The sequence below is a fragment of the Actinoplanes sp. NPDC049118 genome, assembly GCF_040648555.1.
Taxonomy (GTDB): Bacteria; Actinomycetota; Actinomycetes; order Mycobacteriales; family Micromonosporaceae; genus Actinoplanes.
On sequence record NZ_JBEZDY010000029.1, the window covers coordinates 56,831 to 111,142 of the forward strand.

Below are 54,312 nucleotides of genomic sequence, written 5' to 3' on the forward strand. Positions count from 1 at the left end.
GGCGGGCATCGACTTCCGGGTCGCGGTCGACTCGGCCGGCCCGTTCCTGCTGGCCCGGGGCGAGGCCGACGCGGTCATTCTCGGCGCGGACCGGATCTGCGCGAACGGCGACGTGATCAACAAGATCGGCAGCTACGCGCACGCACTCGGCGCGCGCCGCGCGGGTCTCCCGTTCGTCGTGGTCGCGCCGGAGTCGACGGTGGACACCGGGACCCCGGACGGCGCCGCGGTGGAGATCGAGGACCGCGGCGCGGCCGAGGTCACCGGCTACTCGGACGCGGTGAACCCGGCCTTCGACGTGACGCCGCACGACCTGGTCACCGCGATCGTGACCGACCGGCGGGTGGTCCGCCTCGACCGCGGCGAGCGGCTCTAGAGGACCTGGTCGCCCGTGGGCTTCCAGGGCTTCATCCAGGGCGATTCCGGCCAGCCCTCGGCCGCGGCCATGATCGGGTACGCCGTGCCGCCGTCCAGCGCCTCGCGGATGATGTCGGCGTGCCCCGCGTGCCGGGCCGTCTCCTGGATGAGGTGCAGCAGCACCCAGCGGACCGACCAGTTGTCCAGGTCCTTCGGGTTCCACGGCACCGAGTGGTCGATCGGCACGTCCTGCCCGAGGTCCGCGATCTCGGCGATGGTCTTCTCGGTCTTGGCGGCGACCCGGTCGTAGTCCGCGAGGACGTCCTCGATCGTCTCGTCGTCCCGGAGGGCGAAGTTGTCGGCGTAGGCGTGGTAGTCCAGCTCGCGCGGCTCGCGGCGTACGGTGTCGATCCAGCCCTCCTCGATCGACGAGCAGTGCTTGATCAGGCCGCCGACCGTCAGTTCGCTCGCGGTGGGTGCGGCCCGCAGCTGTTCGGGCGTGAGCCCGTACGCGGTGAGCCTGATGACGTGACGCATCTGGGCGAGGTACGCGAGCAGGCCCTCCCGCTCGTTGGCGATGGCACCGACCTGACCAGGCATGGGCCTGTCTCCTGTCCTGTTGTCCGGGGTTACCGCCTCAGCCTAGGAACGATTGCGGTCAGTTTCCGGCCGCAATCCGGCCACGGTTCCGTCGTTTATCGCCGAGACCCAGCCGCCGGCCCGGCCCAGTGCCAGCAGCGCCTCGACCTCGGCGGGCACCTCGACCGGCTCGCCGGGCCCCGGTGGCCAGGCCCGCCGCAGCTCGCTGGGTCGTCGCAGGCCGGCGGTCAGGGCCGCGATCGGGTCGCCGAGTTCCAGCTCCCGGGCGAAGGACTCCAGGTCGTCGATGACCCCGGCCAGCACCCGCCGTACCGCGGGGGCGTTGCCGCCGCACATGGCCGCGATCAGTTCGGGCCGGGTGGCGGCCACCCGGGTGCCGTCCCGGAACGACCCGGCCGCCAGCGTGCCGGCCAGCGGATTGCCCTCCAGCACGCCGCTGAGCGCGGCGGCCAGCAGGTGCGGCACGTGGCTGATCGCGGCCACCGCCCGGTCGTGCTCCGCGGCGGTCACCGGCACGACGCGCGCACCGATCCGGGTGAACAGCCGCGCGAGGGCCAGCCAGTCGGCCGGATCGGCGTCGTCCGGCTCGAGGCAGAGCACCCATGCGCAGCCGTCGAAGAGCCGCGGATCGGTGGCCGGGAAGCCCGAGGACTCCTTGCCCGCCATCGGATGGCCGCCGACGAACCGGCGGTCACCGAGCAGGTCCCGCACCGGTCCCTTGACCGAGGTGACGTCGGTGATCAGCCCCGGGTAGCCGTCGAGGCCGGCCAGGACGTCGGGTATCGCCGGCAGCGGCACCGCGAGCACGGCGACCTCGGTGCCCGCGACGGCCTCGGCGACGCTCTCGGCCACGTGCCAGGCGTCCCCGGTCGTTCGGTCGCCCGGTGCCGGTCTCGCCAGGGCCCGGGCGGCCTCGCGGGTCTCGGCGCCGGCGTCGTAGCCGGTGACCCGGTGCCCGTGCGCGGCCAGGGCCCGCAGCAGGGAACCGCCGATGAGACCGAGTCCGATGACTGCGACATTCACGCCGGAGACTCTCGCATACCCCTTCGGTATCAGCCGTAAGGACGTGTTGCTTTTCGTCCGTTTCGCCACTAGATAGCCGTGATCGATACGTTTACGTTGATCACGTGACGTACAGGGGCAAACTTTGCAGGTGGCGCGTTATCTCCGTGATCGTGGGCGTGGCCGTCGCGGCGCTGGTGACGCCGGCGCAGGCGGCGCCCTCCGAGACGCCGGACATGGTGCCGGGCTTCAACGGGACGGTCCTTGCGGTGGCGTACTCGGGCAGCACCGTCTATGTCGGCGGCGACTTCACCGCCGCGCTCGTCAAGGGCAAGGCCGTCAAGCGGTCCGGGCTGGCGGCGATCAACGCGGTTACCGGCGACCTGCTGCCCTGGGCGCCCACCGCGGACGGCCGGGTCAAGGCCCTCGCGGTCAGCGGCTCCTCCGTGTACATCGGCGGCGACTTCGGCACCGTCGGCGGGCAGCGGCGGGACAGCCTCGCCCGGCTCGACGCCCGCACCGGAGCGCTGTCCGGCACCTTCGACCACGCGATCGACGGCAGGCCGTACGCGCTGGCGGCCGGCAACGGCCGGCTCTACCTCGGCGGGGTGATCACCGGAGTCGACGGGCGGGCCCGGGCGGGGCTGGCGGCTTTCGACCTGAGCAGCGGCGCCCTGGACGACAGGTGGAAGCCGACTGTCGACAACCAGGTCGAGTCGCTGGCGGTCGGCGGCGGGCGGATCTACGTCGGCGGCAAGTTCCACAAGGTCAACAGCGTCGCCGGGTACGACCGGCTGGTCGCCCTCGACCCGTCCACCGCCAAGATCGTCACCGGCTTCCGGCCCGGTCCGTCGGTCATCACCTACGGCATCGCGGTGACCCCGGGCGGCGTGTACACCGCCAGCGGCGGCCGGGGCGGCATGGCCACCTCCTACAGCCTCTCCGGCGCCACGCGCTGGACGGCGGCGTTCGACGGGGATGCGCAGGCCGTCGCCGTCCTGGGGGAGACCGTCTACGTCGGCGGGCACTTCGATCAGGCCTGCCGGACGACCCGCAGGGGCGCGCAGGGCGTGTGCCTGGACGGTTCCGACGACCGGGTGAAGCTCGTCGGGCTGGCGGTGGGCGACGGCCACCTGCGCGACTGGACCGCCAACGGCAACGGCATCGAGGGCGTGCTCGCGATGGCCGTCAACCCCGGCCTCGCCGCCGTCGCGGCGGGCGGCGCCTTCACCACGATCGACGGGCGGACCCAGAAGCGGTTCGCGCAGTTCAGCTGAGGCCGCTCAGCAACGGGCATTTCTCCGCACCGCGGGGCCGCATTCCTTGGGCGAGGGATGCGGCCCCGTCCCGTCGGTCAGGCCTTGCAGTCGTGGGTCTTCTTCCAGGCCGCGACCGCGGAGACCGGGCTCTTGCCGCCCTTCTTGCGCCAGGACGTCAGGTAGGTCGCCGGCCAGACGACGCCGCGGCGGACCTTCCAGTCGCCGGTCCGGGCGCACGGCGGCGAGATCCCGTAGTGCAGGTGGCAGACGCCGTTGGCGTTGCCGGTGCGGCCGACATCGCCGAGCCGTGCGCCCGCCTCGACCCGGACGCCCGCCTTGATGCCGGACTCGATCCGGCTCAGGTGCGAACCGTAGTAGCGAACGCCGTCGTCGCCGAGGATCGAGACCGAGAGACCGCCGTTGAGCGGGCCGTCCGGCTGCCCCTTCACGTAGGCGTCCTTGCGGCTCACCTCGAGCACGACGCCGCTGGTCGTGGCCACCGCGGGCTCACCGCAGTCGGCGAAGATGTCCGTCGCCGGATATTTCGAGTGGGTCGGATGGAAGGCCACGTTCGACGCCTTCACGGGGAAGACGTACTTCACCCGCACCGGCGCCGAGGAGGGCGCTTTGCTCGGCGTCGGTGCCGGCGTCGCCGAGGCGGTCACCGCGGGGGCGTTCTCGGGTGAGGCCGCGCCCGCCGCCGGGTCCGCGGCCGCCTGCGACGGCACCACGAACTCGGGCGTCACGGACGCCGACGGCGAGTCGCCGGGCGAGCCGCAGGCGGCGAGGGAGCATGCCGCGACGGTCAGGGCCGAGAGGAAGCGCAGGGAAAGCACCGGGCCATCCTGGCAGAAGTCATCCATGAGCGCCGACCTGCCGATGCTGGATAGGCTGGCCGTCACGGGCCGGCGAACCGGATGGAGGGCGACGATGGCCGAACAGCACGGATCCTGGCCCGGTGCGGCCCAGCCGCCGGTCGGATGGCTGCCCGGACGCCCGCCCCCGCCCCGCGGGCTCCCGCCCGGCCCGCCGCCGCGCCCGGTCTATCGCGAGCCGCACCCGGTGGGCGCCGGGCCGCTGCTCGCCGGCGCCGGCGCGACCCTGGTGTGGTTCACACTGTTCGGCTCCCTCGGCCGGGATCTGCTCAGCTATGCCTGGTGGACGATCGCCGCCGCGATCTCGGCCTGGGCCGTGGCCGTCGTGCTGGCCGTGCTCGGCGACCGCGGCGCGGCCACCGGAGTGGCCCTCACGGGCGCGGTCGGTCTATCGATCGCCGCCGGTGTCGTGGCGGTGCGCTGGATCACTACAAGCGACTGGCCGCTGTGGTGAATGTCCAGCTCTGCGCTGGTGTGTCATCGACGAAACGTGTGTCTATGGTGGCGCAGCGCACTCGGCCTTGACGAACGTCGTGCGGCTGGGCACGCTCGGCCTCATGGCCCACGTACCGCAGCGGCTCGACCCGGATCGTCGCCGTCGCCGCCTCGAGCTTCTGGTCGCACTGGCCGATGCGAAGTCGGCCCGCGAGCACAGCCAGCCCCAGCGCCTGCGCGGTGCCCGGCTCCGCGAGTTGATCGCGAACCGCCGCCGCCACGCGAACTGAGTTTTTCAGCTTTGGCCTCCTTCGGGGCGTGGCGCTGCACTTGCGCCGCGCCAACGGCTACCGTCAGGCGCTGAGGACCACAGTTCCGTGGGGGGATTCGTGTCGATTTTCGCTGCCGCCGTCGTCCGGGGCAAGAACGGGTGGACGGCGTCGGAGCTGGAGCTCACCGGCATCGCCGACCTCGACGAGGTCGTGGACCGGCTTCGCGACGCCGAGCCGGACGCAGAGCTGTCGCTGCTCTTCGTCGAGGCCGACGATCAGTACCTGGTGATACTGCGCCTGGACGAGGGCGAGGACCTGCGCGTGTTCGGCTCCGACTCGGCGTACGCCGACGAGTCGCGGCTCGGCGCGCTGCTGCTCGCCGACATCGAGACGCCGGCGCTCGAACTGGACGACCTCGCGGCGCCCAGGCCCGGCTCGGACGACGACGAGGAGGACCGGCCGGCCGCGGACCCCGACGCCGACCCGGTGGGCGACGTCGAGATCCTGACCGATCTCGGGGTGAGCTCGCACCGGCTGCTGACGCTGTGCGGGTTGGAAGGCATGCTGCCGGCGGATGTGACCGCGGAGATCTGCCAGAAACTGGGCTGCGGCGACGAGATGGAAGAGCTCCGCGAGGCCTGATGCTGCGTCCCAAGCACGAGCAGTGGATGCGGCGGGCGTTGTCCGTCGCATCCGCGTCGTCGGAGGACGTGCCGGTCGGCGCCGTCGTCTATGACCCCGACGGCGAGGAACTGGCCGCGGCCGGCAACGAGCGCGAGCTGAACGGCGACCCGACCGCACACGCGGAGATCATCGCGCTGCGCCGGGCCGCCGTGCTCACCGGAAGCTGGCGGCTCGAGGGCTGCACCCTGGTGGTGACGCTGGAGCCGTGCACGATGTGCGCCGGAGCGCTGGTGCTGGCCCGGGTGTCCCGGCTCGTCTTCGGGGCCTGGGAGCCGAAGACGGGCGCGGTGGGCTCCCTCTGGGACGTGGTCCGGGACCGGCGCCTGAACCACCGCCCAGAGGTCTACGCGGGCATCCTGGAGGACGAGTGCGCGGCGATGCTGCGCACGTTCTTCCGGCATAGCTGATCGCGGTGACTAGCTGATCGCGGTGTCCAGGCCGATCTGCACCATGTCGGAGAAGCCCTGCTCGCGCTGCGCGGAGTCCATCTTCTCGCCGCGCTTGATGTGGTCGCTGACCGTCAGAATGGTCAGCGCCTTGGCGCGGTAGCGGGCCGCGATCGTGTAGATGGCGGCGGACTCCATCTCGACGGCGAGCACGCCGTAGTCGCAGAGCGTGTCGTAGAGGTCGGGCCGGTCGGTGTAGAACGCGTCCGCGGCGAGGATCGGACCGACCCGCAGCGCGATCCCCCGCCGCTCGGCGACATCGGCCGCGGTACGCAGCAGCGAGAAGTCCGCGACGGGCGCGTAGTCGATGAGCCCGTCGAACCGCACCCGGTTCATGTTCGAGTCGGTGGCGGACCCGATGGCGGCGATGACATCACCGAGCTGGAGGTCCTCGGCGAGCGCCCCGCAGGAACCGATCCGGATCAGCGACTTGGCGCCGTACTCGTTGATCAGTTCGTGGGTGTAGATCGAGGCCGATGGCATACCCATGCCGGAACCCTGCACGGAGACGGGCACGCCCTGCCAGGTGCCGGTGAAACCCAGCATGCCCCGCACCTGCGTGTAACAGACGGGATCCTTCAGGAACGTCTCGGCGATCCACTTCGCCCGCATCGGATCCCCCGGCAGAAGAACCCGCTCGGCAATGTCGCCCGGCTGCGCGCCGATGTGCACACTCATGAACAAGATCCTGCCAGGCGACCCGGCCGAAGGCGCGGTGACCTCAAGGTTCGCCGCGGGAAGGCGACCCGGCGACGGGGCCCGTCAGGCGTCGGGTAACCTACTTCGCGGTGGTGTGTCCGAGCGGCCTAAGGAGCACGCCTCGAAAGCGTGTGAGGGTGCAAGCCCTCCAAGGGTTCAAATCCCTTCACCACCGCCAGCAGCAGGCGAAACGCCCGGCAGTCCGCCGGGCGTTCCGTCGTTTCAAGATCAATCGTCTCAGTTGCCGTCTCAGTTCGGCCCAGTTCAGGCCCGTACAAGCGCTCCTGACGTGCCGTCATCGTCGTCGCCCTGGGCGTCGTCAACGGCCCACAGAAGCCCGTCGACGCGCTTCGCGATGTCGTCTCGTACCTGGGCGGTGAGGTGCTGGTACCGCATTGCCATCGAGCCGTTGGACCAGCCCATGATGCCGATCACGGCCCGTTCCGGTACGCCGAGCAACAGCAGCACAGTCGCGGCAGTGTGCCGGGCGTCGTGCAACCGACCATCACGCAGCCCGGCTCGCACGAGTAGTCGCTTCCAGTCGGTGTAGTCGGTACGCGGGTTGACCGGCTCGCCGGTCGGCGTAGTGAACAGCCAGCCGCCCTCCTTCCACAATTGCGCGGCGGTCAGGCGCTCTGCAGCCTGCTCTACCTGATGCTTCCGCAGTAGCGCCACGAGGGCATCCGGCAATCCGATTGTGCGCCGACCCGCGCGCGATTTCGTCTCGGCTGCCTCTTTGCGCAGGGGCACCCGATCCGGGCAGTGACCGCCGAACTTCTTGCCGCACGTGTCATGGCAACCGTGCCGCCATCGTGGCCGTTGCCGTCCCCGCCGCACTGTCAACGTGCCTTTATCAAGGTCGAGGTCCGACCATTTCAGTCCGAGCGCTTCGCTTTGTCGCAATCCGAGCGAGAGCGCTACTGCCCATCGTGCGCTATTGCGCCGAGTCAACGCTTCGTCCAGTAGGTGCTTTACCTCGTCGACGGAATAGGGCTCCACTTCGTCCTCCCCCAATCGCGGCGCTTTCGCTAATGATGCGGGGTTCCTAACGAGATGCCCCCGCCGCATCGCTTCATTGAGTGCCGTGCGAATAGTCCGATGCGCCTGATGAGCGGTCGCCGGTGCGCTGCCGTTGGCCTGCATTCGGCCGTACAGCTTCTCCAGGTGCTCAGGCTCCAACCGGTCGAGCCGGTGCCCGCCCACGCCCGGGATCAGGTGCTTGTTGACCGCGACGCGGTAGCCCGCGATGGTGTTGTCTCGGACGGCGGGCGCGGCGATGTTCTCCACCCAGTGCGTCAGCCACTTCTCTACGGTCCACCGCTGTCCCGGCTTCCGTACCGTTCCGCTGTCTCGTTCTTTCTCCAGCGCTCGCACGCGGCGGATGACCTCGGCTTCGCTCTTGGATTGAACGTGTCGGCGGTCCGGCTTGCCGTTGTCCTTCACTCCGACGGTTACCCGGCCGTGCCAGTCGCCATCGGAGCCTTTGTAAGTGGTCGATGCGCCATTCGGTCTACGTCCCATTTCGTGGTAGTCCTCTCTCAGGCGGCCTGGCGGATGTCGGTAGGTCCGGCAAGCAAGTTGTCGATGTATTCGGTCAGGCAGCGAACGGGCACCCGGCGAAGTCGGCCGATGGTCACGGATTGCACCTCGCCGGACATCACGAGGGCGTACATGTTGGTGCGCCCGATCCGCAGGCGGCGGGCCGCTTCCTCGATGGTCAAAACAACGTCGGTTTCCATGTCGCTCTCCCCGTGATTGATGCTGGTGACGGCGTGGTGGGCATCCATAGCGCTTCTGCGGGCCTTTCGTGCGTGATTGGCCTCGGGGGATGGGTGCGGGTGGCGGCGGCGCACAGGTGCTTAGAACGGCCCGCCGTGAGCGCCGCAGGGCCAAGATCGGAGCATGGTCGGGATGAAGGGATGCACCGACGTGTCTGCGTGGCTCTCAGCGGGCCGTTCTGGCGGTCGCCCGGTGGCGATGTCCCGGGCGGGCGGGGTAGCCGTCCCAGCCGTCCCAGTCGTCCCAATGCAGGTCAGGGCTGGGACGGCTTTTCGCGTGGGACGGCTCAAGCCGTCCCAGTGGCGGCTTGCGGCGTAAGGTCGCTGTTGCTGGTCGGCGTTGCACCTTCGGGGTGTATGCGCCGGCCAGTTCCGCTTTCGGGCGCGGGGGGCATCTCGTCGTCAAGGGTGGGTTGGGACGGCTTGAGCCGTACCACCGTGGCAAGCCGTCCCGGGGTTGAGCTGGGCGGGGACGGCTGGGACGGCTGGGACGGCTCCCCTTCCGGGCAGTAGCGGTGCCAGGCGTCGGCGAAGTCGCCGCGTTGGTAGCCCTTGGCTTGTCCGGTCGTGAAGCGGATGTTGCCGGAGGTGATGTCGTACTCGCGGAGCAGCGTGCCGAGCCGCATGGCGGTCAGGCCGGTGCCGCCGTACTCGGCCCATGGTGCTTCCGGGTCGGCTTTGAGCCGGTCGAGGAGCACGGCGGTGGGGATGGCGTCGTGTGTGCCGAACGCGGCGCGGCAGTCGGTCAGCAGTCGGATGCGGTCGGAGGTGACGGTGTGCCCGTCACGTTCGGCGGTGAGGGCTTCGGCGGCGTGCCGTCCCCGGTCGGGCCACTCACCTCCGGCGAGGTCGGCGACCGCGATGAGTGGCTCCCACGTGTCGGCGGCCCGGTCTTCGAGCGGCATGGTCGGCTCGGCGTGTTCGAGCGCGGGCAGGTGACCACGGATCCACTGGCTGAGGTCGTTGGCGAGCTGGCGCAGTCCCGGGCCGTCGCGGCGCTGCCGGTACGGTGCGACCTTCTCGCCGGGAGCGCGGCGGCGCATCCGGATGACCACCGCGCGGTCTTCGATGGTGTCGGGCATCTGCCCGATACCCGCGAGGGCGGCCATGGCGAACGTGGCGATCTTCTCGACGCGTTTGGTGTTGCTGTCGTAGCGGATGGTGGGCCGGTTGCGCTGGTGACCGGCGTTGAGCAGGCCGCGTAGATCCTCGTTGGCCTCGGCCTGCTTGCCACCGAAGATGGTGTCGGCCTCATCGAGCAGGATGGTCGGCGGGTCCTCGGTGCCGATCGAGCGATAGACGGCGGCCGGGGACGCGTTGACGGTGATGAGCGGGTTGTGGCAGGTGCCTTCCACGATGTCGAGCAGCCGGGACTTGCCGCACTTCTTCTCGGGTGCCCGGATGACCAGGCGCGGCGCGTGCGCCCATGCCGGTTGGGCGTGGCTGGCGGCGATCCACAGGATCACCCCGTCCACGGATTCGGGTGAGGGAAGCACGACGTAGCGGGTGAGCGTGTCGTGGAGCCGGTCGAGGATTGCGGTGCCCTCGATGGCCCGGTGTGGCTTTGTCATGCGGCGATCCCTTCGGTGGCAACGGATTCCGCGTGGAATCCGCCGGTGATGGCGGCCCGGGTGTCGCGGTCGCTTTGGCCTGCTTGGCGTCCGGCGGCGTACAGCGCGGCGTGGGCGTCGGGGGCGGTGAGGGCTCCGGCGGCGACCATCCGGGCGACACCTCGGGCCGCGCCGTACAGGACGTTGCGGCGGCGGCCTTCCGGGGCGCGGGCGACCGCATCGAGGTGCGCAGCGAGCAGGGCGGCCGGGGATGAGATGCCCCGCCCCGGCGTGAGCGGGGTGACGGTGGCGGCCGGGGCGTCGGGCGGTGCGATCGGCCGGCACACCGCGACCAGCGGCGGGGGCATCTCATTGACAGGCCGGTCCCCCACCCTCCGGTACGGCTGTCCGGTGCCGGGGTGGATGGACGGCGGGGCGACGACGTAGCCGCCATCGGCCTTGATGTCGATGCCGGGGTGGCCATGCAGCTTGGCGGCTAGGGTGCCGCCGGGGTGGCGGTAGTACAGGTGCCAGCCGCCGGAACCGGTGCGTACGCACCGCGTTGGCGGCATCAGCTCGGGGAGCACCCGGCCGCCGTTGCGGGGGTCGATGTCCACCACGGCCAGGTCGCACAACTGCCCGGTGCGGATGGCGAGCAGCCCACGCGCGACAGCGGCGTGCATGGCGGTGATGCGGTCGGGGTCGCGGGTGGCGGCGTAGAAGCCGTGACAGGTCAGGTGACCGCACGTGGCCGGATCGTGGTTGGTGTCGACCTTGGGGCAGGCCGGGCAGTTCGCGACGGGTCGTTTGGAACGGCCGAGCAGGAACACGGGGTAGCCCTCGGCGGCCAGTGCGAGCGCGGCGACCAGCATCGGGCCAGAGTCGGTCATGGGTGACTCCTGGGTGAGCGAGGCGGACGGCGGTTCGGGTCGCCCGACCAGCGCGGCCGGGGTGTGCGCGGGGCAGCGCGGCCCGGTCAGATAGCGGCGCACCCGGTCGGTGGCGAGGCAGACGCGTGCTTCGCCGCCGATCCAGTGCCCGCACGCTGCGGTGGCGGGGTTCATCAGGCAGCCCGGCGTAGCCGGTCCGTGTTGGTGTTGGTCATCGCCGCGCGGGTGGCGTTCAGGGCGGCGCGGGTGGCCGGGTCCATGAGGGTGTGGTCGGTGGCGTCCAGGCCGTGGGTGAGGGCGCGGTTGCGGCGCGCCTCCAGGAGCGCGGGTAGGTCGGGGTGGCCGATGCGGCGGCGGCCTCCGGGCAGGCGGGTGACCGTCAGCCCGTGGGCTTCGGCGGTGGCGTCGGTGCGGGCGTGGATGCGGTCGGCGATGCGGTCGAGCAGGCTCACGACGGTTCCCTTCGGCGTGGCGGTCATCGGGTGCCTGCGGTCGGCTGGTTGGCGCGGCGGCGGGCGGTGGCGTCGGCGTGGATGCGGGCGAGGTAGTTGAAGGCGGCCCGGCCGTGGCGCAGCCGGAGGCCGGAGCCTTTGCAGCGGCGGCAGGTGGTCAGGCGGCGGGTGATTAGGCGGGGGTGGCTGCCGGTCTTCTTGCACCGCCAGCAGCGGCCGAACGGCAGCGCCCAGCACAACAGTGCGTAACCGGTGATCAGGGCGGTAGTGGCGAGCAGGGGTGTCACGAAGTGCCTCCAGAGGCGTTTTCGGGCCTGTTTTCGGCATGGGTCTACCTACTACCTGCGGAAAGTCGTCGCAGGCAGTAGTTCCGGTGGGGAGGTAGGGGCAGGGGTAGAGCTGGCTCTACCTAGTGCTCTGCCCCTACCTCAGCCGCTACCTAACTCTGCGTAGATGAATCGGTGTCCGGCTCGACCTCGCCGTCCGGGCCGTCGTCGGCGTTGGCGGCGGCGTCGCGGTCGGCGATCAGCTGGCGCAGCTCGGCGGTCTTGTAGCCGTTGCGGTTGCGGCCAGCGACCTTGACGCCGAGCGAGGCGAGGCCCAGCGCGCGGGCCAGCTCGGACAGGGCGTCTTGGGTCATCGCGGGGTACGCCTCGGGCCACCGCTGGGTCAGCGCCTGAGCGGCGGTGTCCCAGTGCTGGCCGTTGGCGGCGGCCACTTCCAGCAGGTCGGCGAGCAGGTCCCGGGCGGCCGGGAGGCTGTCCTTGCCGATCACGGTGCCGCGCCGCAGGGTGGTGGCGCGGCCGATGATCGCGGCGGCCTGCTCCTTGGTCGGGAAGTGGTTGCGCACGCTGACCGGCTCGGACAGACCGGTCAGCACTCCCCATCCGGCGTCGATGTCGGGGCGGTAGATGGTGCCGGTGATGCCCCGCTTGTAGGCGCCGGTGCCGAGGATCATGTCGTTGGCGACCTGATCCGGGACGGCGAGGCACCATCGGATGCCGATGTTGCGGGTAATGCCCGTGGGCAGGCTGTCCTTGTCCGGGATCTGCGTGATGATGATCAGCGTGATCGCGAGGGCTCGGCCGCGCTTGGCGAGGCGTTCGGCGGCCAGTCCGGCTTCCTTGCCCACAGTGGAGTCGCCGAACAGCTCGTGCGCCTCGTCAATGACGATGACGATCGGATGCAAGCCCGATCCGGGCTTGGCGGCCAGCTCCGGCGTAACCTTGCGCTCAGGTGCCTCGCCGCGCACGTAGGCGTCCTTGATGCGCTTGCCGCGCCGTTCGGCCTCGGCCAGGCCCCAGTTGAGGATGGCGAGGCCAGCGGCCATGTCCTCATCGGACAGTCCGCAGACGTAGGTGGAGCACAGCGGTTCCATGTCGAGGAAGTCACCGGTGCCCTTGTACTCAGCAATCTTCATTTCCACGGTGGGATCGAGCAGGAACATCGTGACCAGCGACCGCCCGGCGAAGGACTTGCCGGAGCCTGGCCGTCCGCCGATCAGGTAGTTCATGCCGAAGCCCTTGGCCTTGATCGGCCGTTGCCGCTGGTCGTAGCCGAACTCGGTCAGCTCGAAGTAGTTCGTGCGGGCGGACTCGTCGGTCAGCGACCAGCGCGGCTTGCCCATCTGCGAGGCGGGCTTGTAGCCCACCCACAGATCGACCTGTCCAGCGTGGTCCGGTCCGGCGGTCGGCCACACCTGATCGACCGGCAGCCGCAGCGCACTGGAGAGGGCGTCGCGCTTCTCCAGCACCTTGACCGCTTCCATGCCCTCGGGCAGGTCGATACGGGCCAGCCAGCCCGGCCCGTCACGGTGGATACCGGGGTGCTTGAACGCGATGGACGCGGGGTCCTTCATCCGGCTCATGCCGAGGTTGGAGAACGCGGAGCGGACCATCTCGGCGGTCAGCTTGGTGAACTTCGGGCCGTTGGACACCCGGTCAACGATCGGGGTGTCGATCGGCCGGCCGATCCGGGCCATCAGCACGGTCAGGCCGGCCAGGGCCGCCCACCATCCCCAGCCGGGTACGGCGTCGGTGGCGGCGAGCACCATGAGCGTGACCGCCAGGACCACGGTTGCGGGGATGACCAGCCACCACCGACCCCGGGCCTCCTTGGACCGGGTGCGGTTGAGCGCCTGCCAGGTGTAGGCGTCATTGGAGGTGGCGGCGTGCTGGCGCAGGTTCCAGTTGCCCTCCTCCGCGCTGGCCCAGTGGATGATCCGGCCCACCGTGCGCCACGCGCCTTGCGGCGCATACCAGGCGGTCTTGGCGGCGTACTTCGGGGCGCGGGTCAGGTAGAACAGGAACGTGTATCCGGCGAGGTCAGCGGCCACGCGGACCCGGGCACGGAACTCGAACTTCGACCGCATCCAGGCCGGGATGATCGGCACCCGGGGGCGGGTGGTGATGGTCGCCCACGTGGTGGTCAGCGGTACGTCGTCGGCGTCGACGGGCACGCCCTCGATGACCTCGCCGACGTGCAGCACCTCGGCGTCGTCGCCGGGTTTCAGGTCGGCGCCCGGCCCTGCGGGCTCGATCGCGGTGTCCGGCTCGGCGAGTCCACCGGGCACCAGGCGCAGGTAGCGGCCCGGTTCTTCGTTGTCGGGCGTACCGGTCGGGTTAGGGGTGGGGGTGGTGGTCATCGGATGCGCTTCCCTTCGGACTGCTCGGCGATGTAGGTCAGCCGCTGGTGGATCGCGGCGGGCACCCGGCGCGGGGGCCCGCTCGGGGTTTCCTGCTCCGTTTCGATGAACGTGATCGTTGAGCGGATGCCGCCGACGAGCTGCGCGAGCAGGGCGCGCAGGAAGTCGATGCGGTGCAGCAGCTCGGCGTTCTGTCGGCGCAGCGCCGGGCACTGCGGGCACTGCCCGCCGTCGCGGCTCACCGTGCGGCCCCGATCAGGTGCGGGTATCGCTGGGTGTCGAACAGGGTCACGAACTCGTGGATCTCGTCGGGGGCGAGCACGTGGGCCAACACGCCGGTGACGGTCCAGGCGTCGATCGTGTCGCCGTACACATCCACGTCGGTGATGCAGGGCTCGGCTCGTCGCAGGTAGTTCGCGACGGGGCAGCACGTCGCGTCGGCGCGGCGGCCGGTCACTCCGGCTTCGGCGAGGTGGTGGGCGATCGCGTCCGGGGTGTCACCCAGCTCGGCGATCAGATCGGCGATTCGGTCGGCCAGTTCGTCGGCATGCAGGTCGTCGGTGTGCAGGGATGGCAACATCAGGGGTCTCTCCCGTGAGGTCTGAAAAGGGTCTTGCGGGGTGGGGGCCGGAGCGCGGCCAAGGGGCCTGCGAAACCGTGAGGTCGCGCTCCGGGCGTAGTCAGCTCTGGTCTGCCTTGCGCTTCTGCGCAGACGCGGCCAGCCTGCGGCGGACGGCTTCGTCGCTGAACAGCGGCGGTGCGACCTTCTCCGCGCGGCGGCCGAGGGCGGCCCACCGCCGGTCGGTGATCGTGTCCGGTACGCGCTTGGCCATCAGCGGCCTGCCCGCAGGGTGCGGATCGAGTCGCCGAGACCGAACCGCCGCTTGGAGGTCCCCTCGAAGTCCAGGGAGCCCTTACGCGGGTTGAACGTCTGGTCGGTCACCACCGGGCGGCCCTTGCTGTCGAAGTCGTGTCCGTAGGTCTTTCTGCGTGCCATGTCCGGTCAGCCCTTCTTGCGCACGGAGTAGGAGGTGGACGATCCGGTGACGCGGCGCGTGCGCATCTCCTGTTCGCGCTCGCGCAGCTTGTTCGGGTCGTCGCAGGTGGCGACCTGGCGGCTCTTGCCGTCGCTGAAGGTGCGCCGCAGTTCGTACTTGCTGCCCATAGCTGGTGATCTCCTGTCTTGGCTCGCCGGTCTGGCGGCCACCGCACGGAACCCGTTGCTGTGCAACGGATTCCGCACAGTGGTGGTCAGCCGTGGCGGCTCTTGAGCCGGTCGGTGGCCTGGCGGTGCAGGTTGACGCGGGCGGCTTCACGCTCGGCCAGACGCCGGGCGAGCCCCTCGGGCGGCGGGGTCTTCCCGGCCCGGCAACCCTTTAGGTCAGCCACGGCCCTTGCCCCAGCCCTTGCCGTGCTGCGGTCGCAGCGAGTCGCAGCCACGCGAGCAGCGCGGCGGGCGGGTGCCCTGCGGCACCATGTCGGTGTGCCCACACTGCGAGTACGTGACAGGCACCAACTTGCGAGCGGCCATAATGGGGCCCTCCTCCTGTGAGGTCTTGCGACTGAACGGGCGGTTGACCGGCGGCACAGCGCTTGCTTGGCGGTAGGAGCTGTGCCGCCGGGCGTAATCAGTGGTTCTGGTGCATCAGGTGCGCAAGGGCGGCACCCATGCCGAGCACGGCGACCGGGATGCAGGCCACGGCGGCGGTGATCGGCCACGGCGCTGAGGTCCATCCGGCGGCGGCCATCAGGTGGTAGGCGACCTGGCCGAGCGCGCCGAGTGCTAGCGAGCCGATCGCGGACCATTTCGCGAACGCTCGGGCGTCGCCGACCACGCGGCCGGACAGCCACACCCACAGCGCGTATGCGGCGTACGTCTCGACACCGATCGGCAGGGTGATCGCGGTGTCGATCTGGAAATCGGTGATGCCGGGCAACAGCGTGACCCTGCCGAAGCCGGTCAGGCGGCCCATCTCGACCCACCCGGCCCAGATCGCGACGAACGCGGGCAGGCACAGGATCAACACGGGCCACGTCACCGGACGCCGGACCGGCGCGGCATTTTCGGCGGCCGGGGCGGTGTCGTCGGCGCTCTCGGGTTCCGAGGTCACGGCGGGGTCGGGCGGGACCAGCTTGGCAAGGTCAGCGAACTCCGAGCCGCGGGTGTCGGTGAAGACCAGCGGCGCAGGCTCGGCGTCATCGTCCGGCTCGACCGGAGCCGCCACAGGAGGAAACGCGGCGGCGTACTTCTGTGCCTCGTCTTTCAGAAAGACGATCGGCCGCAGTGCGGGCCGCTCCGGTTCGGCCGGCACGTCGATGACGGCCAGGGCGGCGAGCAGGGCCTTTGCCTTGGTAGCACCGACCTTGAACCGCTTCATGAGCTGGTTGCGGCTCGGCGTCGTGCCGAGCTCGGCGGCGTAGTCGCGGGCCAGCGGGGTCAGCTCCTCCACCGAGGTCGGGAAGGCGCTACGTGCGGTCCGGGTCATCGTGGCGGCGGTCATCAGTTGCCTCCCTCGGCGAGAGCGGATGCGAACGAACCGATGCCCGACGCAATGGTGTGGATGGCATGGGCGGCCTCGGTCGGGTTCGTGATCGCGTAGAACGCGGCGAACGCCAGGGCGGCGAGACCGGCGAACTTGCGCAGGTTCATCGGGGTCCTTCCGGGTGACAGGTCAGGCACTCGCCGAGCGAGCGCGGGATGCAGTACGGCCGCACATGGCGGCAGGCGGGGCAGGTGCGGCGAGCGCGCATCGCCTTGGCGAGCGCGGCCCGCACCGCCGGGGTGGCGGTGCGCTTCGGCCGGGCCAGGTCGAGCCGGTAGAGGTAGGCGGCGCGGACACCACCGACGCCGCGCCACAAGATCTGAGCGGCGATCGGCTGACCGCCAGGGCAGAGACCGCGTTCACGCAGTTGACGGCGGGTGGCATAGCCGGGCGGAGCACCCTGCCACCAGTAGGTGGGGATGCCGTACCGGGCGCCGTCCGGGTCGTGAAACGGGGCGCGGATGCGGGCCATCAGGCGGCCCGGTCAAGCTCCGTGCCGCAGGCGCGGCGAGCGGCGATGTAGGCGAAGGTCTCGCGGATCACGCGGGCCTCAGCGCGCCGAAGGCGGCGCCGGTCGAGGTCGCTGGGTCCGCCGCGCTCGTCACTGTCGAGGATGGAGATCTCGGCGGCGAGCCAGGCAAGTTCGGCGCTGATCAGCGGTTCCTCGGTCTCGATCGCGGCCAGGTCGGCGGCGGTCGGGTCCGGCAGGTCGGTGAGGTTGTGGGAGCGCATCAAGGTGTCCGTTCAGTCGTCGGTCAAGCGGCGCGAGCGGCGCGGCGCTGCGAATTCGGCGCGCGGGTGGAGCAGTCACGGCAGACCGTGGTGTCCGGCGCGAGCGGCGCCAGGGCGGTACAGGCGGTGCACCGGCGCCAGACGGCGCTCTGGCGGACCGACAGGCGAACCACAGAAGCGAGAGAAGCCACGGCAATCAGGTCTCCTATGCAGGGCAGATCAGGGCGGCCGGCACAACGAGTACGGCCGCCCTGACCTGCGGGAATGGGTGATCGATGTGGCACGAGAACGGCTCGTGCCCTTGCGCCCTTGCACACGGCTCCGGCTTCCGCTCGCCTTCCCGCACGTGCTGGGGGTCATCGCGGCCCTGTGGTTTCTCCTGTGAGGGCTCCGCTGTTGAGTTGTGTTTCGGTCGAGTAATACAACGTGGCGCTGTATCGCACGCTACAACGCAACGTTGTATTCGCGCAAGCGGCGGTACCGCGTAGGCTTGTAGTAATGGCTGAGACAGTGGAGCTGCCCACCGACTGGTGGAGCACAGAGGATGTTCTTACGTACTTACGATCGGTGGGTGCGCCGATCAGTCGTGCGACCTGGGCCTCATACGTTTCCCGAGGTCAGGCCCCCGCACCCGATCGCAACTTTGGTAGGTCCCCGGTCTGGCGACCGAAGGCCGTACAAGATTGGCAATCCGAGCGACCTCGGCGCGGAACCTCCGCATCCTGATGAGTTCCACCTCGGTTCCCCCCGCCCTTCGTGTCGCCCTGGCCGTCGTTGTCTGCTACCGAGACTGCCGAAGATGACGCCCGCCGTGCAGACCCCACGATCGGACACGGAGGACACGCACCATGTCCGTTGACCTCAAGCGGTCGCTCAAGCCGAATCTCGTGCTGGTCAACAAGCGCAAGGAGGCGGGGTGGGATTCGCGTAAGCGTGCCGCCCGCGAGCTGCACCGGATGGGCCGTGAGGAAGGCATCAAGGAGACGCCAACCGTCGAAGCGATCGAGAAAGCGATGTACCGGCACGAAACCGGTCGTGTCGCGGTAACGGATTTGATCTATCGACGGCTTTACTGCCTCGCCTACGGCGCAACGCCGCATGACCTTTTCGGCGAGTTGAATCATCGGGAATCTGATCGGCCACGTTTTTCGTTGAGGTCACACAAGTTCGTGCCTGCCTTCGTTGGAACGTCCGGCGTGCAGCGACTACGTGAGCGTCGTGGGCTGCAACCAGCGCAAGGCCAATGGTCGGATTGCGACACCGGACCGGTCGACCATCCCGAGGGGCAATGCGATCTATATGTCTGGCCCTGCGGAGTTGCAGTCTTCCACCTAGTCGAAGATGTGGAACTGGGCAGCATTGCTGCATTGGCAGCCTGGCGCAGGGTCTCGTACAGCGACAACAGTGCATGGGCGGCAGAGGAGCTAACGAGTGACGCTGGTTCCTTCGATACGGACTCCGTTTACGTCCTCAGCGCCCACTGGGTAACACAGCCGGCATGGTCTGGTGATGCGCTAGATGCTGCTCTGCGCATCCTCGTTACCCCCGGAGTGTTGCTTCATCGTGAACGACCAATAGATGACAACCACCTAGCCCACGCAGAGATGATCGAACAGTCCCTGCTCGCCGAGAACTACAATCATGCGGGGATCGAGCCATTCGGTCTGCGAGGGATTTCCGCAGCCTATGCCGCGTGGGCTGGGGTCGTTTACCACCCGCTGGCTCCTGAGCGTTCCCTCACTGAGGCTGAGCTAGTCGCCTGTGAGTTGGCCGTCCAATCAGCCTGGTCATACGCTGATGCGATCAATCGAGAGGTTGAGCGAGGCGAAGACCCTAACGTCACTCCGGAATACGGATGGCGTTACCTCAGGGCGATACGGTCACGTTTGGCAACATCGAGAGCGCACGAAATTAGCCAGCATCAGATGATGCGCAAGGCGATCCTGAGCACAAGTGACCTTCTACCCAAGCTAGAGCAAGCGATCGAGTCGCTACGCGAGGCGGACAGGGGATAGTGCGAGATGCCGACGTCGAAACCCGTGCTGGTTGTAGTCGATGCGCAGAACGGTTTCGTGAGAGGGGAGTCCGCCCACGCTATCCCAGCTATGGTGGATCTCGTTTCGCGCTGGCAGGCTGCTGGGCTCGATACAGTATTCACTCGCTACTTCAATTACCCTGACAGCCCGTTCGAGCGATTCTTTGAATGGCGCAAGCTTCAGTCTTCACCCGAGGTAGACATCGTCAATGATTTGCAGCCGTATGCAGCCAAGGCAACGGCGGTCATCGACAAGAAGATATACAGCGCGTTCACCGAGGAATTTGAGGATCTGGTCCGCAGTCACCAGTGGACTGACATATACGCCTGCGGTATCGCTACGGAGAGCTGCGTTCTGAAGACGGCGGTAGACGCATTCGAGCGTGACCTAACACCGTGGCTCATTGAGGACGCGTCCGCCAGTCACGCGGGTACGGCTGCCCACGAAGCTGGTCTCCTCGTCGCGCGCCGATTCATCGGTCCTCGTCAAGTCATCAAGGTCGCCGACGTGGTGCCCCTCCGTAGCTAACTTGCGCCGCTGGATCCATCCTTCGAGCAGACCTGCGGTTTCAGGTTTGGTCCCGTTGCCCAGGCCACGCCGACGAGGGCACCGGCGGTACGCCCGACGCTGTCGCCTTCCGTCTCAGTTCTCGTCTCGTTCATCGGCGTTCGGCGAGGTCCAAGCCGGGCGGGGCGAGCCTGTCATGGCAGCTGGGGGGCGTCGTCGGACTGGGCCGTACGGCCGGGGGCAGACCTCGAAAGCGTGTGAGGGTGCAAGCCCTCCAAGGGTTCAAATCCCTTCACCACCGCCAGCAGCAAAAAGCCCGGCGACTCTCGATGAGTCGCCGGGCCTTTTTGTGCTCGGTCTCGGTCTCGGGCTTGGCGCGTCGTGGCCGCGCTCGTCGCCGACCCGACGTACCGCGGCGTCCGGCTTCTCGGCTGAGCCCGGCACGGCCCGCGATGTGCTGGTTGTGCTTGGCCATACCGGCTGAGCGATTTCCAGGATGAGCGGCACGGTCGCGCCAGCGCGCCGCGCGTCGTGCAGGCGTTCGTCACGCGGACCGGCCGTCTCGAGGTGGTCGTCAGGAACCTGCCGCGCCCCAAGGGCTCGTCAGCTCGGCGCGGATGCCCCGCCGAGCCGGCGCGGCGTTTTCGGCGAACTGCCCCTGATTAGGTGAATCGTTTTGGATGACGATCGGAGGTCCGTGGGTCGTGATGGTGTCTGCTGTGTGCTGAGAAGAACTTTCGCGATGGTCGGGACACTGGCGATGCTGGCGGCGGTGACTGCCGGACCGGCCGCGGCGCGGCCGGCGGGCGGCTCGGTGACCCAGGTGGCCGTCGGTGATTCCCATGCGTGTGCGCGCGCCGGAGACGGCCGCGCCTACTGCTGGGGCGCCGGCGGCAGCGGTCAGCTGGGAAACGGTGACACCCCGAGCCATTCGAGTCCGGTGGCGGTGGCCGCCCCGGCCGCCGGGGTGACCTTCACCCGGCTCGCCACCGGTGGTTTCCATACCTGCGGCCTCGGCAGCGATGCCAAGGCCTACTGCTGGGGCGCCGGCTACAGCGGTCGGCTGGGGAACGGTGAAACCACGGATCGGTCGACGCCGGTGGCGGTGGCCGCCCCGGCCGCCGGGGTGGCCTTCACCCAGCTCACCGCTGGTAGCGCCCATACGTGCGGGCTGGGCAGCGACGCCAAGGCCTACTGCTGGGGTTCCGGCAGTAACGGCGCGCTGGGGAACGGCGGCCTGGGGGACCGGTCGACTCCGGTGGCGGTGACTGCCCCGGCCGCCGGGGTGACCTTCACCCAGATCAGCGCCGGTTTCAGCAATACGTGCGGGCTGGGCAGCGACGCCAAGGCCTACTGCTGGGGCTCCGGCCTAAGCGGTGAGTTGGGGAACGGTGAAACCAGGGACCAGTCGAGTCCGGTGGCGGTGACCGCCCCGGGCGCCGGGGTGACCTTCAGCCGACTCACCGCCGGTTTCAGCAATACGTGCGGGCTGGCCGGCGACGCCAAGGCCTACTGCTGGGGCGCCGGCGGCCTCGGCCAGTTGGGGAACGGTGAAACCGGGGACCGGTCGAGTCCGGTGGCGGTGGCCGCCCCGGCCGCCGGGGTGACCTTCACCCAGATCAGCCCCGGCATCCGTCACACGTGCGGGCTGGGCAGCGACGCCAAGGCCTACTGCTGGGGTCACAACAGCGATGGTCAGTTGGGGAACGGCGACACCACGGGCCGGTCGACGCCGGTGGCGGTGACCGCGCCGGCCGCCGGAGTGAGCTTCACCCAGATCACCGCCGGCCGCGGCTACACGTGCGGGCTCGGCAGCGACGCCAAGGCCTACTGCTGGGGCATCAACGACGACCACCAGCTGGGTCACGGCGATATCAAGGGTCATGTGAGTCCGGTGGCGGTGCTGTTCCCGAAACCGTAGGCCGGACCGGGGCCGCGAACGGAGGGTCCAGCAGCAGCGTTTCGTCATTTCAAGATCGATCGGCTATGTTCTGGCGTCGTCGACGGCCCACGGCAGAACTTCTACAGAGCCGCGCCGCGCGACCGATGTACCCGTTCGCAGAACCACGCCGCTGATGAAGGAGTTCGGATGACGTTCGAGGCTGAGGCATCGTGAACGGCCCCGAACCGTACTTTCGAGCGAGCCGTCTGCAGAACCGCCGGCTGCTCGGCCTTGCCGCGTTCCTCGCGGGCCTGCTGCTGAGCTTCACCGCCTGGGTCAACACCTCCGGGACCATGGGCGACCAGGTCTGCAAGGGTGTTCCGTCGGCATGGTCGAAGCCGGGCGCTGGGGTGATTCTCCATTTCTGCCTGGGTAACGACCGCGTGACCAACATCAGCGACCGCACCCCGTAGGGCCGTCGCCTTCGGTCCCGGTTCTCGCCTCGCGGTCGTTCTCGGACAGGCTGTACCCGAAGCGGCCACGGACCTGCCGAGGTCGTGGCTGAGTTTGACCGCGCCGGAGTGCCGGCCCGGCCGAAGGTTGCCGCCGGATGCGATCGGCTCAGCCGGCGAGTAGCTGCTTGCGCAGCCACAGCGGGTCGGGGTTGACGTGCGGCACGCCGGCGAGGATGACCGTCGGCACCGTCTCGTTGCCGTCGGCCACCGCGCGCACCGCCGCCGCGGCCTCCGGGTCGCGCCAGATGTCCACCCAGTGTGCCCGGCGGCCGGCGGGGCCGAGGGTGGCTCGCAGGCGCACGCAGAAGGGGCAGCCCGGGCGCCAGTAGATGACGGCCAGGCCGTCATCGGTGCTTCGGCCCTGGGCCTCGGCCGCCGTCACCGAACGCGGAAAGATCAGCGGGGAGGCGAACGCCGCCAGGGCCGCGAAGACCACGACGGGGATCACGGAGCCGGTGGCGATCCCGACCGCGGCGCCGGCGAGCAGGACCACGCCTGCGAGAGTCCATCGACGGAGCATGAGCCGACGCTACGCCAAGTCTGTGCGGGCCTTCGCCTGTGCGGTATGGCGCGTCGCGGATCGCACCGCGCCAGGGACGGAGATTCCGGGCGAGGTCGTTCCGGGGTGATGGCCGAGCCCGGGCTGGTCGTGGGGTCTCGGGCCGTCGCGGCCGCGCTCGCCGTACTCGGCACGCTGACCGCCTCGGGCATGTTGGGCTGACCGCCTCGGGCATGTTGAGCTGACCGTGAGGGTTGGTCGTGATCGGTCGTGACCAGCGGGTCGCAGATCGGGAGGCCGACGCGCAGCGGACCCGACCCGGCGCCCGCCGGCGTGGCCGTTCTCGTTCGGGGCTGGAAATCCGGGCCGAACGCCGCCCAGCGCCGCATTCCGCACCCGAAAAGAGGGGGTCACCCGCCCGTGATGGGTGAATTTCTCAGGCTCGCCGCGCCCCCGCGCCGCCCGGCCCGGCGGCGTCACTCTGGGTGAGTCTGCGAGCGCCCAGTTGCGCGCTTCCGGTGGGCTTCTCGGGCGGGCGCCCGGCGGGCGCGCCCCGGCACCACGCGCGGCCCCGGTGACGACGTGACGGTGCCATCCGTCGGGAGGCGCGCCCCGGCGGCGGCGACAGGGTCCGCCGATTCCGATGGCCCGCGGTTTCCCCTGGCTGAGGCCCAGCGAACCCCGCCGGACACGGCTGCCGTCCGGCTCGTCCGTGACGCTCGCCGACAGGTAGGGCCGCGGGCCGGGTGGCGGTCGCCGGCGGCGGCGTGCGGACCCCCTCGCGCCGGCTTCCATGGCCCGGCCGGTTCGCGCAGTCTGTTACACGAAGCGTGTTTTGTCGTCGATCACGCACCGTGTCAAGTTTTCCGGGTCTGGCCGGACGCCGAACCCGGGATCGGTACTATTTCGCGCCCCCTTCTTCATGATCAAATTCGCTGATCAGGTGACAGATGGGTGTTGCTACCGTTTCGTCCCTGGCGGACCGGCGTTGTTACCTGGGAAGATTACTCAAAGTGACAGTTAACACGCCGCCCTAATATGTCGCGTCTTTGCAAGGCGCAGCGCCGGAATCCACCGGATCGGACAACCCGTCCTAACCTGGCGGCGAAAAAGATTCACAAGACGGCCTCGCGCAGAGGTGTCGATGTCTGCCCTAAGGTTGGTCAGGTGAGAGTTGAGCATCACTGGTGGAATGGTGACATCCGGCTCGCGCGCCGGGATGTCTACGTCCGCACCGACGGAGAAGTCTGGGAGGTCGAAGCTCAGATGGGCGGGCCTCAGGGCAAATCCAAGGTGCAGCAGTGTCCGGGAAAGGCGTCCGCGCTGATCCTGGCCGACGCGTGGCGTGGTCCACGCTGGCAGTGGCGCAAGCTCTAGGCGCCAGGAGCCGGGCTGCGCCGCACGCTTGAACTTCTCGGCCAGCCACATATTTCGATCGGGCCGGACCCCGCGGGGTCCGGCCCGATGTGCTAAATCTCGGTCGTGCGTCCCCCTCCCGGTCAGGTCCTGCACTTCTCCGAGGACCCGCGCATCACCACGTTCGTGCCGCATGTCGCGGCCACGGCGCGCCAGCCCGAGGCGTACGTGTGGGCGGTCGACGCCGAGCAGGCGCCCGCGTACTGGTTTCCGCGCGACTGCCCCCGGGTGCTCGCCTGGCCCGGCCCCGGGACCACGGCAGCCGACCGCCGCCTGCTCTCCGGCGTGCGCGTCCATGCCATCGAGTACGGCTGGCTGCTGGCAGTGCGGTCGGTGCGGCTGTACGCGTACCGATTCGACGCGGCGCCCTTCGAGCCGTTCGGCGCGCCGCAACCACACGCGATGGTCGCGACCAAGACGGTGACACCGCTCGGGCCGGCGGAGCCGGTCGGCGATCTGCTCTCGTTGCACGAGGCCGCGGGCATCCAGTTGCGGCTGGTCACGAACCTGTTGGCGTTCATGGACGAGGTCGTCGCCAGCTCGCTGGAGTTCAGCGGGATCCGCCTGCGGAACGCCGCACCGCGAAAGTGAATCGGCGGACGAACTGTCCGCTAGCGCCCTCCGGGTTTGATCTAGCCTGTGAATTCACTCAACTAGGACGAAAGTGATGTCCAATGCAGGCCACTGTGACTGACACCCGTTCCGATGTCGCCGTGCTGCGCCTGAGCGGCGAGCTCGATGCCCACACCGCCACCCAACTGCACGAACTGCTCGCGGAACTGCTGGAACGCCCGGTGCCGCGGATCGTCGTCGACCTCACCGACCTGAAGTTCTGCGACTCCGTAGGGCTCAGCGCCTTCATCACCGCCAAACAGGTCATCACCGCGCGGGGCGGGTGGCTGAGCTTCGCCGGTGCCAACCAGTTCCTGTCCGTGCTACTGGAGACCGTGGGGCTGAGCAGGTACTTCGCGATCTTCCCCGAGGTGGACGACGCGATCGCCGCGGCGCAGATGTAGCCCGGCGCTCACTCCGCGCCGCGCCGCCGCTGCTCGTGCAGCTGGCGGAAGACGTACCGGCGGATGTCGTCCGCCTCGCCCATCTTCAGATCCATGAACCGGAGCCCGAGCTCGGTCGGCCGCTCACCGTCGCCGCGGCGCATGCGGACCACCGTCGCCTCCGCGGACAGCGGCCGCCCAGGGGTGAACTCCGCGACGACCGAATCCCCTCGGCCGAAGTTGATTTCCGAACCCGTGTAACAGCGCATCCCGCCCTCGCTGAGGTCGACGGCGGTGATCTCGAGATCGACGCCGGCGTACCGCACGACGACGGGCAGGCTCACGTTGGCCCGCACGAAGGAGCGTCGCTGGGTCCGTTCCGCCTGAGCGGTCAGGCGGATCAGCCACGTGGGTGCCGGAGCTCCGTTGGTCTCCAGCACCTCGATGGGCGCCTGCCGCAACTGGCTGCCCTCACCCCAGACGAGCAGACCGCGCTCGCCGGTCTCGGGCCGCACGATCCGCCCGGTACGATCCATCGGCTCGCGCAGCAACACGGTTTCGGCGGTGACGGCACTGATCACCGCGGCGAGCGGCTCGGCGCGCGAGTCGAGCGTGACGTCGACGAGATCGTTGATGTCGGGTAGGTCCGCGAGGGTAGTGCTCACCTGGTCCTCCCCCCACCGTTGCGTCTGCAAACGGGCGTGCGGGCACCTCCCCTACTGGGAACGATAGCCATGGGGCCAGACGTCCGGATCCAGAACCGGCAATTGCCCCTCCAACGCCCGGCTCCGGGTCTCGTCGCGCCGCCGCGGCATCTTCACATTCCGGCAGCGACCCCGGCGCTTCGTGGTCTTAGTCTCGCTCGTGCCCGCTGAGCTGCGGCGGGATTGTGGCGCCCGGGTCCGTTGTCTAGGGTGCGACGTCGCGGCATTTTGATCTAGCGGGGAGATCATGGGCGAGTTCTACGCCGATGTGGGCGGATTCAACGGTCTGTACAACCTCTTGGTGCGTGCCTCCGGGGATGCCCGCGACACGCTGGACTACACGAAGAGGCACTGCGACATGCCCGCGGCCAGTGAGGGCTACCTGATGATGCTGATCGGGCCGCACCAGGTCGCGTACGACAACCTCACCGAGGCCTTGACCCGGCTCAGCGATCTTGCGCAGGGTGCCGGCACGCAGGTCAACGCCGCGCAGGGTGACTACGCCCGCAGCGACCAGGCCGCGGCCGTCCGCCTCGATGCCGGGTATCCGGGCGCCAGGAACGCTGCTGATCTCCGCGGGACCCTGGCGCAGGGCCGGCCCGACCTACGTGCCGAGCGAGTCGGATTCTCGGACGTCGCGGAGCCCGCGGGGCATCTGCGCAACCCGGAATACGCGGTCGGGATCGAGATGTGGTCCATCAACCCACTGGCCGACCTGATCAGTCCGGCGGCGTGGCTTAGGCAGATCAGCATCTGGCTGTTCAGCCATGACCCGTTCGAGGGCTGGTCGAAGCAATTCAGCGGTGACTGGCAGGCGTACGTGCACTGCGCTGTCGCGATGGGCAACATCGGTGGTGCCGCACAGGACACCGGCCGCAACCTGATCTCCGGAGCGCAGGACGTCTCCGCGATCTGGCGGGGCAACGCCGCCGAGGCCGAGCAGGAGTTCCAACTGGCCCTCGGGAACGCGGCCATGGCTCTCAACGGCGCCTGCGGTCAGTACAAGCAGCTGTACAACCAGGCAGCCGAGGCGACGAAGAAGCTGTTTGACGTGGTCAGTGGCCTGATCAGCGACCTGATCGACCTGCTCATCATCATCAACGTGTCAGCGGCCGCCGGTACCGCCCTCATCGAGACCGGTGTCGGTGCCGTCGCCGGGTACGGTGTCGCCGCGTATTACACCTGGCAGGCCTACGACCTCTACAAAGAGATCTCCACGTGCTATGGCAACGCCGAAGACCTGATCAAGGCGATCGGAGGCTCCATCAGCTCCGTCAGGGCAGCTCTCGACGTTCGCGACCTGCCCTCGATGCAGCCCTACCGGCATCCGGCCGTCGACTGATCCTCGGAAGGACCCACGACCATGAACGGCGACATCGCCGAAGACCCGCTCGCCCGCGCCGTCCTGCGCCACATGGCCGCAGCCCGCGGTAAGGACGACCCGATGGGTTCCTTGGCGCGCACAGTCCTCAACGGCGAAGCCACCTTGCAGGCCGCCGCGCGCGACAGCTGGCACGGCAAGGGGCTCGCAACCGCCTTCCAAGGTGCCCAGGACGAACTCAATCGCATGTCGTCGGAGCGGCGGGCCACGTACGAACGGGACGCGGCCCGGCTGCGCTCCGAACCTCCGGCCGAACACGACGCGGACAGGGACGAGCGGTGAACGCCTTCACGCGCTGGCGGTTGGCTACGCCGTTCATCATCTTGTCGGGACTGCTGCTCTTCGCCACCGGTCTCGGGGCGTGGGCTTTCTGGTCGCGGTGGTCGGGCGCCGAGCGCGCCATCACGGTCTTCCTGGGAATCATGTTCGCGAGCTGCGTGGGTATCAGCGTCTCGATCGGCGCTGACCGCAAGATTCAAGATGTCCCCTGGATGCGGATGGGCACGGTGGCACTCTTCATCGCCCTCGGCTGCGGGGTCACACTGGTCCGCCGCAACCTCTGACGGTACGAGGATGTCGCCCCGGCTACTCGCATGGATGCCGCCCCGGCTGCTCCGTCGCCACCCGGCACGGTCCGTGACGAGGAGCCATGCGCGCGGCCGATCATGGGCGAACACCGCAGTACGCGAGCGAATGAGACCACAACTGAGACCGATCAAGAGCCGAGCCAGGCCTTACCCGGCAGACATCGGCGTAACCGATCTCTGTCCTTACCACGCCGCCGAGCTCCGCACAGCCGGTTGGCTGTGCGGAGCTTTGGCGTAACCCGGGGCGTCACTGCGATTTCTCGCAGCTGGACACGACGACCCTGCGACCTGCGACCGCGCGACCCCCGTGGCCGGCGGGACCAGGCGCTCAAGCCAGCGGGTCATGAAAGGTGGCGTTGGCCCAGGGCGGGCTGCTCATAGCCGGGCGAACTCTTCGCCCAGTAGCTCCCGCAGGCGGCCCAGCGCGCGCATGCTGCGCATCTTCACCACGGAAGTCGAGACGCCGAGAATCTCGGCGACCGTGTCGACGCTGTGGTCCTCCCAGTGCCGCAGCACCACGATGGCCTGGTCCCGGACCGGCAGTGTCGCCAGCGCCCGCATCAGGGTGACGTGCAGGTCCGCCGTGGCCTCCTCCGGTCGGCCGGGCCGGTCGGGCAGATCCGCGAGTACCACCTCGGAGTCGCTGCGCCGCTTCCGCTGGTCGAAGACCGCGTTCATCAGGACCCGGCGGCTGTACGCCTCCAGGTTCACCGTGCGCCAGATCCGGTTCCAGGAGGCGTACATCTTCGCCAGGGTCAGCTGCGTCAGGTCCTGGGCCAGGTGCCAGTCCCGGCACATCAGGTACGCGGTGCGCCGCAACCGTGGCGTGGCGGCCGCGACGAACGCGGCGAACTCCTCGTCGCGGGTCGCCCGATCACGCCGCCATGCGAAGCTCCAGCCCTGCTCGGACGACACGATGTCCGTCACTCGCCTGCTCCCGGACACGCGAGACCGACGAGATCATCGACGCCGTCGCGGCCCTGGAACCGTGCGGCGAACGCCGGGTACGCGGACGGCTCGGCCAGCGTCATCCGGAACGACTCGGGGAGGGAGTAGACGGACACCGACGCGACGAAATCCGGGTCGTCTGCCCATAGTTGCTTGAACCGGGTGAATGCCTCCTCCCGGCTGTCGTATCGCAGGTCGCGTACCTGCGGATCAGCCTGCAAGGCGGCCTGAAGGCCGGAGCGCTGAGACGCCGTGATGTCGTCGGCGAGGAAGATGGAGATGTCGGAGGCGCGGTCCTGCGCCGGCAGGGTGCACGCCGGATCCGCCGGCACCATCATCGCGGCGGCGGCGGCCGACGTCGTCCGCGGTGGCTCGGTGGGCCCCAAGGCCACGTTCACCGCGACTACCGCGGCGACAACGGCTACGGCCGCCGAGCCGCCCACCAGCAGGCCGCGCCGTCGCCGGATCCGCCGGCCCTGAGCCATGGCCATCCGAGCGGGGTCGCCCGGCGGTACGGGCTCGTCATCAAGGGCCCGTTCGAACAGGCTTCGCAGGTTCTGATCCACAGCTCGCTCTCCTGGTGTCTAGTGGCTACCTCTCTTCATGACTGGTTGGGCCACCGGATCGGTCACACTATCTCGCGCAGCCCACCGACCCACCCGCTCGGTGTTTGCGCTGGTCAAGATGTTGGCTGCGGTGGGTTTGGGGGAGTGCTGGAGAGGGGCAATGCAAGATCGTTTCCCAGCGTTCTCTTAGCAGGATGGCACCGGCGTCGTGGACTGAGCCGAGCTGAGTCCGGGGACCTCGATGACCTCTGTCGCAGAGAGCGATTCGTCGCGGTCTACGGTTCCGCGGCGTCTCCGTCGTCAACGGTCTTCCAAGCGGGTGGGCGGTCTCATCTGGAAGCCCGCCGAGCTGCCCACGGCACAGCCGCCGGCCGACCCGGCGGGGCAGGAGACGGGCGGTTCGGAGGCTGCCTGAGGAGCAGATGAGACCACAACTGAGACCGCTAACGCAGAAGGGCCGATCCCCGGGGGGTCGGCCCTAGCGTTTTGCCTGGTCGAGCTGGCGGAGGATACGAGATTCGAACTCGTGAGGGGTTTCCCCCAACACGCTTTCCAAGCGTGCGCCCTAGGCCTCTAGGCGAATCCTCCGTCCGACAGGATACAGACCCGTCGGTGCCTCCCTCGGCGGGAGGGCCGGGCGGCGCGTTGGTGGCGCCGGGTACTCTAGTCCCCAGCCCCTCGTGCGGCGTCATCTTGTGAACCTCCCCAGGGCCGGAAGGCAGCAAGGATAAGCGAGCTCTGACGGGTGCACGGGGGGTCCTTGCTTTCCCGATACCCCACCAACGCGGGACGCGGGTTTGTTCTTGTCACACCCTCGACGGAGAATGGCGCGGTCGTCCAGGAGGTGGCAGGAGTGGCACTAGCCCTCTACCGCAAGTACAGGCCGCGGACCTTCGCCGAGGTCATCGGGCAGGAGCACGTCACCGAGCCGTTGTCGCAGGCGCTGCGCAGCGGCCGGCTGCACCATGCCTATCTGTTCTCCGGTCCGCGCGGCTGCGGCAAGACGTCCAGCGCGCGCATCCTTGCCCGTTCGCTCAACTGTGAGCAGGGTCCCACGCCCGAGCCGTGCGGGGTCTGCGCTTCCTGCAGATCGCTCGCCAACGACGGCGCCGGGTCGATCGATGTCATCGAGATCGACGCGGCCAGTCACGGCGGCGTCGACGACGCTCGTGACCTGCGGGAAAAGGCGTTCTTCGCGCCGGCGAGCAGCCGCTACAAGATCTACGTCATCGACGAGGCGCACATGGTCTCGTCGGCCGGCTTCAACGCGCTGCTCAAGCTCGTCGAGGAGCCGCCGGACTACGTCAAGTTCATCTTCGCGACGACCGAGCCGGAGAAGGTGCTCGGCACGATCCGCTCGCGCACCCACCACTATCCGTTCCGCCTGATCCCGCCCGCCGTGCTGCGGCCCTATCTCCAGCAGCTCACCGAGGCGGAGGGCGTGCACGTCGACCCGGCGGTGCTTCCGCTGGTCGTCCGGGCCGGCGGCGGCAGCGCCCGGGACACCCTGTCCGTGCTCGACCAGCTCATCGCCGGTGCGGGGCCCGAGGGCGTCGGCTACACCCGGGCGGTGGAGTTGCTCGGCGTCACCGATGTCGCGCTCATCGACGAGATGTGTGACGCGCTTGCCGCGGGGGACGGCGCGGCGGCCTACCAGACCATCGACCGGGTGGCCGAGGCCGGCCACGACGCCCGGCGTTTCGCCTCCGACCTGCTCGAGCGCTTCCGTGATCTGATCATCCTGCAGCAGATTCCGGACGCCGTGACCAAGGGCCTGATCGACGGGCCGGCCGACCAGCTCGATCAGATGGGCGCGCAGGCGACCCGGCTCGGGCCGGCGACGCTGTCCCGCTGCGCCGACATCGTGCACAACGGCCTGGTCGAGATGCGCGGCACGACCGCGCCGCGACTGCTCCTCGAGCTGATCACGGCCCGCATGCTGCTGCCGGGCGCGGACGATTCCAGTGGCGCGCTGCTACAGCGGCTGGAGCGCATGGAGCGGCGGCTCACGCTCAGCGCCGACGAGGTACGCACCGAGCACGACTCACCGCAGGCCTCGCCGGCCGGGGCGGCACCCGCCGCAAGCGGCGGCGGCGGGATCTCGGCGGCCCGTGCCGCGGCCGCGGCGGCGGGTCGACGCGCACCGGCGCCCGGTTCGACCGCGCAATCCGGACCCGCGCAGGGTGGCACCGCGCCGGGCGGTTCAGGTTCGACACCGGCCGCGGGTGTTGCGTCCGCGGCCGTCGAAGCTGTTCAGGGTGCCTCGGTGCTCGCCGGTGGCGTCGGGCCGGCCGATCCGGTCTCGGCCATGCCGGGCCCGGTGCACCCCGACGGCGGTGAGGCGGCGTCTTCCTCCCCGGTCTCGGCGATGCCCGGCTCGGCCACTCCTGTTTCGGCTGTGCCGTCTTCTTCGGTCTCGGCTGTGCCGTCCGGTTCGTCTGCTCCGGTCTCGGCCGGTTCGTCTGCTCCGGTCTCGGCTGTACCGTCCGGTTCGGCAGCTTCCGTATCGGCCGTGCCGTCCGGCGTCGCGGGTCCGGGCATGGCGGGTCCGGGCATGGCGGATCCGGGCATGGCGGGTCCGGTGTCGGCGGTGCCGGGCCTGGCCCAGGTCTCCGGAGCGCCGGCGGAGCCGCCCGCGGCCGAATTGCCTCAGCAGGATCGTCGTCGGATGCCCGCGGCCCGGCAGCCGGAGCCCGCCGGGATCATGCCGGACGCGCCGGTCGACTCCGTCGGTGACGACATCGGGGCGCCCGGCCGGCTCTCCGTCGCTTCCATCCGCGAGGTCTGGCCCGAGATCATGGTCGCGGTCGGTCGGAAGAGTAAGAAGATCGCCGCGCTCGCACAGGGTGCCACCGTCCGTGACCTAGACGGACAGACCGTCGTGCTGACGTTCCGCTTTCCCGCGCACGCCAAGATGGTCGCCGCCGAGCCGGCGCTGCTCTCCGACGCCCTCTACGAGGCGCTCGGCGGCCGCTGGCAGATCCGCTGCGACGTCGCTGGCGAGGGCGGCGGCTCTCCCGGCTCCGGCCCCGCCCCGCGCGGCCCGCAGGGCGGGCCCGCCGGCCCGTCGCAACGGGCTCCGCAGGGCCAGGGCCCTCAGGATGATCTCGCCGGACGTGGCGCGCCGCCGCCGCAGGTCCCCGACGGCGCGGGCGACGCCATGCGGCAGCGCGAGGCCGCGCCACGTGCGTCGGCGGCCGGGCGCGACGTTCCGCAGAGCCCGGGCGCGGTGAGCGACGACAGCGACGAGTGGCCGGAACCAGCGCGACCGGGTGGGCTCGCGACGGCGGTTGACACCCCGTCTGCCGCGGTCACGGCCGCGGATGAAGAGTGGCCGGAGCCGGCCCGGCTCGGCGGTCCGCCGGCAGGTGGCCGCGATGCCGGCCCCGGCGGCGACGCCACCGATCCGAGTGTCGGACAGAGCGGGCCGGCGGGTGCGCTGGATATCGACGGCCCGGCCGGCGGCCGGGGCTTCGACGGCTCTGAGAACCCGGGTGCCGGTGGGCACGGCGGGTCCGCGCCGGCCGGAGGCGCCGGTGCCGCGTCGGGCCACGGTGCCGCGTCGGGCCAGGGTGCGGCGGCGGGCTTCGGCGCCGCGAATGGTGACCCGGTGCGCAATGGTGCACCTGCGGCGGCTTCCGCGCCGCCGGCCGGCGGCGGGCGGCCGGCGTCCAGCGGTCTCGCCGCGGCTCGCGCGGCGGCGGCAGGCGCGGGGCGCGGCAACGCGGCGGCGGGCAAGGCCGGCGGCAACGCGGCGGCGGCGAGGAACAGCGCCTGGTCCGACGGCTCGCCGACGGAGGAAGCGCCATATGACCCCGAATACGACGGCCCGGTGCGACCCGGCGGTGCCTCCCAGGGCCAGGGCGCTTCCCAGGGCCGCGGTGCCTCAGCGGGTCACGGCGGCGGTTCGGCGTTCGAGGGCTTCGATCCCGGCGACGAACCCCTCGACGACGTGATCGACGAGAGGACCGCCCGCCAGAGCAGCGAGCAGCAGGCCGTGCAGTTGCTCCGCGACGCCCTCGGCGCCGAGAAGATCAGCGAGTCCTGACCCGGTTCCGTGCGACCTGTGGGGCGCGCGGGACAATGGACGCGACTATCCCCTTTCATAAGGAGCTATGCGATGCGCCCCGGTGGACAGCCGAACATGCAGCAGATCATGAAGCAGGCGCAGAAGATGCAGCAGCAGGTCGCGCAGGCGCAGGCCGAGCTCGCCGAGGCCGAGGTCACCGGCACCGCCGGTGGCGGCCTGGTCACCGTCGTGGTGACCGGTCTGGGGGAGTTCAAGTCGATCAAGATCGACCCCAAGGCCGTCGACCCGGAGGACATCGAGACGCTAGAGGACCTTGTGCTCGCCGCGATTCACAACGGCTCCGAGGCGGTGCGTGAGCTGACCGAGCAGAAGATGGGTCCGGCCACCGGCGGCCTCGGCGGCCTTTCCCTCCCGGGATTCTGAGCCCGTGTACGAGGGCGCCATCCAGGACCTGATCGACGAGCTGGGGCGGCTGCCGGGCGTCGGCCCGAAGAGCGCCCAGCGGATCGCCTTCCACGTCCTGTCCGCCGACCCCGCCGACGTGACCCGGCTGGCCACTGCCCTGCGCAAGGTCAAGGAGCAGGTCCGCTTCTGCACGACCTGCTTCAACGTCGCCGAGTCGGAGCAGTGCCGGGTCTGCCGCGACACCCGTCGCAGCAACGACGTGCTCTGCGTCGTCGAGGAGCCCAAGGACGTCGTCGCGATCGAGCGGACCGGTGAGTTCCGCGGTCGGTACCACGTTCTGGGTGGCGCCATCAATCCGCTCGAGGGCATCGGCCCCGACAACCTGCGGATCCGGGAGCTGATGATCCGGCTCGGCACCGGCGAGGTCAGGGAACTGATCCTCGCCACGGACCCGAACACCGAGGGCGAGGCCACGGCCACCTACCTCGCGATCATGGTCAAGCCGATGGGCATCACCGTCACCAGGCTGGCCAGCGGGCTACCGGTCGGCGGCGACCTGGAGTACGCCGATGAGATCACTCTCGGCCGGGCGTTCGAGGGCCGCAGGGCCGTCTGACCTGTCAGGCCGCCCGCGCCGTAGGGCCGCGGGCCGCCCGGAGCCACCTGCGAGTGGCCGCCAGGCCGTTGACAGAAGACTGCCCCGGCTGCCGCCGGCGAACCGCCTCCCAGCAGGGCCGACCGGGCCGACCGACCGGGCCAGCCGGGCCGACCGGGCCAGCCGGGCCGACCGGGCCAGCCGGGCCAGCCGGGCCGACCGGGCCAGCCGGGCCGACCGGGCCAGCCGGGCCGACCGGGCCAGCCGGGCCGACCGGGCCGACCGGGCCAGCCGGGCCGACCGGGCCGACCGGGCCGACCGGGCCGACCGGGCCGACCGGGCCGACCGGGCCGACCGGGCCAGCCGGGCGACCGAGGCGACCTGGCCGACGGGGCCAGGCAGGCCAGCCCGGCCGAAGTGGGCCAGGCGGCCGTCGGGCCGTTGACAGGAGGCTGCCGCGGCTGTTGACAGGCGGCTGTCGGGGCCGCCGGCGAGGGCCGGCCGGACTTGCTGGCAGGCGGCTGGCGGGTCGTCGGCGAGGGACGGCCGGGCGTTCTCGGGCCGGCCGGACGGGCCGCCGATACTGGGCCGTTCGACCGCCATTGCCGGGCGAAATACCTGGTGGGGCGAATGGTGCCGGAGTCACCGATGAGACGGGACCGGCCCGATGTGGCGTGTGACGTGGGTTACCAGGTCACGCCCCCGTCACAACGCGGCCAGGACTTGGTAAAAGCACTGACAGCCTATTGACCAGTGAGCAGGAATACGTGAGCGTTCCTCTCACGGCGGCGGCGTAACCCGTCCGCCGGTTCTACGTGTCCACTCTGGCGACAACCATCGCCGGCACGGGACGCGGTTACCCACGTTCGCGACAACCGATCGGTTGCCCGCGCTGCGGGGGCCGGTCCGATCCGGCGGCGCTGCCGCGGTTCGGCCTAGGCGCCGTGGCCGGTGGCCGGGGAAAGGACCGACGCTCCATGGTCGTTGGACCCGGCACGCAGGTTCCGATCGCTGCGGATCCCGCTGAGGGCGCCAAGGCGATCGAGGGCCGCTCGCTCGGCCGCATCGCCTGGACCCGCCTCAAGCGCGACCGCGTCGCCATGGGCGGCGGGTGTGTCGTGATCTTCCTGATCCTGGTTGCGGTCTTCGCGCCGGTGATCGTCGATCTGTTCGGCTCGCCGCCGAACGAGTTCCACCAGAAGCTGATCGACACGAGCACCCTGGCGCCGTACGGCGGCACCGGTATCAGCGGCGACCACCTCTTCGGTGTCGAGCCGCAGAACGGCCGCGACATCTTCAGCCGGGTGGTCTACGGCGCACGCATCTCGCTGCTGATCGCGTTCCTCGCGACCCTCGTCTCGGTGGTCATCGGCTCGACGCTCGGCGTCATCGCCGGTTACTTCGGCGGCTGGGTGGACGCGTTGATCAGCCGGGCGATGGACGTCTTCCTCGCGTTCCCGTTGCTGGTCTTCTCGATCGCGCTGGCGGGCGTCATCCCGGACTCGGCGTTCGGGCTCTCCGGTGACTCGCTGCGCATCGCTCTGTTGATCTTCATCATCGGGTTCTTCAGCTGGCCGTACATCGGGCGCATCGTCCGCGGCCAGACCTTGTCGCTACGGGAACGGGAGTTCGTCGACGCGGCCCGCAGCCTGGGCGCGCGCAGCCCGTACATCATCTTCAAGGAGATGCTGCCCAACCTGGTGGGGCCGATCCTGGTCTACGCCACGCTGCTGATCCCGACGAACATCCTGTTCGAGGCCGCGCTGTCGTTCCTCGGCGTCGGCATCCGGCCGCCGACGGCCAGCTGGGGCGGCATGTTGGCGGACGCCGCGAAGTTCTACACGATCTGGCATTTCATGTTCTTCCCGGGCATAGCGATCTTCATTACCGTGCTCTCCTTCAACCTTTTCGGTGACGGCCTGCGCGATGCGCTCGACCCGAAGGGCAAGCGCTGAGATGCGCTTCGCGTCTTTCACTCCAGCTGCGCGGTCCGGACCCGGACCGTTCCACCAGGGAGGTTGCTACAAGTGATCCGAAAGTCAAAGGTGCTGGTGGCCGGTACGGCCGCGCTCGCACTGTTGTTGTCCGCCGCGGCATGTGGCGGTAACGACGACACCGATGGTTCGACAAGCACCAGCAAGGCCGAGTTCAACGCGGCCATGACCAAGGTGTTCAACCCTTCCGACAAGAAGGGCGGCACCATCAAGCTCGCCAACTCCGGCGACTGGGACACCGTTGACCCCGGTGAGACCTACTACGGCTACTCGTGGAACTTCCTCCGCCTGTACGGCCGCGGTCTGCTCATGTTCAAGCCCACCCCGGGTGCTGAGGGCAACAAGGTCACCCCCGACCTCGCCGAGGGCCTGGGCGTGCCGTCGGACGGCGGCAAGACCTGGACTTACAAGCTCCGCAAGGGCGTCAAGTTCGAGGACGGCACCGAGGTCAAGGCCGCCGACGTCAAGTACGCGGTGCTGCGCTCCATCGACAAGGAGACGTTCCCCAACGGGCCGGCCTACTTCGAGGGATTCCTGAATCTCCCGGCGAACTACAAGGGCCCGTACAAGTCGAAGGGCGTGAACACCGACTCGGCGATCACCACCCCGGACGACAGCACCATCGTCTTCCACCTGAAGTCGGCCTTCGGCGGCTTCGACTACCTGGCGGCGCTTCCGCAGACCGTTCCGGTTCCGGAGGCCAAGGACACCGGCGCCAAGTACAAGGAACACGTCGTCTCGTCCGGGCCGTACATGTTCGACCAGAACAACCTGGGCAAGAACTTCTCGCTGAAGCGCAACCCGAACTGGGACCAGGCGACCGACCCGAACCGTAAGGCGCTGCCGGACGGCTACGAGGTCTCCCTGAACGTCAACGCGGACGACATCGACAACCGCCTGCTCTCGGGCGACCTCGACCTCGACGTCGTCGGCACCGGCGTGCAGCCGGCCGCCCTGGGCCGCGTCGTCGGCGACCCGGCGCTCAAGGCGCAGACCGACAACCCGGTCCTCGCCCGGCTCTGGTACACCTCGATCAACCCGACCGTTGCGCCGCTGGACAACATCGAGTGCCGCAAGGCCGTCGAGTTCGCCGCGGACAAGACCGGCTACCAGACCGCCTACGGCGGCCCGCTCGCCGGCGGCGACATCGCCACCACCATCCTGCCCCCGATGATCCCGGGCTACGAGAAGTTCGACCTCTACCCGGCCGGCGCCGACAACACCGGTGACGTCGACAAGGCCAAGGCCGCTCTCGCCGCCTGTGGTCAGCCGAACGGCTTCGAGACGAACATGGGTTACCGCGCCGAGCGGCCCAAGGAGAAGGCGACCGCCGAGTCGCTGCAGCAGTCGCTCGCCCGGGTCGGCATCAAGCTCACGCTGAAGCCGTTCCCGCAGGGTGACTACTTCTCGCAGTACGCCGGCAACCCGCCGTACGTGAAGGCGAACAAGCTCGGCCTGGTCACCAACGGCTGGGGTGCGGACTGGAACGACGGCTTCGGCTTCCTGTCGCAGATCGTGGACAGCCGGGTCATCCGGGAGACCGGTGGCTCGTCCAACACCAGCGTCCGGATCCCCCAGGTGGACCAGATGCTGGACGCGGCCGTCGCCGAGACCGACACGGCCAAGCGTGACGCTCAGTGGGGTCCGATCGACAAGCGGGTCATGGAAGAGGCGGTGATCCTGCCGGGCGTCTACGCCAAGAGCCTGATGATCCGGCCGAAGCGCCTCTCCAACGTCTTCGTCAGCGAGGCGTACAGCATGTACGACTACCTGTCGCTGGGCGTCGCGTAAACCATCCCCGCCACTTCTCCACACAGCTAGGTAGGTGAAGGCAGCAGGCGGCCGGTCCGGGGCGACCCGGGCCGGCCGCTACAGCCGGGCACTGTGATCACGTACATCATCAGGCGTCTGTTTGCGGCCGTCGTGCTGCTCTTCATCGTCAGCGCCGCCACGTTTGCAATCTTCTACCTGGTCCCGCGCCTGGTGGGGTCGACTCCGGAGACGCTGGCCACCCGGTACGTCGGGCGGGCAGCGACCCCGGAGACGGTCAACCTCATCGCGCACCGGCTGGGCTTCTACGACCCGGTCTGGGTGCAGTACGGCCGCTGGATCAAGGGCATCTTCGTCGGCGCGAACTACGACTACGGCGCCGGCGTGGAGCGTTGCCCCGCGCCGTGTTTCGGCTACTCCTTCGTCACCCGCCAGCCGGTCTGGCCGGACCTGCTCGACCGGCTGCCGGTGACGCTGTCGCTCGCGATCGGTGCCTCGGTTCTCTGGCTGGGCTTCGGGCTCTCCACCGGCGTCGTGTCCGCGCTTCGCCGCGGCTCGCTGCTGGACCGCGCCGCGATGGGCTTCTCGCTCGCCGGCGTCTCCCTCCCCATCTTCTTCACCGGCATGATCGGCCTGCTGGTGTTCAGCTACAAGCTCGGCTGGACGGCACCCGGTGGTACCTACACGCCGTTCACCGAGGATCCCGGGCAATGGGCCTACGCCCTCCTGCTGCCCTGGGCGGTCCTGGCGTTGCAGTTCTCCGCCCAGTACGCGCGACTGACGCGTGCCGGCATGCTCGATACGATGGGCGAGGACTACATCCGCACCGCCCGCGCCAAGGGCCTGCGGGAACGCGACGTGAACATCAAGCACGGCCTGCGTGCCGCGCTCACGCCCATCCTGACCATCTTCGGCCTGGACTTCGGCCTGCTGCTCGGCGGCGCGGTCCTCACCGAGCAGGTGTTCTCGCTGCCCGGCCTCGGCAAGTACGCGGTCGACGCGATCAACACCAACGACCTGCCGAAGGTGCTCGGCGTGACGCTCATGGCGGCCTTCTTCGTCGTCATCGCCAACCTGATAGTCGACCTGCTCTATGCGGTCGTCGACCCGAGAGTGAGGGTGGGCTGATGTCCGACGGACAGCCATTCCTCGAGGTCAAGGACCTTAAGATCCACTTCCCGACCGACGACGGCCTGGTACGCAGCGTCGACGGCCTGACCTTCTCGCTGGAACGGGGCCGCACGCTCGGCATCGTCGGCGAGTCGGGATCCGGCAAGTCGGTAACCAGCCTCGGCATCATGGGCATCTACAACCGGCGCAACGCCCAGGTCTCGGGAGAGATCTGGCTGGACGGCGAGGAGATCGTCAGCGCCGGGGCGGAGACCGTCCGCAAGCTGCGCGGCAACAAGCTGGCCATGATCTTCCAGGATCCGCTGTCCGCGATGCACCCGTACTACTCGGTCGGTAAGCAGATCATCGAGGCGTACAAGGTGCACCACAACGTGTCCACGAAGGTCGCCCGCAAGCACGCGGTGGACATGCTGGGCCGGGTCGGCATTCCGCAGCCGGACCGCCGGGTCGACGACTACCCGCACCAGTTCTCCGGCGGCATGCGCCAGCGCGCGATGATCGCGATGTCGCTGGTCAACGACCCGCAGCTGCTGATCGCCGACGAGCCGACCACCGCGCTCGACGTGACCGTGCAGGCGCAGATCCTGGACCTGATGCACGACCTGCAGGCGGAGTTCAACTCGGCGCTGATCGTCATCACCCACGACCTCGGTGTCGTCGCCGAACTCGCCGACGACGTGCTGGTCATGTACGGCGGCAAGTGCATCGAGTTCGCCGACGCCACCACGATCTTCGACCGCCCCGAGCACCCGTACACCTGGGGCCTGCTCGGGTCCATGCCCCGCATGGACCGCCCCAACCTGGACCGGCTCGTGCCCATCCCGGGTCTGCCGCCGTCGCTGATCAACCTGCCTACCGGCTGCGCCTTCAACCCGCGCTGCGGTTACGAGGAGCGGACCGGCGGACTCGGAAGTACGGTTCCGCCGGAGCTGACCCGGGCCGGCGGCAGCAAGCACCAGGTTCGCTGCCACCTGCCCACGGAAGAGCGGCAGCGGATCTGGCTGCAAGAGATCAAGCCGAAGCTGGAGGCGTGATGAGCGAGCAAGGCGACGCCCTGCTGTCGGTGAAGGGGCTGCAGAAGCACTTTCCGATCACCAAGGGCCTGTTGCGGCGCCAGGTCGGCGCCGTGCGCGCGGTCGACGGCATCGACTTCGAGGTCTACCGGGGCGAGACGCTCGGCCTGGTCGGCGAGTCCGGCTGTGGCAAGTCGACCACCGGGCGGCTGCTGACCCGGCTGCTCGAGCCGACCGGCGGGTCGATCGAGCTGGACGGCCGCAACATCGCGCACCTGCGGCAGGGGCAGCTGCGGCCGCTGCGCCGCGACATGCAGATGATCTTCCAGGACCCGTTCTCGTCGCTGAACCCGCGGCACACCGTCGGCACCATCGTCGGCGCGCCGTTCCGGATCCAGGGCGTCAAGACCGAGCACGGCGTGAAGCGGGCCGTGCAGGACCTGCTGAAGCTGGTCGGCCTGAGCCCCGAGCATTACAACCGGTACCCGCACGAGTTCTCCGGCGGTCAGCGCCAGCGCATCGGCATCGCCCGTACCCTGGCGCTGCGGCCCAAGCTGATCATCGCGGACGAGCCGGTCTCGGCGCTGGACGTGTCGATCCAGGCGCAGGTGGTGAACCTGCTCGACGACCTGCAGGACGAGTTCGGCCTGACCTACGTCTTCATCGCGCACGACCTGTCCGTGGTGCGGCACATCTCCGACCGGGTCGCGGTCATGTACCTCGGCAAGGTGGTGGAGATCGCCGACCGGGAGTCGCTGTACAAGAACCCGCGGCATCCGTACACGGTGGCCCTGCTCTCCGCGGTGCCGGTGCCCGACCCGCGCCGGCGCGATCGCGCCCAGCGTGACCGGGTGCTGCTGACCGGTGACGTGCCGAGCCCGATCAACCCGCCCTCCGGCTGCCGGTTCCGCACCCGCTGCTGGAAGGCGCAGGACATCTGCGCGACGGAGGAGCCGCCGCTGGTGGCCCGCCTCGACGACCCGGCGTCGCACCAGACCGCCTGCCACTTCCCGGTCGCCGAGGACGAGGCCGTGACGGGTCGCACGCCCGCCACCACCTCGGCCTGAGCGCCGGGTAGGGCGGATCAACCCCAGGTGACCTGCGGGGACGGGTAGAAGTCGACGCCCCGCAGGTTCCACCGGGGGCCGTAGGCCCCCAGCCGGGACGAGAACGACGTCCAGTCGCGGGTCGCCGCCGGTGACCAGCCGAGTTCGGCGATCGCCGGCAGCCGGGGGAACGCCATGAACTCGATGTCGTCCAGGTCGCGCAGCGTCTCGGACCACAGTGGCGCCTCGACGCCGATGACGGCCTCCTCGCCGACGCCGGTCAAGTGGTTCGCCGGATCCCAGTCGTACGCCGTCCGCACCTCGATGTAGCCGGCCCAGGAGAGCCCGAGCGGCGTGTTCCGGTCGTACTTCATGTCGAGGTAGGCCTTGTTCGCCGGGGACATGACCACCTTGGTGCCGCCCGCCACGGCAGCCGCCAGCGTCGGGTTCGTGGTCGCCGTGCCCCAGTACTGCCGCGGCCAGCCGTCGATCTGGATCCGCCAGCCCTGGTCGTCCGCGAGGTGCAGGTGCAGGCGTCTAGCCTGCGGGGCGGTTCAGGATGCCGACCGCAACGGCGTGGACCGCGTCGATGTCGGCCGGGTCCTTGAGGGTCGCCCTCGCGCCCGTCACGGCGTACCACTCGTCGGCGTCCCGGTACTGCACGCCGACCGTGACCTGATCGCCGGAGAGCGAGGTCCGCAGGGTCAGGTCGCCGGTGACGACGCCGACCTCGTCGGTCATCACCCCGCCCTGACCCGCGGTGATGTCGGTGGACCTGCTGACCGCGGGGTCCGGTGTCGTCATGAGCAGCTCCCCAGCATTTCGGTAAGCGCGGACTTCTCCGCGGTGGTCACCGTGAGCTTCCACTTCGCCTTCACCGTGATCCAGTCCTGAGCGTATTCGCACCAGGCGTCGGTCCGCTCGGGCTTCCAGGTCGACGGGTCCTGGTCACCCTTCGACCGGTTCGACGACGCCGAAACCGCGACCAGCTGCGGATCGTCGAGATCGTTGGCGAAATCCTCGCGCTCCTGCGTGGTCCATGAGCCGGCGCCCGAACGCCAGGCGTTGGCCAGCGGGACCATGTGGTCGATGTCGACCTTGCCCGGGTCGGCGATCCGATCGCCGTCGTAGACGCTGACCCAGGTGCCGGCGACGACGTTGCACCCGGAGAACTTGACCTTGGTGCCGTCCCGCTTGAGCACGGTGTCGCGGACGTCGCAGTTGCTGCCCGCGCTGCGCCAGTGCGGGAACTTCTCCCGGCTGTAGCCGCGCATCGAGCCGGCCTTGGCGACGGTCAACCCGTCGAGCAGCGCCTCGGCGTCACCGGCGCCGGCGGCCGAGGAGGAGCCGGGTGCGGAACCCTTCTCCTCCACGGTCACGACCTCGCAGGCCGTGGCGGCGGTCAGGGTCAGTAGTGCGGCGGCGGCGCGGATGATCCACTGGGGAGCGGTGTGAGGGGGCACCCGTCAAGCGTATGCGCGTCACGCCCGCTTCGCGCTGGTCGTCATCCGTGCCGGATACGTTCCGCGCGCCGCCCGGCGGACCCGGACGGCGCGCGGCGTCGTTCAGCGTGCGCGGTTGACCGCGCTCGTCACGGCCTTGATCGAGGCGGTGACGATGTTCGCGTCGAGCCCGACGCCCCAGACGGTGCGGCCGTTGACCTCGCACTCCACGTACGCGGCGGCCTGCGCGTCGCCGCCCGAGGAGAGGGCGTGCTCGGCGTAGTCGAGCACCCGCACCTGGATCGCCAGCGGCTGCAGCGCCTGCACGTACGCGTCGATCGGGCCGTTGCCGACGCCGACGACCGGCCGCCGGGTACCGCGGTGCCGGACCTCCGCGTCGATCTCGACCTTGCCGTCCACGGTGGCCGTCGTGTAGCTCTCGAAGTCGAGGATGCCGAACTGTTGGTGCGAGACGAGGTATTCGCCGGCGAAGATGTCCCACATCGCCTCCGGGCCGACCTCGCCGCCCTCGGCCTCGGTGAAGTGCTGCACCACGCCGGAGAACTCGATCTGCAGCCGCCGCGGCAGGTCGAACTTGTGCTCCTCCTTCATGATGTACGCCACGCCGCCCTTGCCGGACTGCGAGTTGACCCGGATGACGGCCTCGTAGCTGCGGCCCACGTCCTTGGGGTCGATCGGCAGGTACGGCACGCCCCAGGTGAAGGCGTCCACCTCGACGCCGGCCTCGCCCGCGTCGGCGTGCAGGGCGGCGAAGCCTTTCTTGATCGCGTCCTGGTGCGAGCCCGAGAATGCGGTGTAGACCAGGTCGCCGACGTACGGGTGCCGCTCGTGCACGGGCAGCTGGTTGCAGTACTCGACCGCGCGCTTGATCTCGTCGATGTCCGAGAAGTCGATCATCGGGTCGATGCCCTGCGAGAAGAGGTTCAGTCCGAGCGTGACCAGGTCGACGTTGCCGGTGCGCTCGCCGTTGCCGAACAGGCAGCCCTCGACGCGGTCGGCGCCGGCCAGCATGCCGAGCTCGGCGGCGGCGACTGCGGTACCCCGGTCGTTGTGCGGGTGCAGGCTCAGGATGATGCTCTCGCGGCGCGGCAGGTGGCGGTGCATCCATTCGATGGAGTCCGCGTACACGTTGGGGGTGGCCATCTCGACGGTGGCCGGCAGGTTGATGATCAGCGGGCGGTCCGGGGTCGGGTCGATCACCTCGATCACCGCCGAGCAGATTTCCAGCGCGTACTCCAGCTCGGTGCCCGTGTAGGACTCGGGGGAGTACTCGTAGAAGATCTCGGTGTCCGGAGTGTGGATCTCCGCGTACTTCTGGCAGAGCCTCGCACCGCTCGTGGCGATGTCGGTGATGCCGTCCTTTTCCAGGCCGAACACCACCCGGCGCTGCAGCGTCGAGGTCGAGTTGTAGAAGTGCACGATGGCGCGCTTGGCGCCGCGGATGGACTCGAAGGTGCGGTCGATCAGGTGTTCGCGGCACTGCACCAGGACCTGGATGGTGACGTCGTCCGGGATCAGGTCCTGCTCGATGAGCTGGCGGACGAAGTCGAAGTCGGTCTGGCTGGCGGCCGGGAAGCCGACCTCGATCTCCTTGTAGCCCATCGCGACCAGCAGATTGAACATGCGGCGCTTGCGCTCGGGCGACATCGGGTCGATCAGGGCCTGGTTGCCGTCGCGCAGATCTACGGCGCACCAGCGCGGCGCGGCCTCGATGCGCCGGGCCGGCCACCGCCGGTCGGGCAGATCCACGGCGAACTGTTGCTGGTACGGCTGGTAGCGCTCGAAGGGCATGCGGCTGGGCCGCTGGCGCGCGATCGGATCGGCGGATACGTCGGAAGACATGTGAAGGCTCCTGTGAAGGTGGTCAGTTCGAGGACCGACCGGCGCGCGTCAACTCCGCGACGAGGTGCCGGCCTGTGATGGGGCCTCGTCGCGGCAGCGAAGAAGAAGCACCTGCCACATGTCGAACGTCACCCTACGTGATCAACTCGGATCCTGTTAACCCTACGCCCGGATCGTGGGAAGCGGCGGGTCAGGCGGCCGGGATCACGCTGAGGGGGCCGGCGCGGCCGGCGTGGACGGGTCGAGGGTCACCGGCGGGGGCGGCGGCGCCGTCATGCCCATGGGCTCGCCGGCGGACACCGGGCCGGGCAGGTCGATCGTCGGCGGGGGCGCGGCCGCCGTGCTCGAGATCGTGAGCCTGCCGAACTTGACCCGGGCCGCGGTGAGCAGGCCGTCGGCGGCGTAGCAGTAGATGCCGACGTCGACGGGCGCGGAGAGCGAGGTGGAGATCGTGTCGATCGAGAAGCAGCTGCCGGAGGAGCCCTTCAGCGGCGCGGCGGCGGTCACGGAAAGGGCGGACTGGCGGTCGGTGAAGACCGGCAGCCACTGCCGGAAGACCCTTTCGATCTTCGGGTCGTACTTCTTCGGCACGCGCTTGCCCCGATCGGCGACCCGCACGCAGGCCGGGGTGACCGGGTTGGTCGCCGACGGGATCGCGCACTGGAAGACCCCGGCCGCGGTCTGCGCGATCGAGACGTCCGCGGTCCCGCCGAGCGCGCCGGACGGGATGTCCACCCGCCAGGTGCCGTCGGCGGCCACCGTGGCCAGCACCGAGCGCGGGGCCTGGCCCTCGACCTCGAGGGTGTACAGCGCCACGAAGCGGCGGTCCTCGGCCGCCGCGGCCCGGGCGGCGAGCTGGATCCGGGCGTCCTCGAGCGGGGCCGGCGCGGACGACGGGGGTGCGGCGGGCGGCTCCTTCGCCGGCGCCGAACCCCCGCAGGCGGCGGTGCCGGCGGTCAGCAGGGCGGCGGCCAGCGCGGGTAGGACACGCATGGCGTTGCGGGAGCGCATCGAGACATTCTCGCCTCTCGACACCCGGACCGGTCGTTGCGGGCAGTCGAACCCTTTCCCGGCGTGTCGCGCGGTACGCAGGGCCGGAATCTGGGATCGCATGTCGGCGGCCGGGACGGCCGCCGCTAGTCTGGGGTCTCGATTGACCTGACTGGCGCCGCCGGCCTGCTCGAGATCTCCAGGCCAGGCGGCGTCGGCACGTGTGGGGTGGAAGGGAGCCGGCTGCCGTGGCCCTGATGGTGCAGAAGTACGGCGGTTCGTCCGTCGGCGATGCCGAGCGCATCAAGCGGGTGGCGGAGCGGATCGTGGCGGCCCGCAAGGCGGGGCACGACGTGGTCGTCGTGGTGTCTGCCATGGGCGACACCACCGACAACCTGCTCGACCTGGCCAACCAGGTCAGCCCGCTGCCGCCCGGCCGTGAGCTGGACATGCTGCTGACCGCCGGCGAGCGCATCTCGATGGCGCTGCTGGCGATGGCGATCCACAACCTGGGCTACGAGGCCCGGTCCTACACGGGTTCGCAGGCCGGCGTGCTGACCACGTCGGTGCACGGCAGGGCGCGAATCATCGACGTGACGCCGGGCCGGCTGCGCACCGCGCTGGATGAGGGCGCGATCGCGATCGTCGCCGGCTTCCAGGGCGTCTCCCAGGACACCAAGGACATCACCACGCTGGGCCGCGGCGGGTCGGACACCACCGCGGTGGCGCTGGCCGCCGCGCTGCACGCCGACGTGTGTGAGATCTACACCGACGTCGACGGCGTCTTCACCGCCGATCCGCGCATCGTCTCGAACGCCCGGCACATCAAGCAGATCACCTACGAGGAGATGCTCGAGCTGGCCGCGGGCGGGGCGAAGGTGCTGATGTTGCGATGCGTGGAGTACGCGCGCCGGTTCAAGGTGCCGATCCACGTACGCTCTTCGTACTCGAACAAGCAGGGCACGCTGGTCACCGGATCGATGGAGGACGAGGGAGTGGAACAAGCGCTGATCACCGGGGTCGCCCACGACCGCAGCGAGGCGAAGATCACGATCGTCGGGGTGCCCGACGAGCCCGGCTCGGCCGGCCGGATCTTCGAGACCGTGGCCCAGGCGGAGATCAACATCGACATGATCGTGCAGAACGTGTCGACCGAGGGCACCGGGCGCACCGACATCTCGTTCACCCTGCCGAAGGCCGACGGCCCGACCGCGATGGCCGCGCTGGACAAGATCAAGGAGCAGGTCCGCTTCAAGGGGCTGCTCTTCGACGACCACGTGGGCAAGGTTTCGCTGATCGGTGCCGGCATGCGCTCGCACCCGGGCGTCGCCGCGTCGTTCTTCGCCTGCATCGGCGAGGCCGGCGTCAACATCGAGATGATCTCGACCTCGGAGATCCGGGTCTCCGTCGTCTGCCGCGACAGCGACCTCGACACCGCGGTCCGCGCCGTGCACGACACCTTCGAGCTGGGCGGCTCGGAGACGGCAGTCGTCTACGCCGGTACCGGCCGGTAAGCGGCGGATGGCGCAGTCGCAGCCCACGCTCGCCGTCGTCGGGGCCACCGGCTCCGTCGGCACGGTCATGCGTGAGCTGCTCAGCTCCCGCCGTAACGTCTGGGGCGAGATCCGGCTGATCGCGTCCGCGCGCTCGGCCGGCAAGGAGCTGCCCTGCCGGGGCGAGCAGCTGGTCGTCCACGAACTGACCGCGGACGTCTTCGACGGTGTCGACGTGGCCATGTTCGACGTGCCCGACGAGGTGTCGATCGCCTGGGCGCCGGTCGCCGTCGAGCGCGGGGCCACGGTCGTGGACAACTCGTCGGCCTTCCGGATGGATCCGGACGTCCCGCTGGTCGTGCCCGAGGTCAACCAGGACGAGCTGGGCCGCCGCCCGCGCGGCATCGTCTCCAACGCCAACTGCACGACGATGGCCATGATCATGGCCATCGCTCCCCTGCACCACGAGTACGGCCTGCGCGAGCTGGTCCTGGCCTCCTACCAGGCGGTGTCGGGTGCCGGGCAGGTCGGCGTCGACACCCTGCACGACCAGCTCAGCAAGGTGGCCGGCGACCGGATGCTGGGCTCGCGCCCCGGCAACGTCCGGCAGGCGATCGGCGACGATCTCGGGCCGTTCACCGCGCCGCTGGCGCTGAACGTGGTCCCGTGGTCGGGCGAGCTCGCCGCGGACGGCTGGTCGTCGGAGGAGCTGAAGCTCCGCAACGAGTCCCGCAAGATCCTCCGACTGCCCGACCTCAAGGTCTCGGCGACCTGCGTACGGGTGCCGGTGGTGACCGGCCACTCGATCGCGGTGCACGCGGTCTTCGGGTCGGAGCTGGACGCGGAGGGCGCCCGCCAGGTGCTGCGCAACGCCCCCGGCGTGATCCTCGTCGACGACCCGGAGGCGGGCGAGTACCCGATGCCGATCGACGCGGTCGGCACGGACCCGTCGTGGGTCGGCCGGATCCGCCGTGCGATGGACGACCCGCGCGCGCTGGATCTCTTCATCACGGGCGACAACATGCGCAAGGGCGCCGCGCTGAACACGGTGCAGATCGCGGAGCTGCTGGCCGCGGAGTTCGCCAAGTCCTCAGCCTGATCACCTGGACCGCCCGGACGCACACGCAGGGTAGGTCCGGCGTCGCCGCGCGAGATTAATTCCTGAAGTTTCTTAACAGATATTGACTCACGGGCCGGACATCTAGTTGAGTCGATACGAATCCCCGCACCTCTCGCACCAGTGCGTCCCCCGACGCACGGAAGGTGAGCCATGTCCAAAAAACGGCTCCTGTCGATCGCGGCTACCATCAGCGTCGCCGTGGTCGGTGCCGCCGCGGCACTGCTGCCCATGACGGCTTCGAACGCGGCCGAGGCCTGCGTCGCCGCATACAACAACTCCGCGGTCTACACCGGCAACATGCGCGCCTCCTACAACAGCCACAACTGGACCGCCAAGTGGTGGACACAGGGCGAGGCGCCGAGCACCGGCGGCTCCGGAGTCTGGGCCGACAACGGCGCCTGCGGCGGCGGCACCACGCCGCCTCCGGGCACGTCCTGCAACTACCCGAACTGGGCGGCGGGCCAGTTCTACCCGGCCGGCTCGATCGTGCGGTACACGAACGGCAACCACTACCGGGCCAAGTACGAGAACCCGGGCTACGACCCGGTGATCAGCACCTGGTTCTGGGAGATCTACACGTGCAGCGGCGGCGGCACCACCCCGCCGCCCGGCGGCGGGTCTGGCGGCTTCCCGGTCAGCGAGGCCCAGTTCAACCAGATGTTCCCGAACCGGATCGGCTTCTACTCGTACGCGGGCCTGATCGACGCGATCAAGAAGTTCCCGGCGTTCACCACCACCGGCAGTGACACGGTGAAGAAGCAGGAGGCCGCGGCTTTCCTGGCGAACGTCAACCACGAGTCCGGCGGCCTGGTCTACGTCGAGGAGATCAACCAGGCGAACTGGCCGCTCTACTGCGACCGCTCGCAGCCCTACGGCTGCCCGGCCGGCCAGTCCGCGTACCACGGTCGCGGGCCGATCCAGCTGAGCTGGAACTTCAACTACAAGGCCGCCGGCGACGCGCTCGGCATCGACCTGCTGAACAACCCGGACCGGGTCAAGAACGAGTCGTCGGTCGCCTACCAGACCGCCGTCTGGTACTGGATGACCCAGCGCGGCCCGGGCACGATGACCCCGCACGACGCCATGGTCAACAGCCGCGGCTTCGGCGAGACGATCCGCAGCATCAACGGCTCGCTCGAGTGCAACGGCGGCAACCCCGCCCAGGTGCAGAGCCGCGTGGACGCGTACAACCGGTTCGCGGGCATCCTGGGAGTCAGCCCCGGCGGCAACCTCTACTGCTGAGCATCTCCCGGAGAAGACGCAGAGGGTACGGTCGGTTCGGCCGTACCCTCTGCGCTCTGCTCAGAGGGCGAGTTGCGGACGGGCCGGAACCCCGACGATGGGCGGGCTGACCGACCGGGCGGGCAGTTGCTGCGGCACCGGGCTGGGCACCAGCATCGACTCGAGCGCGGGCGCGATCGGCCGGCGCTCGTTGATCTGGATCAGGCGTGCGGCGCGGGCCAGCGAGCCGGTCTCACCGTCGCGGAAGCCCTCGCGATAGCCCTTCTCGTAGCGTTCGCCGCGTCCGAGGGCGCGTCCGATGGCGAAGCAGGACGAGCCGGCGAGGGCCAGAAGGAATAGCAGCGCGAAGGGTGTCACGGCAAGCCTTTCAGCGGATTATTGTCCTATAGCCCGCAAAATAGCTGAAACCGCATCGGCTTCGGGCAACCCAACTGATCAATGACGCGTACGAGTGACTTCAGGTTTCAGGCGGCGGGAGTCGCCGGCTTGTCGGCCAGGATGTCCGGCATCTCGGCGGGGTCGACCGGCCGGCACAGGTGATGACCCTGCCCGTACGAGCAGCCCAGGCGCCGGAGGGCGGCGAGCTGCGCGGCGTTCTCGATGCCCTCGGCGACCACCCGCAGCCCGAGGATGTGCCCGAGGTCGACGATCGTGCGTACCAGCGCAAGATCCTCGGCCGTCGACTCCACGCGGTCGACGAAAGCGCGGTCGATCTTCAATTCGTCGACCGGCAGCTCCCGCAGGTACGCCAGCGACGAATATCCGGTACCGAAGTCGTCGATGGACAATTGCACGCCCATCTCCCGCAGGCTCGCCAGCGACGCCATCGCCGCGTCGGAGTCGTTCATCAGCACCGACTCGGTCAGCTCGAGCGTCACCGCGCTCGCCGGCATCCCGGCCACGGCCAGCGCCCGGGTCACATTCGCGGCGAACTGCCGGTGCCGGAGCTGATGCCCCGACACGTTCACGTTGAGGGTGAGATCGGGGCTGGCTCGGCGCCACGCCGCCACCTGGGTCGCGCTCGTCTCCAGCACCCACTGGCCGATGTCCGCGATCAGCCCGGACTCCTCGGCGATCGGGATGAAGTCGGTCGGCAGCACCAGGCCCCGGGTCGGGCTGTGCCAGCGCACGAGCGCCTCCACGCCGGCGATCTCGCCCGTGTCCAGGCGTACCAGGGGCTGGTACTGCAGCCGGAACTGGTCCTCCTGCATCGCGTGCTGCAGGTCGCCGTGCAGGCTCAGGTAGTCGAGCGCCTCGGTGTGCATGTGCGGCTCGTAGACGACGACCTTGCCCGTACCCGCCTTCTTGGCGCGGTACATCGCCAGGTCGGCCTTGTTCAGCAGGCTCTTGGAGTCCGCGGACGGCTCCCGGCTGGACGCCACGCCGACGCTCGCGCCGATGAAGACGTCCCGCCCCGAGATCCGGAACGGCTCCTTCACCGCGACGATGATCCGCTCGCCGATCGTGGTGGCGGCCTCGACGGGCGAGTCGCCCAGCAGCACAGCGAACTCGTCGCCGCCGAGCCGGGCGGTGGTGTCGCTGGCCCGGACACAGCTGCGGATCCGGTCGGCCACCGACGCCAGCAGCTCGTCGCCGGCCTCGTGGCCCAGGCTGTCGTTGACCGCCTTGAACCGGTCCAGGTCGATGAAGAGCACGCTTGTCGGCTCGGTCGCCTCGCCCCGCGCCGCCAGCACCCGGTTGAAGATCTTCAAGAACAGGCCGCGGTTGGGCAGGCCGGTCACCGAGTCGTGGTGCGCCTCGCGGACCGCTTCCACCGTACGGGCGTCGGTCAGTGCGAGGCTGACCTGCTGGGCGAACGCGGCCAACAGGTCGCGCTGCTCCCGGGACCGATCGGGGGCGCTGGGAAGCCGTACGACCAGGCTGCCGGCCATCTCGCCGGTGACACGCAAGGGCGCGGCGACGATCGTCCCCCGCTCCGGATGCCCGGGAACCGCCTGGCGCATGATCACGGTCGAGTTCGCCATCGCGTCACGGGCCTCGGTGTGCGAGCCCTCGGGTGCGGCGAAACGGTAGTCGCCGGCGCCGGAGGTCGAGGCGACGCTCAGCCGCCGGTCCCGGCCCGCCTCGGCCAGGATCAGGGCGACGGGCACGCCGCCGAGCAGCAGCGCGGTGCCGCTGGTAACGGCGTCGAGAATCTCCGGCAGCGACTTGCGGCTGGAGATCTCCCGCTGGATCGCCAGCAGCGACTCGACCAGCAGCCGCCGGGTCTGCGCCTGCTCCAACAGGACCAGCCGGTCGGCGGCCTCCCGCTCCCGCTCCGCGCGCACGGTCCGCTCGCCGCGCAGCACCCGGATGCTGCGCAGGGCCAGGGCGAGGCCCTGGGCCAGGCCCTCGAGTATCTGTTGCTCCTCGGCGCTGAACGGGCCGCCCAGGCGGGCCATCACCAGCGCGCCGGGCAGATCCGGGCCGAGCGGGCTGGGCATCGCCTCCAGGTCGCCGAGGGACGGCACGGACAGCGTGCCCGGCCGCTTGACCACGGCCAGCAGGCCCTCGACCGGCGCCTCCCCGCCGAAGCCCCAGGCGCCGCGCACCTCCCCGCCGAGCACGACCGCGCCGGCCTCGGCACCGACCATCTCGGCGGCCCGCTCGACCGCGACGGCGATCGCCGCGCCCTCGTCGGCCGACGCGGTGACGGCCGTGAAGTACTCGGTGAGCTGATGCGTCGACGAGGTGGGCATGGTCACGCCGTGGCCAGGGTGACGAGGGTGCGGGCGTGGGAATTGAAGCAGCGTCCTGAGGCAGTCTGCATATCCCCCGATTCGGCAGGATCGGCCGGGACCTGAGTGCGGGCCCGGGCCGCCTTCGCCCGCCCGGGCGCGGCCTGACAGGCTGTTGCCTTGTGACTGACTCTGACCTTGCGCGGCAGGTCCGCGACGTGAGCCGACTGACCGGCGAGTTCGTTCTGCGCTCCGGCCGGACCGCCACCGAGTATTTCGACAAGTACCAGTTCGAGGCCGACCCGGTGCTGCTGGACCAGCTCGCCGAGCGGATGGCGGCGCTGATCCCCGAGGGCACCGAGGTGCTGGCCGGCCTCGAGATGGGCGGCATCGCCGTGGTGACGGCCCTGGGCAGGCACGCCAAGCTGCCGTGCGCGTTCGTCCGCAAGGAGGCGAAGAAGTACGGCACCGCCCGCCTGGCCGAGGGCGCGGAGGTGGCCGGCCGGCGGGTGCTGGTGGTCGAGGACGTGGTGACCTCCGGCGGCCAGGTGGTCATCTCCACCGGCGAACTGCGCAAGCTCGGCGCTCACGTCGACCACGCACTCTGCGTGATCGACCGTCAGGAGGGCGGGGCCGAGGCGCTGGCCGCCGACGGCATCACCCTGCGGGCGCTGCTCACTCGGGCTGATCTGTCATAGCGCGTACCCAGTCGAGGTAGGCGGGATTGCCGCCGACCACCGGCAGGGCGAGCACGCACGGTACGTCGTAGGGATGCTCGGCATCGGCCCGCGCGACGATCCGATCGACGAGCGAGGCCCGCGTATGCAGGGCGACGCGGGCCTCAGGGTCGTCGTGGACGGCGCCCTCCCAGCGGTAGATGGAGCGGATCGCGGCGCTCTGCTGCCCGCACGCGGCGAGGCGGTCCTCGACCAGGCGCCGGGTGAACCCGGCAAGCCACTCGGGGTCGGCGGCGGTGACGACGACCTCGCACACCTGTTCGTCGCTGACGGTCACGGTCAGGCCATCCACACCAGGCAGAACGGCTTGCCGGCCGGATCGGCGTAGACGCGCCAGTTCGAGCCGGCGCCGTCCAGCCGGGTGGCACCGAGGTCGAGGGCGGCCCGCTCCGCCGCCTCCACGTCCCGGACCGTCACGTCGAGGTGGAGCTGCTGCGGGTACGCCGGATCCGGCCAGCGCGGCGCGGTGTACCCCTCCACCTGCTGGAACATCACCGGCTGCGCGCCGTCCTCGCCGAGCATGGCGATCCCGTCCGCCTCGTACGTCACCGGCTTGCCGAGCAGCTCCGCGTAGAAGTGGCTCAGCACCTTGGCGTCGGGGCAGTCGAGCATCACGCCCATCAGGATGGTCCGCGGATCGTCCGGGTTGACGCACAGGTCGAACGGGTGGCCGGCCGGGTCGGCCAGCGTGTGCCACCGAACATTTCGGCGCAGCAGGGTGGCGCCGAGCTGCTGGGCGCGTTCCGCCGCCGCGTCGATGTCCGGCACCCGGAAGTCGAGATGGGCCTGCTGCGGACGGTCCTGGTCCGGCCAGCGGGGCGGCACGTGGTCCGTTGCCCGCTGCAGGCCGATCCGCCAGCCCGCACCGGTGTCGAGTGTGATCCAGTCATCCTCGCCGCCGGGTAGGCGGCGCCAGCCGGCGAGCTGCTCGTAGAACGTGGCCAGGCGGTCGATGTCCGGGGCGTCCAGCGCCACGGCCCGCAGTGAGCCGATCGCCCGCCGGTCCGGTTCGGAGGTCATGCCCCCGATCCTGCCGATCCCGGGGCCGGCCCGCCACCGAAACCTAGTCCGAGACCATGAAGAGGACGAATCGGGTGTCCGACTCCAGGTAGTAGACGTCGTTCACGTCGTGGCCCAGGAGCCAGGTGTCGCCGGCGTCGAGCTTTCCCTTGAGGTCGACCGGGATGATCGGCTCGGTGCTGACCGGCTGCCAGTCATAGGTGTCGAGGAGGCGGTCGAAGTTCGGCTGCGACAACCGGGCCACCCCCTGCTGCCACGGGACGGCCGCGCCGATGTCCTTGGTCTCCTCGTTGACCCAGTAGCCCTCCTCGACCACGCCGAGGTGCTCCATCCGCTCGATCTGCACGTTCTTTCCACTGCGGACGGTCGGCTCCTCCGCCGGGGTCGACGAGCAGCCGACGAGCAACGCCGCGGAGAGCAACAGCGCCGGCGGCGCGATCCTGATCACGCTGACACCGTAGCGGCTGGACCTGCGCGGCAACATGCCCC

General features: G+C 69.7%; 63 protein-coding genes, 2 tRNA genes, 1 other RNA gene and 1 pseudogene (1 of these 67 running past the window's edge). 30 read left to right on the plus strand and 37 right to left on the minus strand.

All coding sequences use genetic code 11. From position 1 onward, the window contains the following. Nucleotides 1-376, plus strand: partial view of an S-methyl-5-thioribose-1-phosphate isomerase gene (gene mtnA / locus AB0B58_RS34400; protein ID WP_360232574.1) — the 3' portion only. The gene continues 587 nt to the left of window position 1, outside the view; the window shows 376 of its 963 coding nt (coding positions 588-963); the start codon falls outside the window, past its left edge; its stop codon occupies nucleotides 374-376. On the opposite strand, the gene AB0B58_RS34405 is transcribed toward mtnA, so the two are convergent. Then, the gene (locus tag AB0B58_RS34405; RefSeq protein WP_360232577.1) at nucleotides 373-957 is read right to left on the minus strand and encodes a DinB family protein; all 585 of its coding nucleotides are present in this window, start codon (nucleotides 955-957) and stop codon (nucleotides 373-375) included. The two genes, mtnA and AB0B58_RS34405, sit on opposite strands and share 4 nt — an antisense overlap. 42 nt (nucleotides 958-999) lie before the next feature. Then, a complete protein-coding gene (locus AB0B58_RS34410) occupies nucleotides 1,000-1,980 on the minus strand; it encodes a prephenate dehydrogenase/arogenate dehydrogenase family protein (RefSeq protein ID WP_360232580.1) in 981 nt (326 codons plus the stop codon). Between the two features lie 152 nt (nucleotides 1,981-2,132). On the opposite strand from AB0B58_RS34410, the gene AB0B58_RS34415 reads away from it, so the two are divergent. Then, entirely contained in the window at nucleotides 2,133-3,236 is a 1,104-nt protein-coding gene (locus AB0B58_RS34415) for a hypothetical protein (protein WP_360232583.1), read from the plus strand. A gap of 77 nt (nucleotides 3,237-3,313) precedes the next feature. Here the strand turns inward: AB0B58_RS34415 and AB0B58_RS34420 are convergent, their stop codons facing one another. After that, entirely contained in the window at nucleotides 3,314-4,054 is a 741-nt protein-coding gene (locus tag AB0B58_RS34420) for a M23 family metallopeptidase (protein ID WP_360232586.1), read from the minus strand. A 94-nt stretch (nucleotides 4,055-4,148) separates the two neighbouring features. Between AB0B58_RS34420 and AB0B58_RS34425 the strand changes: the two genes are divergently transcribed. From AB0B58_RS34425 to tadA, 4 genes are all read left to right on the plus strand, one after another. Beyond that, nucleotides 4,149-4,547 (plus strand): hypothetical protein, encoded by a 399-nt coding sequence (locus AB0B58_RS34425; RefSeq protein WP_360232771.1) that lies wholly within the window; start codon nucleotides 4,149-4,151, stop codon nucleotides 4,545-4,547. Between the two features lie 67 nt (nucleotides 4,548-4,614). Next, entirely contained in the window at nucleotides 4,615-4,818 is a 204-nt protein-coding gene (locus tag AB0B58_RS34430) for a hypothetical protein (protein ID WP_360232589.1), read from the plus strand. Nucleotides 4,819-4,917: 99 nt separating this feature from the next. Then, entirely contained in the window at nucleotides 4,918-5,442 is a 525-nt protein-coding gene (locus AB0B58_RS34435) for a tRNA adenosine deaminase-associated protein (RefSeq protein WP_360232592.1), read from the plus strand. Further along, on the plus strand, nucleotides 5,442-5,891 hold the full coding sequence (gene tadA, locus AB0B58_RS34440; RefSeq protein ID WP_360232595.1) for a tRNA adenosine(34) deaminase TadA: 450 nt from the start codon (nucleotides 5,442-5,444) through the stop codon (nucleotides 5,889-5,891). Before AB0B58_RS34435 ends, tadA begins: the two co-directional genes overlap by 1 nt. A 9-nt stretch (nucleotides 5,892-5,900) precedes the next feature. Here tadA and deoD read toward each other — a convergent pair whose 3' ends face one another. After that, complete coding sequence (gene deoD / locus AB0B58_RS34445; RefSeq protein WP_360232598.1) at nucleotides 5,901-6,608, minus strand: purine-nucleoside phosphorylase; 708 nt, start codon at nucleotides 6,606-6,608, stop codon at nucleotides 5,901-5,903. Between the two features lie 109 nt (nucleotides 6,609-6,717). On the opposite strand from deoD, the gene AB0B58_RS34450 reads away from it, so the two are divergent. Then, nucleotides 6,718-6,807: transfer RNA gene (locus tag AB0B58_RS34450), tRNA-Ser, on the plus strand. Between the two features lie 86 nt (nucleotides 6,808-6,893). Here the strand turns inward: AB0B58_RS34450 and AB0B58_RS34455 are convergent. From AB0B58_RS34455 to AB0B58_RS34540, 18 genes are all read right to left on the minus strand, one after another. Further along, entirely contained in the window at nucleotides 6,894-8,150 is a 1,257-nt protein-coding gene (locus AB0B58_RS34455) for a site-specific integrase (RefSeq protein WP_360232601.1), read from the minus strand. A 17-nt stretch (nucleotides 8,151-8,167) separates the two neighbouring features. Further along, the gene (locus AB0B58_RS34460; protein WP_360232604.1) at nucleotides 8,168-8,368 is read right to left on the minus strand and encodes a helix-turn-helix domain-containing protein; all 201 of its coding nucleotides are present in this window, start codon (nucleotides 8,366-8,368) and stop codon (nucleotides 8,168-8,170) included. 326 nt (nucleotides 8,369-8,694) lie between these two features. Then, nucleotides 8,695-9,978: a DUF3631 domain-containing protein gene (locus AB0B58_RS34465; protein WP_360232607.1), complete on the minus strand. Its 1,284-nt coding sequence runs from the start codon at nucleotides 9,976-9,978 to the stop codon at nucleotides 8,695-8,697. Continuing rightward, nucleotides 9,975-10,847, minus strand: a complete 873-nt coding sequence (locus tag AB0B58_RS34470) for a bifunctional DNA primase/polymerase (RefSeq protein ID WP_360232774.1) — start codon at nucleotides 10,845-10,847, stop codon at nucleotides 9,975-9,977. The genes AB0B58_RS34465 and AB0B58_RS34470 overlap by 4 nt, the downstream gene beginning before the upstream one ends. A gap of 173 nt (nucleotides 10,848-11,020) precedes the next feature. Beyond that, nucleotides 11,021-11,299, minus strand: coding sequence for a hypothetical protein (locus AB0B58_RS34475; RefSeq protein WP_360232610.1), 279 nt, complete (start codon nucleotides 11,297-11,299; stop codon nucleotides 11,021-11,023). A gap of 23 nt (nucleotides 11,300-11,322) precedes the next feature. Then, the gene (locus AB0B58_RS34480) at nucleotides 11,323-11,586 is read right to left on the minus strand and encodes a hypothetical protein (RefSeq protein ID WP_360232613.1); all 264 of its coding nucleotides are present in this window, start codon (nucleotides 11,584-11,586) and stop codon (nucleotides 11,323-11,325) included. Nucleotides 11,587-11,738: 152 nt separating this feature from the next. Continuing rightward, nucleotides 11,739-13,943: an FtsK/SpoIIIE domain-containing protein gene (locus AB0B58_RS34485; protein WP_360232616.1), complete on the minus strand. Its 2,205-nt coding sequence runs from the start codon at nucleotides 13,941-13,943 to the stop codon at nucleotides 11,739-11,741. Further along, a complete protein-coding gene (locus AB0B58_RS34490; RefSeq protein WP_360232619.1) occupies nucleotides 13,940-14,185 on the minus strand; it encodes a hypothetical protein in 246 nt (81 codons plus the stop codon). Before AB0B58_RS34490 ends, AB0B58_RS34485 begins: the two co-directional genes overlap by 4 nt. Continuing rightward, a complete protein-coding gene (locus AB0B58_RS34495) occupies nucleotides 14,182-14,523 on the minus strand; it encodes a hypothetical protein (protein WP_360232622.1) in 342 nt (113 codons plus the stop codon). The genes AB0B58_RS34490 and AB0B58_RS34495 overlap by 4 nt, the downstream gene beginning before the upstream one ends. 100 nt (nucleotides 14,524-14,623) lie before the next feature. Further along, nucleotides 14,624-14,776 (minus strand): hypothetical protein, encoded by a 153-nt coding sequence (locus AB0B58_RS34500; RefSeq protein ID WP_360232625.1) that lies wholly within the window; start codon nucleotides 14,774-14,776, stop codon nucleotides 14,624-14,626. Next, nucleotides 14,776-14,940, minus strand: a complete 165-nt coding sequence (locus AB0B58_RS34505; protein WP_360232628.1) for a hypothetical protein — start codon at nucleotides 14,938-14,940, stop codon at nucleotides 14,776-14,778. The genes AB0B58_RS34500 and AB0B58_RS34505 overlap by 1 nt, the downstream gene beginning before the upstream one ends. 6 nt (nucleotides 14,941-14,946) lie before the next feature. Beyond that, nucleotides 14,947-15,108, minus strand: coding sequence for a hypothetical protein (locus tag AB0B58_RS34510; protein WP_360232631.1), 162 nt, complete (start codon nucleotides 15,106-15,108; stop codon nucleotides 14,947-14,949). Nucleotides 15,109-15,194: 86 nt separating this feature from the next. Further along, nucleotides 15,195-15,332, minus strand: coding sequence for a hypothetical protein (locus AB0B58_RS34515; RefSeq protein ID WP_360232634.1), 138 nt, complete (start codon nucleotides 15,330-15,332; stop codon nucleotides 15,195-15,197). Then, complete coding sequence (locus AB0B58_RS34520; protein WP_360232637.1) at nucleotides 15,325-15,474, minus strand: hypothetical protein; 150 nt, start codon at nucleotides 15,472-15,474, stop codon at nucleotides 15,325-15,327. The genes AB0B58_RS34515 and AB0B58_RS34520 overlap by 8 nt, the downstream gene beginning before the upstream one ends. A 97-nt stretch (nucleotides 15,475-15,571) precedes the next feature. Further along, the gene (locus AB0B58_RS34525; RefSeq protein WP_360232777.1) at nucleotides 15,572-16,429 is read right to left on the minus strand and encodes an ABC transporter permease; all 858 of its coding nucleotides are present in this window, start codon (nucleotides 16,427-16,429) and stop codon (nucleotides 15,572-15,574) included. A 14-nt stretch (nucleotides 16,430-16,443) separates the two neighbouring features. Next, a complete protein-coding gene (locus tag AB0B58_RS34530; protein ID WP_360232640.1) occupies nucleotides 16,444-16,593 on the minus strand; it encodes a hypothetical protein in 150 nt (49 codons plus the stop codon). Beyond that, the gene (locus AB0B58_RS34535) at nucleotides 16,590-16,958 is read right to left on the minus strand and encodes an RRQRL motif-containing zinc-binding protein (protein ID WP_360232643.1); all 369 of its coding nucleotides are present in this window, start codon (nucleotides 16,956-16,958) and stop codon (nucleotides 16,590-16,592) included. The genes AB0B58_RS34530 and AB0B58_RS34535 overlap by 4 nt, the downstream gene beginning before the upstream one ends. After that, entirely contained in the window at nucleotides 16,958-17,218 is a 261-nt protein-coding gene (locus AB0B58_RS34540) for a DUF6284 family protein (RefSeq protein WP_360232646.1), read from the minus strand. The genes AB0B58_RS34535 and AB0B58_RS34540 overlap by 1 nt, the downstream gene beginning before the upstream one ends. A gap of 848 nt (nucleotides 17,219-18,066) precedes the next feature. Here AB0B58_RS34540 and AB0B58_RS34545 point away from each other — a divergent pair. The 4 genes from AB0B58_RS34545 (at nucleotide 18,067) to AB0B58_RS34560 (ending at nucleotide 22,116) form a co-directional block, all read left to right on the plus strand. Further along, on the plus strand, nucleotides 18,067-19,233 hold the full coding sequence (locus AB0B58_RS34545; RefSeq protein ID WP_360232649.1) for a hypothetical protein: 1,167 nt from the start codon (nucleotides 18,067-18,069) through the stop codon (nucleotides 19,231-19,233). 6 nt (nucleotides 19,234-19,239) lie between these two features. Continuing rightward, nucleotides 19,240-19,782: an isochorismatase family cysteine hydrolase gene (locus AB0B58_RS34550; RefSeq protein ID WP_360232652.1), complete on the plus strand. Its 543-nt coding sequence runs from the start codon at nucleotides 19,240-19,242 to the stop codon at nucleotides 19,780-19,782. A gap of 721 nt (nucleotides 19,783-20,503) precedes the next feature. Further along, complete coding sequence (locus tag AB0B58_RS34555; RefSeq protein ID WP_360232655.1) at nucleotides 20,504-21,682, plus strand: hypothetical protein; 1,179 nt, start codon at nucleotides 20,504-20,506, stop codon at nucleotides 21,680-21,682. Between the two features lie 191 nt (nucleotides 21,683-21,873). Then, entirely contained in the window at nucleotides 21,874-22,116 is a 243-nt protein-coding gene (locus tag AB0B58_RS34560; RefSeq protein WP_360232658.1) for a hypothetical protein, read from the plus strand. A 148-nt stretch (nucleotides 22,117-22,264) separates the two neighbouring features. On the opposite strand, the gene AB0B58_RS34565 is transcribed toward AB0B58_RS34560, so the two are convergent. After that, nucleotides 22,265-22,678 carry a glutaredoxin domain-containing protein gene (locus AB0B58_RS34565; protein ID WP_360232661.1) on the minus strand — a complete coding sequence of 138 codons (414 nt, stop codon included), beginning with the start codon at nucleotides 22,676-22,678 and terminating at the stop codon, nucleotides 22,265-22,267. A gap of 1,146 nt (nucleotides 22,679-23,824) precedes the next feature. Between AB0B58_RS34565 and AB0B58_RS34570 the strand changes: the two genes are divergently transcribed. The 3 genes from AB0B58_RS34570 (at nucleotide 23,825) to AB0B58_RS34580 (ending at nucleotide 25,089) form a co-directional block, all read left to right on the plus strand. Next, nucleotides 23,825-24,034 (plus strand): hypothetical protein, encoded by a 210-nt coding sequence (locus AB0B58_RS34570; protein ID WP_023562955.1) that lies wholly within the window; start codon nucleotides 23,825-23,827, stop codon nucleotides 24,032-24,034. A 105-nt stretch (nucleotides 24,035-24,139) separates the two neighbouring features. Continuing rightward, a complete protein-coding gene (locus AB0B58_RS34575) occupies nucleotides 24,140-24,664 on the plus strand; it encodes a DUF6886 family protein (RefSeq protein ID WP_360232664.1) in 525 nt (174 codons plus the stop codon). A gap of 95 nt (nucleotides 24,665-24,759) precedes the next feature. After that, nucleotides 24,760-25,089: an STAS domain-containing protein gene (locus AB0B58_RS34580; protein WP_360232667.1), complete on the plus strand. Its 330-nt coding sequence runs from the start codon at nucleotides 24,760-24,762 to the stop codon at nucleotides 25,087-25,089. An 8-nt stretch (nucleotides 25,090-25,097) separates the two neighbouring features. Here the strand turns inward: AB0B58_RS34580 and AB0B58_RS34585 are convergent, their stop codons facing one another. Then, a complete protein-coding gene (locus AB0B58_RS34585) occupies nucleotides 25,098-25,733 on the minus strand; it encodes a PilZ domain-containing protein (RefSeq protein WP_360232670.1) in 636 nt (211 codons plus the stop codon). Between the two features lie 286 nt (nucleotides 25,734-26,019). Between AB0B58_RS34585 and AB0B58_RS34590 the strand changes: the two genes are divergently transcribed. From AB0B58_RS34590 to AB0B58_RS34600, 3 genes are read left to right on the plus strand one after another with little or no spacing between them, the layout of a single operon-like run. Next, nucleotides 26,020-27,114 carry a hypothetical protein gene (locus AB0B58_RS34590; RefSeq protein WP_360232673.1) on the plus strand — a complete coding sequence of 365 codons (1,095 nt, stop codon included), beginning with the start codon at nucleotides 26,020-26,022 and terminating at the stop codon, nucleotides 27,112-27,114. Nucleotides 27,115-27,135: 21 nt separating this feature from the next. After that, nucleotides 27,136-27,435, plus strand: coding sequence for a hypothetical protein (locus AB0B58_RS34595; protein WP_360232676.1), 300 nt, complete (start codon nucleotides 27,136-27,138; stop codon nucleotides 27,433-27,435). Continuing rightward, nucleotides 27,432-27,716: a hypothetical protein gene (locus AB0B58_RS34600; RefSeq protein WP_360232679.1), complete on the plus strand. Its 285-nt coding sequence runs from the start codon at nucleotides 27,432-27,434 to the stop codon at nucleotides 27,714-27,716. Before AB0B58_RS34595 ends, AB0B58_RS34600 begins: the two co-directional genes overlap by 4 nt. Before the next feature lie 399 nt (nucleotides 27,717-28,115). Here the strand turns inward: AB0B58_RS34600 and AB0B58_RS34605 are convergent, their stop codons facing one another. The 3 genes from AB0B58_RS34605 to AB0B58_RS34615 all read right to left on the minus strand — a co-directional run bounded on the left by AB0B58_RS34605 (nucleotide 28,116) and on the right by AB0B58_RS34615 (nucleotide 29,842). Beyond that, nucleotides 28,116-28,667 carry a SigE family RNA polymerase sigma factor gene (locus AB0B58_RS34605; RefSeq protein WP_360232682.1) on the minus strand — a complete coding sequence of 184 codons (552 nt, stop codon included), beginning with the start codon at nucleotides 28,665-28,667 and terminating at the stop codon, nucleotides 28,116-28,118. Next, nucleotides 28,664-29,254: a permease-like cell division protein FtsX gene (locus AB0B58_RS34610; protein ID WP_360232685.1), complete on the minus strand. Its 591-nt coding sequence runs from the start codon at nucleotides 29,252-29,254 to the stop codon at nucleotides 28,664-28,666. The genes AB0B58_RS34605 and AB0B58_RS34610 overlap by 4 nt, the downstream gene beginning before the upstream one ends. 500 nt (nucleotides 29,255-29,754) lie before the next feature. Continuing rightward, nucleotides 29,755-29,842: transfer RNA gene (locus tag AB0B58_RS34615), tRNA-Ser, on the minus strand. An 84-nt stretch (nucleotides 29,843-29,926) separates the two neighbouring features. Here AB0B58_RS34615 and ffs point away from each other — a divergent pair. From ffs to AB0B58_RS34660, 9 genes are all read left to right on the plus strand, one after another. Beyond that, an RNA gene (gene ffs, locus AB0B58_RS34620) (signal recognition particle sRNA small type) lies at nucleotides 29,927-30,016 on the plus strand. A gap of 91 nt (nucleotides 30,017-30,107) precedes the next feature. Then, nucleotides 30,108-33,302: a DNA polymerase III subunit gamma and tau gene (locus tag AB0B58_RS34625; RefSeq protein ID WP_360232688.1), complete on the plus strand. Its 3,195-nt coding sequence runs from the start codon at nucleotides 30,108-30,110 to the stop codon at nucleotides 33,300-33,302. A gap of 96 nt (nucleotides 33,303-33,398) precedes the next feature. Further along, nucleotides 33,399-33,707 (plus strand): YbaB/EbfC family nucleoid-associated protein, encoded by a 309-nt coding sequence (locus tag AB0B58_RS34630; protein WP_221480028.1) that lies wholly within the window; start codon nucleotides 33,399-33,401, stop codon nucleotides 33,705-33,707. Between the two features lie 4 nt (nucleotides 33,708-33,711). Further along, complete coding sequence (gene recR, locus AB0B58_RS34635) at nucleotides 33,712-34,305, plus strand: recombination mediator RecR (protein ID WP_360232691.1); 594 nt, start codon at nucleotides 33,712-33,714, stop codon at nucleotides 34,303-34,305. Between the two features lie 956 nt (nucleotides 34,306-35,261). Further along, nucleotides 35,262-36,239, plus strand: coding sequence for an ABC transporter permease (locus AB0B58_RS34640; RefSeq protein ID WP_360232694.1), 978 nt, complete (start codon nucleotides 35,262-35,264; stop codon nucleotides 36,237-36,239). Between the two features lie 72 nt (nucleotides 36,240-36,311). Next, nucleotides 36,312-38,069 (plus strand): ABC transporter substrate-binding protein, encoded by a 1,758-nt coding sequence (locus AB0B58_RS34645; RefSeq protein ID WP_360232697.1) that lies wholly within the window; start codon nucleotides 36,312-36,314, stop codon nucleotides 38,067-38,069. Nucleotides 38,070-38,162: 93 nt separating this feature from the next. Continuing rightward, the gene (locus tag AB0B58_RS34650; RefSeq protein WP_360232700.1) at nucleotides 38,163-39,176 is read left to right on the plus strand and encodes an ABC transporter permease; all 1,014 of its coding nucleotides are present in this window, start codon (nucleotides 38,163-38,165) and stop codon (nucleotides 39,174-39,176) included. Next, nucleotides 39,176-40,213 (plus strand): ABC transporter ATP-binding protein, encoded by a 1,038-nt coding sequence (locus tag AB0B58_RS34655; protein WP_360232702.1) that lies wholly within the window; start codon nucleotides 39,176-39,178, stop codon nucleotides 40,211-40,213. The genes AB0B58_RS34650 and AB0B58_RS34655 overlap by 1 nt, the downstream gene beginning before the upstream one ends. Next, nucleotides 40,213-41,259, plus strand: a complete 1,047-nt coding sequence (locus AB0B58_RS34660) for a dipeptide ABC transporter ATP-binding protein (protein WP_360232705.1) — start codon at nucleotides 40,213-40,215, stop codon at nucleotides 41,257-41,259. The genes AB0B58_RS34655 and AB0B58_RS34660 overlap by 1 nt, the downstream gene beginning before the upstream one ends. A gap of 17 nt (nucleotides 41,260-41,276) precedes the next feature. Here the strand turns inward: AB0B58_RS34660 and AB0B58_RS34665 are convergent, their stop codons facing one another. The 5 genes and pseudogenes from AB0B58_RS34665 to AB0B58_RS34685 all read right to left on the minus strand — a co-directional run bounded on the left by AB0B58_RS34665 (nucleotide 41,277) and on the right by AB0B58_RS34685 (nucleotide 45,554). Further along, nucleotides 41,277-41,771 (minus strand): family 20 glycosylhydrolase, encoded by a 495-nt coding sequence (locus tag AB0B58_RS34665; RefSeq protein WP_360232780.1) that lies wholly within the window; start codon nucleotides 41,769-41,771, stop codon nucleotides 41,277-41,279. Between the two features lie 4 nt (nucleotides 41,772-41,775). Beyond that, a pseudogene (locus tag AB0B58_RS34670) lies at nucleotides 41,776-42,024 on the minus strand (hypothetical protein); the annotation flags it as partial. Nucleotides 42,025-42,038: 14 nt separating this feature from the next. Further along, nucleotides 42,039-42,701: an HNH endonuclease family protein gene (locus tag AB0B58_RS34675; RefSeq protein WP_360232707.1), complete on the minus strand. Its 663-nt coding sequence runs from the start codon at nucleotides 42,699-42,701 to the stop codon at nucleotides 42,039-42,041. Nucleotides 42,702-42,803: 102 nt separating this feature from the next. After that, on the minus strand, nucleotides 42,804-44,543 hold the full coding sequence (gene leuA / locus AB0B58_RS34680) for a 2-isopropylmalate synthase (protein WP_360232709.1): 1,740 nt from the start codon (nucleotides 44,541-44,543) through the stop codon (nucleotides 42,804-42,806). Between the two features lie 204 nt (nucleotides 44,544-44,747). Then, a complete protein-coding gene (locus AB0B58_RS34685; RefSeq protein ID WP_360232711.1) occupies nucleotides 44,748-45,554 on the minus strand; it encodes a hypothetical protein in 807 nt (268 codons plus the stop codon). A gap of 227 nt (nucleotides 45,555-45,781) precedes the next feature. Between AB0B58_RS34685 and AB0B58_RS34690 the strand changes: the two genes are divergently transcribed. From AB0B58_RS34690 to AB0B58_RS34700, 3 genes are all read left to right on the plus strand, one after another. Then, the gene (locus AB0B58_RS34690) at nucleotides 45,782-47,047 is read left to right on the plus strand and encodes an aspartate kinase (RefSeq protein ID WP_360232714.1); all 1,266 of its coding nucleotides are present in this window, start codon (nucleotides 45,782-45,784) and stop codon (nucleotides 47,045-47,047) included. Nucleotides 47,048-47,054: 7 nt separating this feature from the next. After that, a complete protein-coding gene (locus AB0B58_RS34695; RefSeq protein ID WP_360232717.1) occupies nucleotides 47,055-48,125 on the plus strand; it encodes an aspartate-semialdehyde dehydrogenase in 1,071 nt (356 codons plus the stop codon). A gap of 171 nt (nucleotides 48,126-48,296) precedes the next feature. Continuing rightward, nucleotides 48,297-49,388 (plus strand): glycoside hydrolase family 19 protein, encoded by a 1,092-nt coding sequence (locus tag AB0B58_RS34700; RefSeq protein WP_360232720.1) that lies wholly within the window; start codon nucleotides 48,297-48,299, stop codon nucleotides 49,386-49,388. Nucleotides 49,389-49,448: 60 nt separating this feature from the next. Here the strand turns inward: AB0B58_RS34700 and AB0B58_RS34705 are convergent, their stop codons facing one another. Beyond that, a complete protein-coding gene (locus AB0B58_RS34705) occupies nucleotides 49,449-49,745 on the minus strand; it encodes a hypothetical protein (protein WP_360232723.1) in 297 nt (98 codons plus the stop codon). 107 nt (nucleotides 49,746-49,852) lie between these two features. After that, entirely contained in the window at nucleotides 49,853-52,087 is a 2,235-nt protein-coding gene (locus tag AB0B58_RS34710; protein ID WP_360232783.1) for an EAL domain-containing protein, read from the minus strand. Between the two features lie 161 nt (nucleotides 52,088-52,248). Between AB0B58_RS34710 and pyrE the strand changes: the two genes are divergently transcribed. After that, entirely contained in the window at nucleotides 52,249-52,764 is a 516-nt protein-coding gene (gene pyrE, locus AB0B58_RS34715; RefSeq protein WP_360232726.1) for an orotate phosphoribosyltransferase, read from the plus strand. Here pyrE and cutA read toward each other — a convergent pair. Genes cutA through AB0B58_RS34730 form a run of 3 tightly spaced genes read right to left on the minus strand, consistent with a single transcriptional unit; the run spans nucleotide 52,742 to nucleotide 54,271 of the window. Continuing rightward, nucleotides 52,742-53,080, minus strand: coding sequence for a divalent-cation tolerance protein CutA (gene cutA / locus AB0B58_RS34720; RefSeq protein ID WP_360232729.1), 339 nt, complete (start codon nucleotides 53,078-53,080; stop codon nucleotides 52,742-52,744). The genes pyrE and cutA overlap by 23 nt on opposite strands. Nucleotides 53,081-53,082: 2 nt before the next feature. Continuing rightward, nucleotides 53,083-53,823, minus strand: a complete 741-nt coding sequence (locus AB0B58_RS34725) for a VOC family protein (protein WP_360232732.1) — start codon at nucleotides 53,821-53,823, stop codon at nucleotides 53,083-53,085. A 43-nt stretch (nucleotides 53,824-53,866) separates the two neighbouring features. Next, nucleotides 53,867-54,271 carry a hypothetical protein gene (locus AB0B58_RS34730; protein ID WP_360232735.1) on the minus strand — a complete coding sequence of 135 codons (405 nt, stop codon included), beginning with the start codon at nucleotides 54,269-54,271 and terminating at the stop codon, nucleotides 53,867-53,869. Between the last annotated feature and the right edge of the window lie 41 nt (nucleotides 54,272-54,312).

Bases quoted from the DNA above. Each gene is read 5' to 3' on its own strand.
- deoD (WP_360232598.1), bottom strand. From the start codon at position 6,608: ATGAGTGTGCACATCGGCGCGCAGCCGGGCGACATTGCCGAGCGGGTT.
- AB0B58_RS34500 (WP_360232625.1), bottom strand. From the start codon at position 14,776: ATGGCCAAGCGCGTACCGGACACGATCACCGACCGGCGGTGGGCCGCC.
- AB0B58_RS34685 (WP_360232711.1), bottom strand. From the start codon at position 45,554: ATGCGCTCCCGCAACGCCATGCGTGTCCTACCCGCGCTGGCCGCCGCC.
- AB0B58_RS34655 (WP_360232702.1), top strand. From the start codon at position 39,176: ATGTCCGACGGACAGCCATTCCTCGAGGTCAAGGACCTTAAGATCCAC.
- AB0B58_RS34725 (WP_360232732.1), bottom strand. From the start codon at position 53,823: ATGACCTCCGAACCGGACCGGCGGGCGATCGGCTCACTGCGGGCCGTG.
- AB0B58_RS34565 (WP_360232661.1), bottom strand. From the start codon at position 22,678: ATGCTCCGTCGATGGACTCTCGCAGGCGTGGTCCTGCTCGCCGGCGCC.
- AB0B58_RS34530 (WP_360232640.1), bottom strand. From the start codon at position 16,593: ATGAACCTGCGCAAGTTCGCCGGTCTCGCCGCCCTGGCGTTCGCCGCG.
- AB0B58_RS34465 (WP_360232607.1), bottom strand. From the start codon at position 9,978: ATGACAAAGCCACACCGGGCCATCGAGGGCACCGCAATCCTCGACCGG.
- tadA (WP_360232595.1), top strand. From the start codon at position 5,442: ATGCTGCGTCCCAAGCACGAGCAGTGGATGCGGCGGGCGTTGTCCGTC.
- AB0B58_RS34470 (WP_360232774.1), bottom strand. From the start codon at position 10,847: ATGACCGACTCTGGCCCGATGCTGGTCGCCGCGCTCGCACTGGCCGCC.
- AB0B58_RS34520 (WP_360232637.1), bottom strand. From the start codon at position 15,474: ATGGCCGCTCGCAAGTTGGTGCCTGTCACGTACTCGCAGTGTGGGCAC.
- AB0B58_RS34425 (WP_360232771.1), top strand. From the start codon at position 4,149: ATGGCCGAACAGCACGGATCCTGGCCCGGTGCGGCCCAGCCGCCGGTC.
- AB0B58_RS34495 (WP_360232622.1), bottom strand. From the start codon at position 14,523: ATGTTGCCATCCCTGCACACCGACGACCTGCATGCCGACGAACTGGCC.
- AB0B58_RS34640 (WP_360232694.1), top strand. From the start codon at position 35,262: ATGGTCGTTGGACCCGGCACGCAGGTTCCGATCGCTGCGGATCCCGCT.
- AB0B58_RS34660 (WP_360232705.1), top strand. From the start codon at position 40,213: ATGAGCGAGCAAGGCGACGCCCTGCTGTCGGTGAAGGGGCTGCAGAAG.
- AB0B58_RS34555 (WP_360232655.1), top strand. From the start codon at position 20,504: ATGGTCGGGACACTGGCGATGCTGGCGGCGGTGACTGCCGGACCGGCC.
- AB0B58_RS34455 (WP_360232601.1), bottom strand. From the start codon at position 8,150: ATGGGACGTAGACCGAATGGCGCATCGACCACTTACAAAGGCTCCGAT.
- AB0B58_RS34695 (WP_360232717.1), top strand. From the start codon at position 47,055: ATGGCGCAGTCGCAGCCCACGCTCGCCGTCGTCGGGGCCACCGGCTCC.
- AB0B58_RS34545 (WP_360232649.1), top strand. From the start codon at position 18,067: ATGTCCGTTGACCTCAAGCGGTCGCTCAAGCCGAATCTCGTGCTGGTC.
- AB0B58_RS34710 (WP_360232783.1), bottom strand. From the start codon at position 52,087: ATGCCCACCTCGTCGACGCATCAGCTCACCGAGTACTTCACGGCCGTC.
- AB0B58_RS34590 (WP_360232673.1), top strand. From the start codon at position 26,020: ATGGGCGAGTTCTACGCCGATGTGGGCGGATTCAACGGTCTGTACAAC.
- AB0B58_RS34540 (WP_360232646.1), bottom strand. From the start codon at position 17,218: ATGCGCTCCCACAACCTCACCGACCTGCCGGACCCGACCGCCGCCGAC.
- leuA (WP_360232709.1), bottom strand. From the start codon at position 44,543: ATGTCTTCCGACGTATCCGCCGATCCGATCGCGCGCCAGCGGCCCAGC.
- AB0B58_RS34535 (WP_360232643.1), bottom strand. From the start codon at position 16,958: ATGGCCCGCATCCGCGCCCCGTTTCACGACCCGGACGGCGCCCGGTAC.
- AB0B58_RS34700 (WP_360232720.1), top strand. From the start codon at position 48,297: ATGTCCAAAAAACGGCTCCTGTCGATCGCGGCTACCATCAGCGTCGCC.
- AB0B58_RS34485 (WP_360232616.1), bottom strand. From the start codon at position 13,943: ATGACCACCACCCCCACCCCTAACCCGACCGGTACGCCCGACAACGAA.
- AB0B58_RS34505 (WP_360232628.1), bottom strand. From the start codon at position 14,940: ATGGCACGCAGAAAGACCTACGGACACGACTTCGACAGCAAGGGCCGC.
- AB0B58_RS34595 (WP_360232676.1), top strand. From the start codon at position 27,136: ATGAACGGCGACATCGCCGAAGACCCGCTCGCCCGCGCCGTCCTGCGC.
- AB0B58_RS34525 (WP_360232777.1), bottom strand. From the start codon at position 16,429: ATGACCCGGACCGCACGTAGCGCCTTCCCGACCTCGGTGGAGGAGCTG.
- AB0B58_RS34510 (WP_360232631.1), bottom strand. From the start codon at position 15,108: ATGGGCAGCAAGTACGAACTGCGGCGCACCTTCAGCGACGGCAAGAGC.
- AB0B58_RS34550 (WP_360232652.1), top strand. From the start codon at position 19,240: ATGCCGACGTCGAAACCCGTGCTGGTTGTAGTCGATGCGCAGAACGGT.
- AB0B58_RS34460 (WP_360232604.1), bottom strand. From the start codon at position 8,368: ATGGAAACCGACGTTGTTTTGACCATCGAGGAAGCGGCCCGCCGCCTG.
- AB0B58_RS34630 (WP_221480028.1), top strand. From the start codon at position 33,399: ATGCAGCAGATCATGAAGCAGGCGCAGAAGATGCAGCAGCAGGTCGCG.
- AB0B58_RS34405 (WP_360232577.1), bottom strand. From the start codon at position 957: ATGCCTGGTCAGGTCGGTGCCATCGCCAACGAGCGGGAGGGCCTGCTC.